The 57,471-nt window shown below is 72.5% G+C and carries 48 protein-coding genes, 1 pseudogene and 1 riboswitch (2 of these 50 only partly in view); of the genes and pseudogenes, 31 read left to right on the forward strand and 18 right to left on the reverse strand.

The features are described from left to right. From OO60_RS31740 to OO60_RS31780, 10 genes and pseudogenes are all read left to right on the forward strand, one after another. On the forward strand, positions 1-1,108 hold the 3' end of the coding sequence (locus OO60_RS31740) for a CHAT domain-containing protein (RefSeq protein ID WP_033262709.1). The gene continues 2,141 nt to the left of window position 1, outside the view; 1,108 of the gene's 3,249 nt are visible here — the last part of the coding sequence; its start codon lies off the left edge, out of view; it ends in the stop codon at positions 1,106-1,108. 336 nt (positions 1,109-1,444) lie between these two features. Then, positions 1,445-3,928: pseudogene (locus OO60_RS31745) on the forward strand (cation-translocating P-type ATPase); the annotation flags it as partial. Positions 3,929-4,063: 135 nt separating this feature from the next. Beyond that, positions 4,064-4,945 (forward strand): universal stress protein, encoded by an 882-nt coding sequence (locus tag OO60_RS48465; protein ID WP_063749434.1) that lies wholly within the window; start codon positions 4,064-4,066, stop codon positions 4,943-4,945. A 13-nt stretch (positions 4,946-4,958) separates the two neighbouring features. After that, positions 4,959-5,582, forward strand: coding sequence for a CBS domain-containing protein (locus OO60_RS31750; RefSeq protein ID WP_033262710.1), 624 nt, complete (start codon positions 4,959-4,961; stop codon positions 5,580-5,582). Between the two features lie 165 nt (positions 5,583-5,747). Continuing rightward, positions 5,748-6,524, forward strand: coding sequence for a universal stress protein (locus OO60_RS31755; RefSeq protein ID WP_003061222.1), 777 nt, complete (start codon positions 5,748-5,750; stop codon positions 6,522-6,524). Between the two features lie 22 nt (positions 6,525-6,546). Beyond that, positions 6,547-7,128, forward strand: a complete 582-nt coding sequence (locus OO60_RS31760; protein ID WP_003061225.1) for a CBS domain-containing protein — start codon at positions 6,547-6,549, stop codon at positions 7,126-7,128. A gap of 50 nt (positions 7,129-7,178) precedes the next feature. Beyond that, complete coding sequence (locus OO60_RS31765) at positions 7,179-8,084, forward strand: universal stress protein (RefSeq protein WP_003061228.1); 906 nt, start codon at positions 7,179-7,181, stop codon at positions 8,082-8,084. Between the two features lie 163 nt (positions 8,085-8,247). After that, a complete protein-coding gene (locus OO60_RS31770) occupies positions 8,248-8,856 on the forward strand; it encodes a CBS domain-containing protein (RefSeq protein ID WP_003061231.1) in 609 nt (202 codons plus the stop codon). Then, positions 8,853-9,746, forward strand: a complete 894-nt coding sequence (locus tag OO60_RS31775) for a universal stress protein (RefSeq protein ID WP_003061234.1) — start codon at positions 8,853-8,855, stop codon at positions 9,744-9,746. The genes OO60_RS31770 and OO60_RS31775 overlap by 4 nt, the downstream gene beginning before the upstream one ends. Continuing rightward, entirely contained in the window at positions 9,743-12,088 is a 2,346-nt protein-coding gene (locus tag OO60_RS31780) for a phosphoketolase family protein (protein ID WP_003061237.1), read from the forward strand. Before OO60_RS31775 ends, OO60_RS31780 begins: the two co-directional genes overlap by 4 nt. Before the next feature lie 46 nt (positions 12,089-12,134). Here the strand turns inward: OO60_RS31780 and OO60_RS45115 are convergent, their stop codons facing one another. The 4 genes from OO60_RS45115 to OO60_RS31800 form a co-directional block, all read right to left on the reverse strand. Further along, positions 12,135-12,842 (reverse strand): F0F1 ATP synthase subunit B family protein, encoded by a 708-nt coding sequence (locus OO60_RS45115; RefSeq protein ID WP_051767822.1) that lies wholly within the window; start codon positions 12,840-12,842, stop codon positions 12,135-12,137. An 80-nt stretch (positions 12,843-12,922) separates the two neighbouring features. Next, on the reverse strand, positions 12,923-16,249 hold the full coding sequence (gene cydD, locus OO60_RS31790; RefSeq protein ID WP_033262711.1) for a thiol reductant ABC exporter subunit CydD: 3,327 nt from the start codon (positions 16,247-16,249) through the stop codon (positions 12,923-12,925). Next, a complete protein-coding gene (gene cydB, locus OO60_RS31795) occupies positions 16,246-17,265 on the reverse strand; it encodes a cytochrome d ubiquinol oxidase subunit II (RefSeq protein ID WP_003056313.1) in 1,020 nt (339 codons plus the stop codon). The genes cydD and cydB overlap by 4 nt, the downstream gene beginning before the upstream one ends. A 16-nt stretch (positions 17,266-17,281) precedes the next feature. Then, entirely contained in the window at positions 17,282-18,676 is a 1,395-nt protein-coding gene (locus OO60_RS31800; protein ID WP_003056310.1) for a cytochrome ubiquinol oxidase subunit I, read from the reverse strand. Positions 18,677-18,839: 163 nt separating this feature from the next. On the opposite strand from OO60_RS31800, the gene OO60_RS31805 reads away from it, so the two are divergent. Continuing rightward, positions 18,840-19,478 (forward strand): response regulator, encoded by a 639-nt coding sequence (locus OO60_RS31805; RefSeq protein WP_003056306.1) that lies wholly within the window; start codon positions 18,840-18,842, stop codon positions 19,476-19,478. Positions 19,479-19,498: 20 nt separating this feature from the next. On the opposite strand, the gene OO60_RS31810 is transcribed toward OO60_RS31805, so the two are convergent. Beyond that, positions 19,499-20,488: an Acg family FMN-binding oxidoreductase gene (locus tag OO60_RS31810; protein WP_003056302.1), complete on the reverse strand. Its 990-nt coding sequence runs from the start codon at positions 20,486-20,488 to the stop codon at positions 19,499-19,501. 147 nt (positions 20,489-20,635) lie between these two features. On the opposite strand from OO60_RS31810, the gene OO60_RS31815 reads away from it, so the two are divergent. The 4 genes from OO60_RS31815 (at position 20,636) to OO60_RS31830 (ending at position 27,012) form a co-directional block, all read left to right on the forward strand. Continuing rightward, entirely contained in the window at positions 20,636-22,330 is a 1,695-nt protein-coding gene (locus OO60_RS31815) for a sensor histidine kinase (protein WP_051767823.1), read from the forward strand. Between the two features lie 200 nt (positions 22,331-22,530). Then, positions 22,531-23,607, forward strand: a complete 1,077-nt coding sequence (locus OO60_RS31820) for an acetate/propionate family kinase (RefSeq protein ID WP_003056300.1) — start codon at positions 22,531-22,533, stop codon at positions 23,605-23,607. Positions 23,608-23,716: 109 nt separating this feature from the next. Beyond that, a complete protein-coding gene (locus OO60_RS31825; protein WP_003056297.1) occupies positions 23,717-24,421 on the forward strand; it encodes a hypothetical protein in 705 nt (234 codons plus the stop codon). After that, on the forward strand, positions 24,418-27,012 hold the full coding sequence (locus OO60_RS31830) for a cation-translocating P-type ATPase (RefSeq protein ID WP_003056294.1): 2,595 nt from the start codon (positions 24,418-24,420) through the stop codon (positions 27,010-27,012). Before OO60_RS31825 ends, OO60_RS31830 begins: the two co-directional genes overlap by 4 nt. A 57-nt stretch (positions 27,013-27,069) precedes the next feature. Here the strand turns inward: OO60_RS31830 and OO60_RS31835 are convergent, their stop codons facing one another. Continuing rightward, positions 27,070-27,519, reverse strand: coding sequence for a universal stress protein (locus OO60_RS31835; protein WP_003056291.1), 450 nt, complete (start codon positions 27,517-27,519; stop codon positions 27,070-27,072). A gap of 169 nt (positions 27,520-27,688) precedes the next feature. Here OO60_RS31835 and OO60_RS31840 point away from each other — a divergent pair, with 169 nt between their 5' ends. The 4 genes from OO60_RS31840 (at position 27,689) to OO60_RS31850 (ending at position 30,645) form a co-directional block, all read left to right on the forward strand. Beyond that, a complete protein-coding gene (locus OO60_RS31840) occupies positions 27,689-28,657 on the forward strand; it encodes an Acg family FMN-binding oxidoreductase (protein ID WP_003056288.1) in 969 nt (322 codons plus the stop codon). Continuing rightward, on the forward strand, positions 28,654-28,785 hold the full coding sequence (locus tag OO60_RS48255) for a hypothetical protein (protein WP_003056287.1): 132 nt from the start codon (positions 28,654-28,656) through the stop codon (positions 28,783-28,785). The genes OO60_RS31840 and OO60_RS48255 overlap by 4 nt, the downstream gene beginning before the upstream one ends. A 216-nt stretch (positions 28,786-29,001) precedes the next feature. After that, positions 29,002-29,976, forward strand: coding sequence for an Acg family FMN-binding oxidoreductase (locus OO60_RS31845; RefSeq protein WP_033262713.1), 975 nt, complete (start codon positions 29,002-29,004; stop codon positions 29,974-29,976). Between the two features lie 162 nt (positions 29,977-30,138). Next, positions 30,139-30,645: a universal stress protein gene (locus tag OO60_RS31850; RefSeq protein ID WP_003056281.1), complete on the forward strand. Its 507-nt coding sequence runs from the start codon at positions 30,139-30,141 to the stop codon at positions 30,643-30,645. Here the strand turns inward: OO60_RS31850 and OO60_RS48470 are convergent. The 3 genes from OO60_RS48470 to OO60_RS31860 form a co-directional block, all read right to left on the reverse strand. Beyond that, positions 30,624-30,788, reverse strand: coding sequence for a hypothetical protein (locus tag OO60_RS48470; RefSeq protein WP_003056278.1), 165 nt, complete (start codon positions 30,786-30,788; stop codon positions 30,624-30,626). The genes OO60_RS31850 and OO60_RS48470 overlap by 22 nt on opposite strands. A 60-nt stretch (positions 30,789-30,848) precedes the next feature. Further along, positions 30,849-31,439: a DoxX family membrane protein gene (locus tag OO60_RS31855; RefSeq protein ID WP_003056275.1), complete on the reverse strand. Its 591-nt coding sequence runs from the start codon at positions 31,437-31,439 to the stop codon at positions 30,849-30,851. A 109-nt stretch (positions 31,440-31,548) separates the two neighbouring features. Beyond that, positions 31,549-32,547, reverse strand: a complete 999-nt coding sequence (locus OO60_RS31860) for an Acg family FMN-binding oxidoreductase (RefSeq protein WP_033262738.1) — start codon at positions 32,545-32,547, stop codon at positions 31,549-31,551. Between the two features lie 229 nt (positions 32,548-32,776). On the opposite strand from OO60_RS31860, the gene OO60_RS31865 reads away from it, so the two are divergent. Genes OO60_RS31865 through OO60_RS31880 form a run of 4 tightly spaced genes read left to right on the forward strand, consistent with a single transcriptional unit; the run spans position 32,777 to position 35,270 of the window. Next, positions 32,777-33,223: a DUF6292 family protein gene (locus OO60_RS31865; RefSeq protein ID WP_003056268.1), complete on the forward strand. Its 447-nt coding sequence runs from the start codon at positions 32,777-32,779 to the stop codon at positions 33,221-33,223. A 4-nt stretch (positions 33,224-33,227) separates the two neighbouring features. Beyond that, a complete protein-coding gene (locus OO60_RS31870) occupies positions 33,228-34,229 on the forward strand; it encodes an Acg family FMN-binding oxidoreductase (RefSeq protein ID WP_033262714.1) in 1,002 nt (333 codons plus the stop codon). A 19-nt stretch (positions 34,230-34,248) separates the two neighbouring features. After that, complete coding sequence (gene cmtR, locus OO60_RS31875) at positions 34,249-34,593, forward strand: Cd(II)/Pb(II)-sensing metalloregulatory transcriptional regulator CmtR (protein WP_004559210.1); 345 nt, start codon at positions 34,249-34,251, stop codon at positions 34,591-34,593. Next, on the forward strand, positions 34,590-35,270 hold the full coding sequence (locus tag OO60_RS31880; protein ID WP_004559209.1) for a cation efflux transmembrane domain-containing protein: 681 nt from the start codon (positions 34,590-34,592) through the stop codon (positions 35,268-35,270). Before cmtR ends, OO60_RS31880 begins: the two co-directional genes overlap by 4 nt. A gap of 63 nt (positions 35,271-35,333) precedes the next feature. On the opposite strand, the gene OO60_RS31885 is transcribed toward OO60_RS31880, so the two are convergent. Further along, a complete protein-coding gene (locus OO60_RS31885; protein ID WP_033262715.1) occupies positions 35,334-36,767 on the reverse strand; it encodes a sialidase family protein in 1,434 nt (477 codons plus the stop codon). A gap of 322 nt (positions 36,768-37,089) precedes the next feature. On the opposite strand from OO60_RS31885, the gene OO60_RS45120 reads away from it, so the two are divergent. Further along, positions 37,090-38,175: a pentapeptide repeat-containing protein gene (locus tag OO60_RS45120; protein ID WP_155849015.1), complete on the forward strand. Its 1,086-nt coding sequence runs from the start codon at positions 37,090-37,092 to the stop codon at positions 38,173-38,175. An 18-nt stretch (positions 38,176-38,193) separates the two neighbouring features. Here OO60_RS45120 and OO60_RS31895 read toward each other — a convergent pair whose 3' ends face one another. The 3 genes from OO60_RS31895 to OO60_RS31905 are packed head-to-tail and all read right to left on the reverse strand — an operon-like array spanning position 38,194 to position 40,421. Further along, positions 38,194-38,895 (reverse strand): hypothetical protein, encoded by a 702-nt coding sequence (locus tag OO60_RS31895; RefSeq protein WP_004559206.1) that lies wholly within the window; start codon positions 38,893-38,895, stop codon positions 38,194-38,196. Continuing rightward, on the reverse strand, positions 38,892-39,188 hold the full coding sequence (locus OO60_RS31900; protein WP_004559205.1) for a PadR family transcriptional regulator: 297 nt from the start codon (positions 39,186-39,188) through the stop codon (positions 38,892-38,894). Before OO60_RS31900 ends, OO60_RS31895 begins: the two co-directional genes overlap by 4 nt. A gap of 57 nt (positions 39,189-39,245) precedes the next feature. After that, a complete protein-coding gene (locus tag OO60_RS31905) occupies positions 39,246-40,421 on the reverse strand; it encodes an alpha/beta hydrolase (protein ID WP_240490841.1) in 1,176 nt (391 codons plus the stop codon). A gap of 171 nt (positions 40,422-40,592) precedes the next feature. On the opposite strand from OO60_RS31905, the gene OO60_RS31910 reads away from it, so the two are divergent. Further along, positions 40,593-42,215: an alkaline phosphatase family protein gene (locus tag OO60_RS31910; RefSeq protein ID WP_033262716.1), complete on the forward strand. Its 1,623-nt coding sequence runs from the start codon at positions 40,593-40,595 to the stop codon at positions 42,213-42,215. Positions 42,216-42,221: 6 nt separating this feature from the next. Here the strand turns inward: OO60_RS31910 and OO60_RS31915 are convergent, their stop codons facing one another. The 3 genes from OO60_RS31915 to OO60_RS31925 are packed head-to-tail and all read right to left on the reverse strand — an operon-like array spanning position 42,222 to position 44,429. Beyond that, positions 42,222-43,136 carry a M56 family metallopeptidase gene (locus tag OO60_RS31915; RefSeq protein ID WP_004559202.1) on the reverse strand — a complete coding sequence of 305 codons (915 nt, stop codon included), beginning with the start codon at positions 43,134-43,136 and terminating at the stop codon, positions 42,222-42,224. Next, positions 43,133-43,498: a BlaI/MecI/CopY family transcriptional regulator gene (locus tag OO60_RS31920; protein ID WP_004559201.1), complete on the reverse strand. Its 366-nt coding sequence runs from the start codon at positions 43,496-43,498 to the stop codon at positions 43,133-43,135. Before OO60_RS31920 ends, OO60_RS31915 begins: the two co-directional genes overlap by 4 nt. A 25-nt stretch (positions 43,499-43,523) precedes the next feature. Beyond that, positions 43,524-44,429, reverse strand: a complete 906-nt coding sequence (locus OO60_RS31925; RefSeq protein WP_004559200.1) for an undecaprenyl-diphosphate phosphatase — start codon at positions 44,427-44,429, stop codon at positions 43,524-43,526. A 152-nt stretch (positions 44,430-44,581) separates the two neighbouring features. On the opposite strand from OO60_RS31925, the gene OO60_RS31930 reads away from it, so the two are divergent. From OO60_RS31930 to OO60_RS31950, 5 genes are all read left to right on the forward strand, one after another. Further along, on the forward strand, positions 44,582-45,016 hold the full coding sequence (locus tag OO60_RS31930) for a DUF1707 SHOCT-like domain-containing protein (RefSeq protein ID WP_004559199.1): 435 nt from the start codon (positions 44,582-44,584) through the stop codon (positions 45,014-45,016). 39 nt (positions 45,017-45,055) lie between these two features. Continuing rightward, a riboswitch (cobalamin riboswitch) is annotated at positions 45,056-45,291 on the forward strand. Positions 45,292-45,405: 114 nt separating this feature from the next. Next, on the forward strand, positions 45,406-47,721 hold the full coding sequence (metE, locus tag OO60_RS31935; protein WP_004559198.1) for a 5-methyltetrahydropteroyltriglutamate--homocysteine S-methyltransferase: 2,316 nt from the start codon (positions 45,406-45,408) through the stop codon (positions 47,719-47,721). Positions 47,722-48,003: 282 nt separating this feature from the next. Then, entirely contained in the window at positions 48,004-50,811 is a 2,808-nt protein-coding gene (locus OO60_RS31940; RefSeq protein WP_033262717.1) for an ATP-binding protein, read from the forward strand. 220 nt (positions 50,812-51,031) lie between these two features. Next, on the forward strand, positions 51,032-52,825 hold the full coding sequence (locus tag OO60_RS31945) for a M4 family metallopeptidase (protein ID WP_244885610.1): 1,794 nt from the start codon (positions 51,032-51,034) through the stop codon (positions 52,823-52,825). 291 nt (positions 52,826-53,116) lie between these two features. Further along, positions 53,117-54,169 (forward strand): S1 family peptidase, encoded by a 1,053-nt coding sequence (locus tag OO60_RS31950; protein ID WP_003070424.1) that lies wholly within the window; start codon positions 53,117-53,119, stop codon positions 54,167-54,169. Between the two features lie 70 nt (positions 54,170-54,239). Here the strand turns inward: OO60_RS31950 and OO60_RS48475 are convergent, their stop codons facing one another. Then, on the reverse strand, positions 54,240-55,601 hold the full coding sequence (locus OO60_RS48475) for a beta-1,3-glucanase family protein (RefSeq protein WP_033262719.1): 1,362 nt from the start codon (positions 55,599-55,601) through the stop codon (positions 54,240-54,242). Between the two features lie 310 nt (positions 55,602-55,911). Between OO60_RS48475 and OO60_RS31960 the strand changes: the two genes are divergently transcribed. After that, entirely contained in the window at positions 55,912-56,961 is a 1,050-nt protein-coding gene (locus OO60_RS31960; RefSeq protein WP_051767824.1) for an FUSC family protein, read from the forward strand. A 10-nt stretch (positions 56,962-56,971) separates the two neighbouring features. Here OO60_RS31960 and OO60_RS31965 read toward each other — a convergent pair whose 3' ends face one another. Next, positions 56,972-57,471: the 3' portion of a family 1 encapsulin nanocompartment shell protein gene (locus OO60_RS31965; RefSeq protein ID WP_033262720.1), read on the reverse strand. It continues 319 nt past the right edge of the window; only the last 500 of its 819 coding nucleotides appear in the window; its start codon lies beyond the right edge, outside the window; the stop codon is at positions 56,972-56,974.

A 57,471-nucleotide genomic window follows, 5' to 3' on the forward strand; every position in this document is an offset into this window, starting at 1 on the left:
CCCGGCCGGCGAGCGGAAGCGGTGGTGGTCGGACTACGACGCTCTCCTCGTCGAAATCCGCGCCCTGCCGGGCTTCGAGGAGTTCCTCACCGCACCGCGGGAGCCCGGCCTGCGGCCGGAGGTGGGCACGGCGGTGCTCGTCAACGCGGGCCGAAAGGGCGGCCACGCGGTCCTCGTCCGCGCCGACGCCGCCCCCAGCACGGTCGCGCTGCCCGGCCTGCGCGACGTGGACGCCCGGGTGGCGGCGCTGCTGGACGCGGTCGCGGACGAGTCACTGACCGGCCGGCTGCGCCGCCGCCGCGTCGTGCCGGAGACGCTGACGTGGTTGTGGGACGCGGTCGTCGAACCCGTGGTGCAGGCGTTGCCCCCGTCCGGCGCACCCCATCGGGTGTGGTGGGTGCCGACCGGCGCACTCGGCTTGCTGCCGCTGCACGCGGCGGGCCACCCGGGGGAGCCGGGCGCCCTCGACGCACTGGTGTCGTCGTTCGTCCCGTCGTTGCGCGGATTGCGCGACGCCCGCAGGAGGCCACCGGCCCAGGGCCGCCGCGGCCTCGTCGTGGCAATGCGGCACACACCGGGCCACCCGGACCTCCCCGGCGCGGCAGCCGAAGCGGAGTCCCTGCCCGGATTTCCTTTGCGCGACAACGACGCGGTCACCGGTGAGGTGCTCACGGCCTTGACGAAGTCGACGTGGGCCCATTTCGCGTGCCACGCGATCACGGACCCGCTTTCCCCGGCCGAAGGCGGCCTGCTCCTCCACGACCGCATCCTGAGGTTGCCGGAGATCGGCGCCCTGCGCCTGGAGGAGGCCGAACTGGCCTACCTGTCGGCGTGCGCGACGGCCAACCACGGCGTCCGCCACGCCGATGAGGTGCTGCACCTGGCATCGGCGTTCCAGCTGGCGGGGTTCCGGCACGTGGTGGCCACCTTGTGGCCGCTGGGGGACGAGATCGCCACGGCGGCGGCCCAGTCGTTCTACGACGGATTGCCGACTACGCCGGTCGCCGACAACGCGGCGACAGTCTTGCACCGGGTGACCCGTGAGTTGCGGGCGGAGCACCCGGACCGGCCGGACCTCTGGGCCGCCCTTGTGCACAGTGGCCCCTGAGTGGTCCGGGGATCAGGCCCGCCGCAGGGCCGATGGTCCCTCACCGCGGTGACCGACGGCCCCGGCGCCGGTGGCGTTCGACGGCGGTGGCGGCTACCCCGTCCGCGCTTTGCTGGGCACACCACGAACCGGCACCCCGGCTGTCGGCTCGTGGTGCCGGCGGAGAGCTCCTTCGTGGGCACGGGACCGAACGACGCCGGCCTGAAGCCCGGTGAACCGGAGCGTGCCGAAGCGTGGGGTGCGGCGCTGATCCGCGCCGGTTCCTGACGAACGCCTGGAGGCAGCGCGGTGAATCCCCCAGCACTGACCGGTACGGCGGAGTGTCACGCGCTGCCGGTGTCCGCCGTCGCAGCGCGGCTCGGGGTCGACCCCGAGCGGGGGTTGAGCACTGAAGAGGCCGAGGCGAGGTTGGCGCGCTTCGGCGACAACGTCGTGCGCGTGCCCGCCGGGCCGGGACCGGTCCGGCGGTTCCTGGCGCAGTTCCACAACCCGCTCATCTACGTCCTGCTGCTGGCGGGCGTGGTGACCTGGGTGTTCGGCGGGCACGTCGACGCCGGCGTGATCGCCGGGGTCGTCCTGCTCGACGCCGTCGTCGGGTTCGTGCAGGAGTCCCGCGCCCAGCGAGCGCTGGACGCACTGTCCAAAATGGTCCCGGTGATGGCGACGGTCGTCCGGGACGGGGTCGCGCACCGCGTCCCCGCGGCGCGGCTGGTGCCGGGCGACGTCGTGGAGCTCGCCGCGGGCGACCGCGTGCCCGCCGAGGTCCGGCTGGCCGAAGCGCACCAGGCCGAGGTCGACGAGTCCGCACTGACCGGCGAGTCCGTGCCGGTGGTCAAGGGCACCGGCGTGGTGCCGCCGTCGGCTCCGGTCGCCGACCGCAGCGGCTCGGCGTACTCGGGAACGCTGGTGACGAGGGGGCAGGCCCGCGGGCTGGTCACCGCGACCGGCGGCGCCACGCAGCTGGGCGGCATCCAGCACCTCGTAGCCACCGCCGAGGTCGTCGAGACGCCGCTCACCCGCAAGCTCGCGCGGTTTTCGCGCCAGCTGAGCGTGGGGATCGTCGCGGTCTCGGCCGCGGCCTTCGTGCTCGGCGTCCTGCGGGGCACGCCGGTGCCGGAGATGTTCACCGCGGTGGTCGCCCTCGCCGTCGGCGCCATTCCCGAGGGGCTGCCGGCCGCCGTCGCGATCGTGCTGGCCATCGGCGTCGTCCGGATGTCGCGGCGCGGCGCGGTCGTGCGGCACCTGCCCGCGGTCGAGACGCTCGGCGGCACGACGGTGATCTGCACGGACAAGACCGGCACCCTGACCCGCAACCGGATGACGGTGACGACCCTGGCGGCGGCCGGCGAACCGGTTCCGGTGGCCGAGGCGGGGGAAACGCTGCGCGAGTGCCTGGTCGCCGGCGTCCTGTGCAACGACGCGGAGCTCGGCGAAGGTGATCCCACCGAAATCGCATTGCTCGGTTCGGCGATCGCGGCGGGGCTGGACCCGGACGCGATCCGGGCGGCCGCGCCGCGCACGGACACCGTGTCGTTCGAGTCCGAAACCCGGACGATGACGACGGTCCACAGTGGAGTCACCTACCGCAAGGGCGCGGTCGAAGAGGTCGCGAGCCGCTGCGAGGACGAAATGGTGCCCGGCGGTGATGTGCGTCCGCTCGACCGGGACGCGCTGGACCGGGTGCACGGATCGCTGACCGCGCAGGGCCTGCGTGTGCTGGCGTTCGCCCGGATCACCCCGGGGACCACGCCGGTCCTGCTGGGCCTGCAGGCCATGCACGACCCGCCGCGGCCGGAGGCGATCACCGCGGTCGCGGCCTGCCGGAGCGCGGGCATCGACGTCAAAATGATCACCGGTGACCACGCCGGAACGGCCCGCGCAGTCGCCGGCGCCGTGGGACTTGCTTCCGGCCGGGTCCGCACCGGCGCCGAGCTGACCGCGTTGCCGGAAGCGGAGTTCGACGAGACGGTGGCGGATACACAGGTGTTCGCGCGGGTGTCGCCGGGGCAGAAGCTCGACCTGGTCCGGGCGTTGCAGCGGCGCGGGCACGTGGTCGCCATGACCGGCGACGGGGTGAACGACGCGCCGGCGCTGCGCCGCGCGGACATCGGCGTCGCGATGGGCAAGGGCGGCACCGACGCGGCCCGCCAAGCCGCGGACATGGTGCTGACCGGCGACGACTTCGCCTCGATCGAGGCGGCCGTGCGGGTGGGCCGCGGCGTGTTCGACAACCTGCGCAAGTTCATCGCCTGGACGCTGCCGGCCAACATCGGCGAGGGCATGGTGGTGCTGGTGGCGATCCTGCTCGGCACGACACTGCCGATCGTGCCGGTGCAGATCCTGTGGATCAACATGACGACGGCGGTGTTCCTGGGCCTGACGATGGCGTTCGAGCCGGCCGAGCACGGCGTGATGCGGCGCCCACCGCGCCCGCCCGAACGCCCGCTGTTCACCGGCGCCCTCCTGCGGCGGATCGTGCTCGTGTCGCTGCTGCTGGTCGTGGCGGCCTTCGGCGCGTATCGCCTGTACCTCGGTTCGGGGGCTTCGGTGGCGGAGGCCCGGACGACCGCGATCAACGTGTTCGTCGGCGTCCAGGCGGCTTACCTGCTCAGCTGCCGCTCGCTCGACCGCCCGGTGCTGCGGGCGTGGCCGGGGCACAGCCGGATGCTGGTTCTGGGCCTGGGCTCGACGGCCGGGCTGCAGCTGCTGCTGACGTACGTGCCGGCGATGAACACGTGGTTCCACACCGCGCCGGTGGGGGTGTCGTCCTGGCTGGGCGTGCTCGGTGCCGCCGTGGTGGCGTTCGCGGTGGTGGAGGCGGACAAGCTGCTGTGGCGCCGGTACGCGGCGCGAGCGGCCGAAGGTCACCGGACGCGGGGACGAACGACCGCAGCGGTCGCGTCCTCGCGAGCCCTACCTTCGGGTTCACGAACTGGCCCTTCGGGAGGGAACGTCATGAGCGCAACCGGAAACGCGCCGATCGTGGTGGCCGTGGACGGCTCGGAATCGGCCGCCGCGGCGGCGCTGTGGGCGGCGGGGGAAGCGGCCCGGCGGCACGCTTCGCTGCTCGTCTTCACCGCTTACGGCTACGAAGACACCTCGTTCGGCGGGAAGGTCTACCCGCCGTCGGACTGGCTGGCGGTCAAGGAGGCCGAAGCCGACGAGGTGCTGCGCCACACGCGGGCGACCCTCGAAGCGGCCGTCCCGGGGCTGGCGGTCGACATCGAGGCCAGTGCCCGCGGGCCGGTCCCGGCGCTGCTCGCGATGTCCGCCCGGGCCCGGCTGCTGGTCACCGGCGCGCCCGTCGGCCCGATCGCCGGGCTGTTCAGCGGGTCTCCCGACGTCGACCTCGCCGCCAAGGCCCACTGCCCTGTGGTCGTGGTGCGCGGCAGGGAGAGCGTCGACGGCCCGGTGGTCGTGGGTGTCGACGGCAGCCCGCTGAGCGAAGCGGCGATCGCCTGGGCGTTCGAGGAGGCAACGCTGCGCAATGCACCGCTCGTGGCCCTCCACATATGGCACGACGGCGACGGCGCCGGGCTGTTCAGCGACGGCAATGTCGCGTTCCAGGGCGAGTCCCTGGAGGACTCCGGCCGGCGGCTGCTCGCCCAGCGGCTGGCCGGGTGGCAGGAGAAGTACCCGGACGTGGCGGTGGAACGCCGCGTCGAGCACGACAAGCCGCGCCACCGCCTGCTGTCCGCGAGCCGCGACGCGCAGCTGGTCGTCGTCGGCAGCCGCGGCCGCGGTGGCTTCACCGGGCTGGTCCTCGGCTCGACGAGCCAGGCCCTGCTGCACCACGCGGGCTGTCCCGTGCTGGTCGTCCGCACCGAGAACGCCTGAAGGAGTGCCTGCCATGACCACGGTTTCCGCGGTGATGACCGCCGACCCGATCACCGTCTCCCCGCAGACGCCGTTCAAGGACATCGCCGGGCTGCTGACCGGCAACGGGATCAGCGCGGTCGGGGTGATCGACCGGACGGGCACGCTGGTCGGCGTCGTCTCGGAAGCGGACCTGCTGCCGCACCTGTGGGACGACCCGAAACCCCGCCGCCGCGCCCGCAGGCTGGCGCGCAAGGCGACGGCGTGCACGGCGAAGGACCTGATGACCAGCCCGGTCGTCACGATCGACGCGGATGATTCGCTGGCCGTCGCGGCGGCAAAATTCGCGCGCACCGGTGTCCGCCGGTTGTTCGTGCTGCGCAACGGAAAGCCGGCGGGCGTGGTGTCCCGCCGTGATCTGGTCCGTGTCTTCACGCGCGGCGACGCGGACCTCGAACGCGAGGTGTGCGCCCGGATCCGGCAGCTGGGCTGGGGACCCGACCGGGTCGGGGTGGAGGTGCGCGCCGGAGTGGTGACGGTGGTGGGCCGCGTGGAGCGGCGCAGCGACATCGACCCGGTGACGCGGTCGATCGGCGACCTGCCGGGAGTGGTGGAGATCCGCAACCGCCTCGACTACGTCTGGAACGACGTGGCTTGAGCGGTGCGAGGAAAGGCCGTCCCGCTGCGCGCGTTCTTGAACCGGTTCGTGCCCGCGATGCCACGCGGACAGGCGGATTTGGTCCCCGGTGAAAGGGACTTCGGGCCCTGACCGGCGAGTACCCGCCCCACCCATGCTGAACCTCCCGGACAGCAGGAGGAACTCATGACCGCAAACCGGCCGGTGCTCGCCGGGGTGGATGCCTCGGCACCGTCGTTGGCCGCCGTCCGCTGGGCGGCGCGGGAAGCGGGGCGGCGCGATACCATCCTGCGCCTGCTGCACGCCTGCGTCTTCGAGGAGACCCACGACCACGACGAACTCCTGCTGGAGCACGTCGACCGCCGGCTGCGCCGCGCGGCCGGGATCGCCCGCGACCAGGCGCCCGGCGTGCGGGTCGAGACGGCGGTGCGGCTCGGGCTCGCCGCCGACCTGCTGCTCGAAGAGGCGGTGGACGCGGCACTCGTCGTCCTCGGTTCGCACGGCCTCGGTGGCTGGCGCGGCGCGCTGATCGGTTCGGTCGCGCTGCGCGTGGCTGCCGAAGCGCCGTGCCCTGTCGTCGTGGTGCCCGGGCACCAGCCGACGCGGACGGGACCGGTCGTCGCCGGGATCGACCGGTCCGAGTCGAGCGAGCACGCCCTGCGGTTCGCCTTCGAAGAGGCGGCCGCGACGCGGGCGCCCGTGCTGGTCGTGCACGCCGGGGACGACGACGCCGGCCTGGTGGCCCGGGTCGCCGCCTGGCGCCGCGAGTACCCGGACCTCGAGGTCCGCACCGAAGTGGTGCCGGAGCGGGTCCCGGCCCGCGCGCTGGAACACGCCGCCCCGGACGCCCGGCTGATCGTCGTCGGCACGCGGGGGCGCGGCCCGGTCGCCGGCGGAATCCTCGGCTCGACCGGCAACGCCCTGCTCTCGCGGGCGGTCTGCCCGGTCGCGGTCGTGCACTGAACGCCTGAGGAGAGGAGCCGTCGTGAAAGCACGCGACATCATGACGAGGCCGGTGGTCCGGGTCCGGCCCGCGACGCCGGTCCGCGAAGCCATCGTGCTGCTCACCGAGCACTGCGTCGCGGCGCTGCCGGTGGTGGACGAGGACGACGCGGTGCTCGGCGTGTTCACCGAAGCCGACGCGCTCCGCAGCGGCCTCACCGGTGGGGCGCCCGACGTGCTGGTGGCCACGATGATGACCGCGCCGGCGGAGACGGTGCGGCTGGACACGGACATCAGCGAGATCGCCCGGCGCATGCTGGGCGACCGGCGCCGCAGCATTCCGGTCGTCGACGACGAGGGCGTCCTCGCCGGCATCGTCAGCCGCCGCGACATGCTCAGCCCTCTGGTGCGCCAGGACGACTCGATCGCTTCGCACCTCAACGCCTTGCTCACGGACTACAGCGGGAACCGCGACCGCTGGGCGGTCTCGGTCACCGGCGGGATGGTGACCATTCGCGGCGCCTTCGCCGACGAGGCCGAGCGCCGGGTCGTGGCGGCGCTGGCGAAGACGGTCTGCGGCGTCGTCGGCGTGGAGCTGGGGGAAGAAGCGTCGGTGCGGACGTGAAGATCCCCGAACGGGGCGAGTCCGGCGGTACATCCACGAGGAGGCTGGCCATGTCCGGGTTCGTTGACGGCGCTGTCGTCGCCGGGATCGACGGCTCCGCGTCCGCGGTGCAGGCCGCGGTGTGGGCAGGCGGGGAAGCCGTCCGCCGCGGGCGTCCGCTCCGGCTGGTTCAGGTCTACGCGCTGCCGCAGGTGAAGGCACCCGTCGCGTTCGGTACCCATGAGCAGGTGCGAGCCGGGTTGGCCGAGCGGGCCGAGGGCTGGCTGGCCGATGCGAAGGCCGCCGTGCTCGCCGGGCACCCCGGTCTGGAGTTGGTCACCGCGGCCCGCGAATGGAGCCCGGTCACGGCGCTGGTTCAGGAGTCGCAGCACGCCGAGCTGGTCGTGCTCGGCTCGCGGGGGCTGGGCGGGTTCACCGGCGTGCTCGTGGGCTCGACCGCCGTCGCGGTGGCCGCGCACGCGCACTGCCCGATCGTCGTCGTCCGCGGCCGGAACCCGCACGAGCTGCCGCCGCGCACCGGGCCGGTGGTCGTCGGCTCCGACGGTTCCCCGGACAGCGAGGCCGCGATCGCGTTCGCCTGCGAGGAGGCGCGGCTGCGGGACACGGCGCTGGTCGCGGTGCACGCCTGGAGCGACGTCCTCGCCGACGGCATGCTGCGCCCGCACCCGCTGCAGGAGAACGCGGCCGAGATCGAGGCCGCCGAGCGCGGCAAGATGGCCGAGCAGCTCGCCGGCTGGCAGCGCAAGTACCCGGGGCTGGCGATCGAGCTGGAGGTCGTCCGCGGCCGCCCGGTGCGCACGCTGCTGGAACGCGGCGAGGCCGCGCAGCTGATCGTGGTCGGTTGCCGCGGCCGCGGCGGGTTCACCGGCATGCTGCTCGGCTCGACGAGCCAGGCGCTGATCGCGCATTCGCCGTGCCCGGTGGCGGTCGTGCGGCCGGGCGGGAGCACGAAATGAACTCCGCTCGGAGCGCTGCGGGCCGTTGAGCGCCAGTTCGGGACTTCGTCCACTGTGGACTGGATCTGGCGAAGGGACGTAAGTCCTCGCGACCGGTGACCGATGACGGCGGTGGCCGGGGACCGGTCTTCCTAGATTGGTGGCGACCGGAAAGGAATTCCCGATGCGAGCACGCGACCTGATGACCACGCCGGTGATCACCGTGCACCCGTGGACGTCCGCCAAGGAGGCGGCCGAGCTGCTGTCCGCGCACGGCTTCACCGCACTGCCGGTGGTGGACGACGACGACCGGCTGGTCGGCATCGTCACCGAGGCCGACCTGATCCGCGGCCGCATCCCGGCCGACCCCCGCTACGTCCGCGAACCCGTCGAAGCCACCGCCGGCAAGACCGTCGGTGACCTGATGACCACCCCCGTCACCGCGATGAGCACCGGCACCGACGTCGCCGACCTGTGCCAGGCTCTGGTGGACGCCCGGATCCGGGCGATGCCGATCGTCGACGGCTCGGCCGTCGTCGGCATCGTCACCCGCGGCGACGTCGTGCGGGTGCTCGCCCGGGACGACGTCGAGATCGCCAGGGACGTCCAGCACCGCCTGGAGGTCTACGGCGGCAGCGGCCGCTGGCACGTCGACGTCCACGACGGGTTCGTGCACATCACCGACCAGTTCGACGACGACTCCGACCGGCACGTCGCCCAGGTGCTGGCGCTCGCCGTGCCCGGGGTCGTCGCCGCGGAAACCGCCTACGCGGGTGAGGAGCAGAAACGATGACCGCCACCGATCCGAGGATCACCGTGGGCGTCGACGGCTCGGCCGGGTCGGCGGCCGCCGTCACGTGGGCGGCGGCGCTTGCCTCCCGGCGCCACCTCCAGCTGAAGATCGTGCACGGCCTGCAGGTCGCCGGTCTTTACTACGGCGGCGGGATGACCGGCATCGGCGCGGCGACGCTGTTCGAGGCGGTTCAAGCGGACGGTGAACGAGCCGTCGCCGAGGCCCGTGCTCTGGCCGCGGTGGTCGACAAGGACCTGGCCATCGTCACGGAGCTGCCCAACGATCCGCCGGTGCCGATGCTGATCGAGGAGTCGCGACACGCCCGGATGCTCGTTGTCGGCCGGACGGGGACCGGCGGGTTCGCGGACATGCTGCTCGGGGGCACGGCGGCTTCGGTCGTCAGCCACGCCCACTGCCCGGTGGCGGTCATCCGCGGCCACCACGACGCGGCGGCCGGTCCGGTCGCGGTCGGCATCGACGGCAGCCCCACCAGCGAGCAGGCCATCGCCGTCGCGTTCGAGGAAGCGTCGCTGCGGGGCGTTCCGCTGGTCGCGGTGCACGCCTGGAACGACGTCACCTACGAGGACACCCGCGGCACCGCCCGCATCCTCACTCAGCCGGAAACCCTCGAAGAAGGGGAGAACCGGCTGCTGACCGAGCGGCTTGCGGGCTGGCAGGAGAAGTACCCCGACGTGGAGATCCGCCGGCAGCTGGTCCGGGACCGGCCGCGGCACGTGCTGCTCGAGGCGAGCGAAACCGCGCAGCTGGTGGTCGTGGGCTGCCGCGGACACGGTGGTTTCACCGGGATGCTGCTGGGTTCGACCAGCCAGGCGCTGGTCCAGCACGCCCAGTGCCCGGTGCTCGTGGTCCGCCCGGAGCCGGCGAAGTGACCGCGCTCGACGCCCGGCCCGCGGTGCTCGGCAGACCCGAGCTGGCCCAGGTGGATGCGCTCTGGCGGGCGGCGAACTACCTGTCGGCCGGCCAGATCTACCTGATGGCGAACCCGCTGCTGCGCGAGCAGCTGCGGCCGGAGCACGTCAAGCCCCGGCTGCTCGGGCATTGGGGGACTTCACCGGGCCTGAACTTCGTCTACGCGCACCTGAACCGGGCGATCCTTGCTCACGACCTGAACGCCATGCTGGTCACCGGCCCGGGCCACGGTGGCCCGGCGCTGCTGGCCAACACCTGGCTCGAAGGCAGCTACACCGAGGCGTGGCCCGAGGTGACGCGGGACGCCGCCGGGATGGCCGAGCTGTTCCGGCAGTTCTCCTTCCCCGGCGGTGTGCCGAGCCACGTGGCCCCGCAGGTGCCCGGGTCGATCCACGAAGGCGGCGAGCTCGGTTACTCGCTCGCGCACGCTTTCGGGGCCGCGTTCGACAACCCCGGCCTGCTCGTCGCCTGCGTGGTGGGAGACGGCGAAGCCGAGACCGGGCCGCTGGCGACGTCGTGGCACGCCAACAAGTTCCTTGACCCGGCCCGTGACGGCGCGGTGCTGCCGATCCTGCACCTCAACGGCTACAAGATCGCCAACCCGACCGTGCTCTCGCGGATCCCGCCGGCCGAGCTGGACGCCTTGCTGCGCGGCTACGGGTACTCGCCGATCTACGTCGAAGGTTCCGATCCGCAGTCGATGCACCAGGCGATGGCCGCGGCGCTCGATTCGGCGATCGCGACCCTGGCCGAGCGGCGCGGGGTGTGGCCGATGATCGTGCTGCGCAGCCCCAAGGGCTGGACCGGACCGTCCGTTGTGGACGGCAAGCCGGTGGAAGGGACCTGGCGTGCCCACCAGGTGCCGCTGGCCGAGGTCCGGACGAACCCGGACCACTTGAAGCAGCTGGAGGACTGGCTGCGGTCGTACCGCCCGGCCGAGCTGTTCGACGAGTCCGGCCGCCCGGTCGCCGACGTCACGGCGATGATCCCGGCGGGGGACCGCCGGATGGGCGCGAACCCGCACGCCAATGGCGGCATCCTCCTGCGTCCGCTCACCCTGCCGGACACTTCGGCCCATGCGGTCGCGGTTTCGGCCCCGGGAGTGACGGTGGCCGAGCCCACCCGGGTGCTGGGCCGGTTCCTGCGGGACGTCTTCGCGCTCAACGCCGACCGGGCGAACTTCCGCCTGTTCGGCCCGGACGAGACGGCGTCCAACCGGCTCGACGCGGTCTACGACGTGACGGCCAAGGAATGGCAGGCGGCGATCGAGCCGGTCGACGAGCACCTGGCGCGCGACGGCCGCGTGCTCGAAGTGCTGTCGGAGCACCTGTGCCAAGGCTGGCTGGAGGGGTACCTGCTGTCGGGCCGGCACGGGCTGTTCTCGTGCTACGAGGCATTCGTGCACATCGTCGACTCGATGGTCAACCAGCACATCAAGTGGCTGCGGGTGCACCGGCAGATCCCGTGGCGGCGGCCGGTGGCGTCGCTGAACTACCTGCTCACCTCGCACGTGTGGCGGCAGGACCACAACGGGTTCTCCCACCAGGACCCGGGGTTCGTCGACCACGTGGCGAACAAGAGCGCCGAGGTGGTGCGGGTGTACTTCCCGCCGGACACGAACACGCTGCTGGAGGTTGCGGCGCACTGCCTGCGTTCCCGTGACTACGTCAACGTGGTGGTGGCGGGGAAGAACGACACGCCGAACTGGCTCGACGCCGAGCAGGCCGCATTGCACTGCGCGCGGGGGGTGAGCATCTGGGAGTGGGCGAGCACGCACACCGACCGCGAGCCCGACGTCGTCCTCGCGTGCGCGGGCGACGCTCCCACCCTGGAAGTCATGGCCGCGGCGAAGATCCTCCGGCAGGAGCTGCCGTCGCTGGCCGTGCGGGTGGTGAACGTCGTGGACCTGATGCGCCTGCAGCCCGAGTCCGAGCACCCGCACGGCCTTTCGGACCGGGGGTACGACGCGCTGTTCACCCCGGACCGCCCGGTGATCTTCGCCTACCACGGCTACCCGTGGCTGATCCACCGCCTGGCCTACCGCCGCACCGGCCACCACGAACTCCACGTCCGCGGGTACACCGAGCACGGGACGACGACCACGCCGTTCGACATGCTGGTGCTCAACCACCTGGACCGCTTCCAGCTGGTGATCGACGTGCTCGACCGGATCCCCGGCCTGGCGGCGACCGCCGGCGTCCTGCGGCAGCGGATGACGGAGGCACAGGGCAGGCACCGCCGTTACATCCGCACCCACGGTGAGGATTTGCCGGAGGTGCGCAACTGGACCTGGGAGGGCTGAGCGCTGACCGCCGCGGCCGTCCTGGCCGCGGCGGTCAGTCAGGGGATTACCGGTAGTCCCCCATGCTTTGCACTGCGCGCCGGATGTCTTCGGCAGCATTCCTCAACATGTGCGCACTGTCCTCAAGGCCAACGAGCTTACCTGCGGCGTTGTTCAGGACCTCCGCGTTGTCACCGAGGTGGGAAAGGTTCGTCGCTGCGTGGTAGAGCAGCTCGGCGGCGTCGAGGTTGACCGGAGAGCTCGCGGTCCGAGCTGCGTTCAGCTCGGCGCGCAGTTCTTTGAGAAGAGCGGCCGCCTCGACGTCACTCTGCTCCAATCTGGCCAGAGTGCGCTTGATGTCGTCCTCGCGGGCTTCGATCGCCAGATTGATGATTTCGGCCAGGCGGTCTTCGGTGAGGTACCGGAGGCCGCGCAGCTGCTGGATGCCGTCGCGTTCACGACCTGTCTTCCACTGCCGCAGCAGGTCTACGGGCCACTTCTTCGCGGCACCTTTTTCGTCGATCACCTGGTGGTGCGGGTGACACAGGAAGATCAAGTTCTCGAAGGCGTTGCGCTCGTCATCGGTCATCCTCGGGTCGTAACGCTCGCCGGCGGCTATCAACGCGCAGATGTGCGCGATCTCCAGTGCGATCTTGTAGGTGCCTTCGACCTCACGGACAATCGGTTCAGGGCATCCTGGCCAGTAGCACGTGCCGGCGCTCAGAGAGATCAAGGCTGCTCGGTCGCCCCGGGTGTAGTCGCGGTTCCCGCTCAAGGCATCTCCTATGACAGACGAAGTCTCCTCACGCTAGCCATTGAAGGCCGGAAAGTACCTGACAAATTCAGGACGGATCGCTAAGGCACGCTTACAGACCTGCCGGCAGAGACGCTCACGGCCGGGAGCTCGGCGAATTCCGCCGGTCGATGGGTCACCACCAGCGCCGAGCGGCCTGCGGTCGCCTTCAGGATGTCGGCCGCCAGAGCCGAGGCCGTCGGGGCGTCCAGGTGGGCCGTCGGTTCGTCCAGCAGCAGGATCGGCCGCTCCGACGCCAACGCCCGAGCCACCCCGAGGCGCTGACGCTCGCCGCCGGAGACCGGGGTGCCGTGCGCTCCCAACGCCGTGTCGAAACCCTCCGGCAGCCGCGAGAACCACGATGACAGCTGCGCCCGGCCCAGCGCGGCCCGCAGCTCCGCGTCGGTGGCCGAAGGGCGGGCCAAGCGGAGGTTCTCGCGCAGCGTGCTGTCGAACAGGTGCGTCTCCGGGCCGCACCAGGCGATGCGTGCCCGGACCGAGTCGCCGTCGCAGGTCAGGGTGTTCGTGCCGGCCAGCAGGACCCGGCCCGCCGAGGGGTCCAGGTAGCGCATCAGGGCCGCGAGCACCGTGCTCTTGCCCGCGCCCGAGCGGCCCGTCAACGCCACCCGGTGGCCGATGTGCAGGTTGACGTCCTGGACCGCGTCCGCCGGGGCACCCGGCCAGCGGACCGACAGGTGCTCGGCCGCCAGGGTCGAGGCCACCGGCGCCGGAGCGGCGGCAGGCGAAGGCGCCGGGAGCGTGTCCAGTTCCGCCAGCCGGCGTGCCGAACCGGCCGCGCCGAGCAGCCGCTGGGCCGCCTCCGGCAGGCCGGCCACCAGCTCCGCCGTCGCCAGCGGGGTCAGCGCCAGCACCGCCAGTGCCGGGCCCGGGACCGCCGCCAGGATGCCCAGCACCAGGCACGTCACCGACGTCAGCCCGACGCCCAGCGTCGCGATCCCGCCGCCCAGGCCGCGCCACACCGCCGACCGGCGCTGCAGAGCCGTCAAGACGCCGTCGAGCTCGCGCAGCCGCGCGTGCCGCCGGGTCGCCGCGTCGTGGGTGATCAGGTCGGCCGATGCCTGCAGCAGCTCCACCGTCCCGGCCGTCAGGTCCGCTCGCAGACCCGCCGTCGAGCGCAGCGCCCGGCGAGCTGCCAGTGCCGCGACGACCGGCGCCAGCACGCCGGCGATGGCGAAGCCCGCAGCCGCCGGAAGCAGCGCGCCGGGCAGGATGACGCCGAGGGTGACCGCGGTCGCCGACAGCACCAGGAACGTCGACACGCCCGGGACCAGGCCGCGGACCAGGACGTCCTGCTGGCTGTCCACATCGGACACCAGCCGGTGCAGCAGGTCGCCGCGGCGCAGGCGCGCGGTGCCCGCCGGGCCGATCCTGACCAGCTGGGCCCACACCCGCACCCGCAGCTCCGCCAGCGCGCGCAGGGCCACGTCGTGGGAGAGCAGCCGCTCGGTGTAGCGGAAGAGGCCCTTGGCCAGGCCGAACGTCCGCACCGCGACGATCGCCACCAGCAGGCTCAGCACCGGTGGGTGCAGGGCCGCACTCGCGATCAGCCACGACGATGTCGCCGTGAGCGCGACCCCGCAGCCCAGCGCGGCCGTTGCGGCCAGGCAGGCCAGCGCCAGCCGCAGCCGGTGCGGCCGGATCGCCTCGCGCAACGGCCGCCACTTCGGCACGTCGACATGGGATGGCGAGCCGATCGGAGTCGCAGCCGGTCGCGAGATCGGCCGCGTCGGGGCGGTGTCCGGTACAGCGGGAAGGACGACCGGCTCGCCGAGGGAGATCACCCGGTCGCAGCGGGCCAGCACGGCCGGGTGGTGGCTGACGATGACGGCGGTCCGGCCGGCGAGCACCTTCGGCAGCCGCTCGAGGATGGCCGCCTCGGTCTCCGCGTCGACGCCCTCGGTCGGCTCGTCCAGCAGGATGAGCGGCCGGTCCAGGAGCACCGCGCGGGCCAGCGCGACCCGGCGGCGCTGCCCGGTCGACAGCCCGGCACCCAGTTCACCGGCCATTGTGGACAGCGGGACGTCGAGTGCCGCGGTGTCGGCGGCGGCGAGCACGGCGTCGTCGGACGCGTCGGGGGAGCCCAGGCGGATGTTCTCCGCCACCGTCCCGGCGATCAGGTGCGGCTGCTGCGGTACCCACGCCAGGTGCCGGTGCCAGGTGGCCCGCCCGATGTCGGCGAGGTCGGTGTCGCCGACGAGGATCCGGCCGCCGTCGGGCCGTCGCCAGCCCAGGAGCAGATCGAGCAGCGTCGACTTGCCCGCCCCGCTCGGCCCGGTCACCCCGACCACCTCACCGGGCGGCAGGCGCAGGCAGAAGCCGTCGAGGATCGGCCCCGACCGGCCCTCGGCCGTGACGTCTTCGCAGCGCAGCGCAACCCGGGTGAGGTCGGGGACCGTGCGGTTTCCGGCGTCGTCGGACGGCGTGCCGGCGAGCGCGATGATGTCTTCGGCCGCGGCGAGCCCTTCGGCGCTGTCGTGGAACCGGGCGCCGACCGCCCGCAGCGGCAGGTACACCTCCGGGGCGAGGATCAGCACGACGAGCGCCGTCTGCAGGTCGAGTTCGCCGGCCAGCAGCCGGAGCCCGATCGACACGGCGACGACCGCGACCGACAGCGTCGCCAGCAGCTCCAGCGCCAATGCCGACAGGAACGCGACCCGCAGCGTCCGCATGGTGTGCCGGCGGTACTGCCCGGTGATCTCCCGCAGCGACCGGATCTGCGCGCGGGCGCGGCCGAACGCGGTCAGCTCGGCGAGCCCGGCGACCAGGTCGAGGAAGTGGTTGCCCAGCACGGACAGGGTCCGCCACTGGCGCCGGACGTCGCGCTGGGTGTGGAGTCCGATGAGGATCATGAACACCGGGATGAGCGGCACCGTCAGGCCGACGATCACCGCGGCGGCCCAGTCGGCGGCCAGGAGCCGCACTCCGACGACCAGCGGCACGACCGCCGCGATCAGCAGCTGCGGCAGGTAGCGCGCGAAGTAGCCTTCCAGCCGGTCGACGCCGTGCGTCGCCAGGGCGGCGACCTCGGCGGGGGAGCGGCCGGCCCGCCGGGGCCCGATCCGCAGCGCGGCCGCGATCACCGTCTCGCGCAGCTGCGAGAAAGCCCGGGCGGCGGCGCGGTGCGCGGTCGTCTCGGCCACCCACGCGGTTCCGGCCCGGGCCACGACGACCGCGGTCAGCAGCCCGAGCGGCAGCAGCAGGCTCCGGAGCGGGAAGCCGTCGAGGAAGGCCCACGTGATCGTCTTCGCGAGCAGCTCCGCCTGGGCGAGCACCAGCATCGCGGTGAGCACACCCAGCCCGGCGCAGGCGAGGACGAACGGCCGGACCGCGCTCGCGTGGCGGAGCAGCCGCGGGTCGAGGGGCTTCACCGGCGGCCCGCGGGCAGGCCGCCGCCGGCGGGGATCGACGCGCGGCTGATCCGCTTGCGGAACACCCAGTACGTCCAGGCCTGGTAGGCCAGCACGATCGGGGTGAACACGACCGCGACCCAGGTCATGATCCGCAGCGTGTACGGCGTCGAGGACGCGTTCGTCGTGGTCAGGCCGAACGCCGGGTCGCTCGTCGAGGGCAGTACGTCCGGGTACAGCGACCAGAACAGCGTGAAGGTGACCGCGATGATCGCGGCCGCCGTGCTCGCGAAGGCGAACCCGTCCCGCTCGCCGGCGGCGAACAGCACCGCCGCGACGAGCAGCAGCGCGGCCAGCGCCGACGACAGCCAAGCCCAGCCGCCGTGCTCGATCGCGGTGTAGCCGAGGAAGACGCCGCCGAACACGATCGCCGTGCCGCCGAGCGCGCGGCTCAGCGACTGAGCCCGGCCGCGGATCTCACCGGTGGTCTTCAGGGTGAGGAAGACCGCGCCGTGGAAGGAGAACAGGCTGAGCGTCGCCAGCCCGCCGAGCAGCGCGTACGGGTTGAGCAGGGTGAAGAACGTGCCGGTGAAGTGGTGCTGCGCGTCGAGCGGGACGCCGTGGACGATGTTGCCGAAGGCGACACCCCACAGCAGGGAGGGTGCGGCGGAGCCGAAGACGATGATCCAGTCCCAGGTGTTGCGCCAGCGCGGGCTGTCGAGCTTGCCGCGGAACTCGAACGCGACCCCGCGCAGGATCAGCGCCACCAGCACGAGCAGCAGCGCGAGGTAGAAGCCGGAGAACAGGCTCGAGTACCAGAGCGGGAAGGCGGCGAAGGTCGCGCCGCCGGCGACGAGCAGCCAGACCTCGTTGCCGTCCCAGACCGGGCCGATCGTGTTGATCAGCACGCGGCGGTCGGTGTCGTCGCGGCCGAGGACGCGCAGCAGCGTGCCGACGCCGAAGTCGAAGCCTTCGAGGACGAAGTAGCCGGTCCAGAGGACCGCGATGAGCAGGAACCAGATGTCGGTGAGGGCCATGACGGGGTCTCCGGCGCTAGTAGGCGAAGGCCGCGGGCCGCGGCTCGTCGGTTTCGGGTGCGGGCGCCTCCGGCGGTGGGGGACCGGCCTTGGCGTAGCGGACCATCAGGACGCCGTCGACGACCGCGAGCACGCCGTAGAGCACGGTGAACACGATCAGCGAGGTCAGCACGGTCCCGGCGGAGACGGTCGGGGACACCGAGTTCGCGGTCTTGAGCACGCCGAACACCGACCACGGCTGGCGGCCCATTTCGGTGAAGATCCAGCCGACGCTGTTGGCCAGGAAGGGCAGGGCGAGCCCGGCGGTCGCGACGGGGAAGAACCAGCGGGCGCGCGGGGTGCGGCCGCGGCGGAACAGCCAGAGCCCCACCAGCGAGATCAGCAGGCACAGGAAGCCGAAGCCGATCATCAGCCGGAACGTCCAGTAGGCGACCGGGATGTCCGGCCGGTATTCGCCGGGGCCGTACTGCTGCTGTTCGCCCGCCTGGAGGTCGTTGATGCCCTCGACGCGGCCGTCGAAGTGGCCGGTGGCCATGAAGGACAGCACGCCGGGGACGCGGATGCTGAACCGCTCCTGCGAGCCGTCGAGCGAGCCGATGGTGAACAGGGAGAACGACGCGGGCGCGACGGTGTCGTAGAGCGCTTCGGCGGCGGCCATCTTCATCGGCTGCTGCTCGGTCATCAGCCGGGCCTGCAGATCACCGGTGACGATGACGCCCAGACTGGCGACCAGCACGGTGACCAGCGCGAGCTTCATCGACGGGCGGTACACGTCGGCGTTGCGGCCCTTCCGCAGCTGCCAGGCGCTGATCCCGACGACGAACATCCCGGCGGTCAGGAAGCACGCGGTGATGGTGTGGGCGAAGGCGCCGACGGCGGTCGAGTTGGTGAGCACGGCCCCGAAGTCCTTCAGTTCCGCGCGGCCGGTGGCGGGGTTGACCGCGTAGCCGACCGGGTGCTGCATCCAGGAGTTGGCGGCGAGGATGAAGTACGCCGAGAGGACCGTGCCGATCGAGGCGAGCCAGATGGTGGCCAGGTGCAGCTTCTTCGGCAGCTTGTCCCAGCCGAAGATCCACAGGCCGAGGAACGTCGACTCGAGGAAGAACGCGAGCAGGCCCTCGATGGCCAGCGGCGCGCCGAAGACGTCGCCGACGAACGTGCTGTGGTCCGACCAGTTCATCCCGAACTGGAACTCCTGCACGATGCCGGTCGCCACGCCCATGGCGAAGTTGATGAGGAACAGCTTGCCCCAGAACTTCGTCATCCGGCGATAGCGGTCGTTCCCGGTGCGCACCCAGGCGGTCTGCATCCCGGCGACCAGGAAGGACAGCCCGATGGTCAGCGGGACGAAGAGGAAGTGGTAGACGGTGGTGATCCCGAACTGCCATCGGGCGATGTCCAGGGCGCTCATCCGGTATCTCCTGCTCGGTCGCGGGTCACCCGGCGAGCATCCGGTGCCGACGGCGTCCGGCCTTAGGGTCCTTGGTCACTTTCCGGACGGTCCCGGGTCCCTGCCCCCGCGGGTCCGGCGGTCGTACGCTGAGCGTGTCCGACCCGTTCTTGGGAGGTTGTCCATGCTCCGCGTGTTCCTCGTCGACGACCACGAGGTCGTCCGCCGTGGTGTCGCCGACCTGCTGGACGAGGACGAGAACCTCACGGTGGTCGGCCAGGCGGGCAGCGTGTCGCAGGCGCTGGCCCGGATCCCGGCGCTGAACCCGGACGTGGCCGTGCTGGACGTGCGGCTACCGGACGGCAACGGCATCGAGCTGGCCCGCGAGCTGCGGTCCAAGCTGCCCGGGCTGAAGTGCCTGATGCTGACGTCCTACACCGACGAGCAGGCGATGCTCGACGCGGTGCTGGCCGGCGCGAGCGGGTTCGTGATCAAGGACATCAAGGGCATGGACCTGGTCTCGGCGGTCCAGGGCGTCGGCGCGGGCAAGTCCCTGCTCGACGCCCACGCGACGGCGGCGTTGATGGCGAAACTGCGGGACAGCCAGGCGAAGAAGGGCCCGCTGGCCGACCTGTCGGACCAGGAACGGAAGCTGCTGGAGCTGATCGGCGAGGGGCTGACCAACCGGCAGATTTCGGAGCGGATGTTCCTGGCCGAGAAGACGGTCAAGAACTACGTCTCCCGGCTGCTGACCAAGCTCGGCATGGAGCGGCGGACCCAGGCCGCGGTGCTGGCCACCGAGCTGCGCAACCAGAGCGGCTGAGCGCGGCCGCCCCGGTCGCGCTAGGCCCCCAGCGGCGACGGCTCCATCAGGACGTCCGCCAGTGAGCGCCGCGGTGTCCACGGCACCGGCGTGCCGCGGCCGAGGCGCAGCACGATCTGTGGCCACAAACCGCCGCCGAGGAGCCGGCGCAACTCCGCCCGGATCGGCGGGACCTCGACCGGCTGGGAGATGAACGACGCGTCGAGCCCGGCCGCGGTCGCCGTCAGCAGGACCCGCTGCATCGCCTGACCGGCTCTCAGACGGTCGGCCTTCGTGTCGTCGAAGGAGCCGATGACCACGACCAGGGGCTCGGAGTCGTCGGGGCGGCCGCGGTCGCGGGAGCCGAAGTCGCGCAGCACCCAGCCACCGTTGTTCGAGGGCATCGACCCGGCGGCGTTCTCGGGGACCCCGTCGCGGCTGTCCGGGGCGCGCCCGGTCCACTGCTGCCACTCTGCGAGGAACGCCGGGTCCGCGAGCTGGGCGTGGTGGCCTTTGTGGACCAGCTCGCGCAGGCCCTCCAGCTGCTGCCCACTCAGCCGCGGCAGCCACGCCTGCTCGACTTCGGCGGCGTGGCGCAGGCGAGCGACCACGGACGCCGGGATGGCGTCCGCCTCGAACGGCGTCCGGTTCGTGTGCCGCCGGGGGATCGCGTCCGCCAGCTGCACCAGGCGGCCGTCGGGACGGCGGGCCGCGAACGGGCGGACCACGGCCAGCAGCGCCGGGTCGTCGCGCCGGGGGAACAGCGTGGTGGCGGGATGGGCGCCGAGAGCCGCGATGGCCGTGCGCAGGTTGAACAGCGCCGCCCCGCACGAGAGCAGCAGTTCCCGCCGGTCGGCGTCGGCCACGGGCAGCGCGCGGTCCGGATCGGCGTGCAGCTCCAGGCCGGCGTGAGTGCAGCGGAACCGCCAGGGCTGCGTGTTGTGCGTCGACGGCGCCAGCACCGCAGCCCCGATGGCCGACTTCACCTGATCGGGGTCGAGCAAGCCGATCGAGGTGATGGGTAGTGTCATGGTTTCCCCTCGGTGCCGGGGACCGGCACGCTGTCGATCCGGAAGCTTCCGTCGACAGTCTCTCGCCCCGCGGCGCCGCGGAAAGGGGACAAAGTCACCGATGACGCGGAGGACTTGGTGGGTGAAGCCGGGCAGGAGCCACGGCGGATGGCGGGCACGCTGTCCGGCCTGCGGCTGCGCGAACTGCTGCGCGACCTGCAGGACCGGATCGAGCTGCTGATCGGCACCCGGGACAAGATGGACGGCCTGCTCGACGCCGTCCTGGCCGTCGCGTCCGGGCTCGAGCTGGACACGACGCTGACCCGGATCGTGCAGGCGGCGATCGAGCTGGGCGAGGCGAAGTACGGTGCGCTCGGCGTGCTGGCCGGAGACGGCAGCCTGGCCGAGTTCCTCTACATCGGGATCGACGACGAGACGCGCCGGCTGATCGGTGACCTGCCCGAGGGCCACGGCGTGCTGGGCGTGGTCATCGAGGAGGCGAAGCCGCTGCGGCTGGAGGAGATCTCCGCCCATCCGGCCTCCGTCGGCTTCCCCGCCCACCACCCGCCGATGCACTCGTTCCTCGGCGTGCCGGTGCGCGTCCGCGACGAGGTGTTCGGCCGGCTGTACCTGACGGAGAAGAAGAACGGGGAGCCGTTCACCGACGACGACGAGGTCGTGGTGCAGGCGCTGGCCGCGGCGGCCGGGATCGCGATCGAGAACGCCCACCTCTACGAGCAGGCGCGGGTGCGCCAGCAGTGGCTGGCCGCGACCAGCGAGGTGACGACGGAACTGCTCGGCGGCACCGACCCGGCGGAGGCGCTTACCCTGATCGCCAGCCGGGCGCTGGAGCTGACCGGCTCCGACGTCACGATGCTCGCGCTGCCGAACTCCGGGCGCCTCGACGTCGACGAGGACTGGGGTGACGACGTCGACGACCTGACGGTCACCGTGTGCGCGGGAACGCGGGCGGCCGAGCTGTCGGGGACGCGCATCGACGTCGAGGAGAGCGTGCCCGGCTCGGTGTACCGGGACCGGACGCCTCGCAGCGTGCCGGAGCTCGCGCTGCGCGAGCACCGCTTCGGGGCGGCGATGGTGGTGCCGCTGCGAGCGGGCGACCGGACCACCGGCGTGCTCATCGCGGCCCGGGAGGCCGGATCCGCCGGGTTCGAGTCGGCGCAGCTGCCGGTGGTGGCGTCGTTCGCCGACCAGGCGGCGCTGGCCCTGCAGCTGGCGGCGCAGCAGCGGGCGGCGCGGGAGCTGGACGTGCTCGGCGACCGCGACCGGATCGCCCGCGACCTGCACGACCACGTCATCCAGCGGCTGTTCGCGGTGGGCTTGTCGATGCAGAGCACCCAGCGGCGGACGAAGTCCCCGGAGCTGCAGAAGCGGCTGGGCGACAGCATCGAGCAGATGCACGAGATCGTCCAGGAGATCCGCACGGCGATCTTCGACCTCCACGGCGGCGCGGCGGGCGCGACGGGCCTGCGGCTGCGTCATCGCCTGCACGACGCGATCGCCGAGCTGACCGACGACGCCCCGCTGCAGCCGACGGTCAGCATGTCCGGCCCGATCGACACGGTCCCGGCGCAGCTGGCCGAGCAGGTCGAGGCGGTGGTGCGCGAGGCGGTCAGCAACGCGGTCCGGCACGCGGAGGCATCGACGGTGTCGGTGTCGATCGCGGTGAAGGAGGAGACGATCCGCGTGGTCGTGGCCGACGACGGCAAGGGGCTGGCGGAGGGGATTTCGCCGAGCGGGCTCGGGAACCTGCGGGACCGGGCGGAGGCGTCGGGCGGGACGTTCTCGCTGGGCAATGGGCCGGAGGGCGGGGTCAGGATCGAGTGGTCGGCCCCGGTGGCCTGAGCGGTCAGTAGCTCCGCACGCGGCCGGCTTCCAGCAGTTCTTCGGTCAGCTCGGACATCTCCCGGTGCAGCTTCGGTGACGAAAGTCCTCCCGCTTCAGGCAATCCGGCCGCGTCGCCTGGCCACCGGACCGAGGTCTCCTTGCCTTGCGACCCCGAAGACCCTTTCCTGCGCCACTTGCGAGGCTGAAGGAGCGGACCCGTGCGTGTGCTGACGCTGAACCCCGGCTCGTCGAGCATGAAGGTCTCGCTGGTCGACAGCGGCACCGCGGTCGCCGAGGACCTGACCGGCCCGGCCGTCGTGGGCCGCGCGGTCCGCCGGTGGTCCGAGGTGGACGCGGTCGCCGTCCGGTTCGTCCACGGCGGCTCCCAGAAGGCGCCCGCGCGCGTGGACGACACCCTGCTCGCCACCCTCGAACGGCTCACCTCCCTGGCGCCCAACCACCAGCCGCTGTCGCTGGAGGTCACGCGGGAAGTCCGTCGCCTGCTGCCGGACGTCCCGGTGGTGGCCTGCTTCGACACGGCGTTCCACGCGCGGATGCCCGAAGCTTCCGCCCGGTACCCCCTCCCGCGGGCGTGGACGGCGCAGAACCGCTTGCGCCGCTACGGTTTCCACGGTTTGTCGTGTCAGTACGCCCTGCGCCGCACCGGCGAACTGCTGGGCCGGGCACCCGAAGAACTGCAGCTGGTGTGCGCCCACGTCGGCGCCGGGGTGTCGGTGACCGCGATCCGTGACGGCCACGGCGTCGACACGAGCATGGGCTTCACCCCGCTCGAAGGCGCCATGATGGCCACCCGGTCCGGCTCGGTCGACCCGGGCCTGCTGCTGCACGTGCTGCAGACGGCGCCGATGAGCCCGGCCGACATGGCCGACGCGCTGTTCCACCGCTCCGGGCTGGCCGGGATGACCGGCACCGACGGCGACCTGCGGCGCGTGCTGGCCGCGGCCGCCCGCGGCGACCACGACGCTTCGGTGGCCCTGGACGTCTACCGGCACCGGCTGGGCCGCGAGATCGGCGCGGCCGCCACGAGCTTGTCCCGGCTCGACGCGGTCGTGTTCACCGGTGGCGTCGCCGAGCACCAGCCGTCGGTGATCACGTCGGTCGTCGACGGGCTGGCGGTGCTCGGCCTGCGCGCCGGGGACGACCCGCACACCGACGCCGACCGGATCGTGACGGCGGCGGATTCGGCGGTGCCCGCCTTGATCGTGCGGCCCCGGGAAGACCTGGAGCTGGCCCGCGGCGCCGAAGAGGCGCTCGCCCGAGTGTCCGTGAGGTGACTCCCGTGCACGTCCTGCTGACCGAAGCGTCCTTCGGTGCCCCCGGCTGCCTGGTCAGCCGCCTCGACGTCCGGGCCGCAACCAGGCACCTCCCGGTGCGCCCGGGCAGATGACCGCGTTCCGCTGGGACACCTCGTCCCGGGCCGTGCTCGGCGACGCTCTGGTGCGGCTGGGCCCGAACCGGTGCGTCGCCGAGGTGCGACCGGACGAAGTCGTCCTGACCGAGCCGCTCTCCCGGCGCGACCGGGCGGGCACCACCGCCCTGCTCGAATGCGGCGCGGCGCTGTCGACCATCTGGACCGTCGTCCGGGTGCTGGGCCGCGATCCGATCTTCGTGTTCCCGCACGACGCGGACCGGCCGGCTGTCGCGGCCGTCGTGCGGACCGGCGGGCCGCGGCCGCCGTCCAGCGGCGAGTGGGCCCGGTACGTGGCGCTGCGCAAGCTGGGGGAGCCGGAGCTGCGGCCGGTCAGCCTCGCGGTGTTGAGCGCGCTGGCCGACGACGGTTTCTGGCCGGAGACCGAGGTACGCATCGTGCGGCCCGCCTGGGTACCGGCTCTCGAGCAGCTCGGCGCCGACGTCACCGGCCAGTCGGCCCTGCTCGTCACCACCCCGGACGACAGCCGACGGCACCACGTTCTCGCCGGCGCCGCGCTGCACGGCACCCGGCTCGCCGCGGCCGTCCGCGGGTTCTCGTCCCGGACCGTGCGGCTGCCCCACCTGACGGCCCTCGAACGGACCCGGCAGAGCGAAGTCCTGCCCGGCATCCCCCAGGGACTGCTGCTGATCGGCCTCACCAGGAGGAAGGCACGATGACCACGCACCTGAAGCCCGAGCCGGCCGAGGCGCCGCCGATCGACGCCAGCGAGCCGGTCTCCCGGCTGCTGCGTGACCTGCGGACCACGCCGAGCGGCCTGACGGCCCGGGAAGCCGCGCGCCGTCTGCAGGTGAGCGGCCCGAACGCGCTCCCGTCGCACGGCGGCCACCGCTGGCCACTGGCCCTGCTGCGGCAGCTGATCCACCCCCTCGCGCTGCTGCTGTGGGTTGCGGGCGGGCTGGCGTGGGTCGCCGGGACGACGAACCTGGCGATCGCGATCGCCGCCGTCATCCTGCTCAACGGCCTGCTGGCGTTCGTCCAGGAACAGCAGGCGGAGAAGGCGGTCGAGGCGCTGGGCAAGTACCTGCCCGACCGCGCGCCGGTGCTGCGCGACGGCCAGGTCTGGCACGTCCCCGCGACCGAGCTGGTCCCCGGCGACGTCCTGGTCCTGGAGGAGGGCAACCGGATCCCGGCCGACGCCCGGCTGATCGACGGCACGGTGGACGTCGACGCGTCGATGCTGACCGGGGAGTCGGTGCCGGTGACCCGGACGGCCGACGCCCGCGACGACGCCGCACGTCCGCTCGACTCGCCGGTGCTCGTCTTCAGCGGCACGGTCTGCGTCGCGGGGGCGGCGCACGCGGTCGTCCACGCGACCGGCCGGCACACCGAGATCGGCCGGATCGCGTCGCTCTCCTCGCGGGTCGGACGGGAGGAAAGCCCGCTCGAACGCCAGGTGCGGCGGGTGGCGTGGCTGATCGCGCTGGTCGCGGTCGTCGTCGGGGTCGGGTTCCTGCCGCTGGGCTGGCTGGCCGGGCTGTCCTGGCCGGCGGCGTTCGTGTTCGCGATCGGCCTGCTGGTCGCCAACGTTCCGGAGGGCCTGCTGCCGACCATCACCCTGGCCCTGGCCGCGGGGGTCCGGTCGATGGCGAAGGCGGGGGCGCTGGTGAAGCGGCTGTCCGCGGTCGAGACGCTGGGGTCGACGACGGTGATCTGCACCGACAAGACCGGGACGTTGACGCGGAACGAGATGAGCGTCGAGGAGGTGCACTCCTTCGGGGACGCGCTCGTCGAGGCCCTGGTGCGGTGCAGCACCGCGGATGTCACCGGATCGAGCGGTGACCCCACTGAACTGGCGCTGCTGCGGTACGCGGGCTCGACCGGTGCCGACCTGTCCGCGCGCAAGGCGCTGTACCCGTTCGACCCGCGCCTCAAGCGCATGTCCACTGTAGACCTCGTCGGGGATGCCCTGTGGGTTTCGACGAAGGGAGCGCCGGAGCAGGTGCTGCCGCGCTGCACGATGCCGGTCGGAGAGCGGACCCGCCTTCTGGCGCTGGTCGACGAGATGGCGGGCCGCGCCCTGCGAGTGCTGGCGGTGGCCGGCCGCCGGGTGCCCGCGTTGCCGGGCAGTCGCGAAGAGACCGAGACCGACTTGGACCTGCTCGGCCTGGTGGGGTTGGTGGACCCACCGCGACCGGAGGTGGCCGCGGCGGTGGCGGACTGCCATTCGGCGGGCATCCGGGTGCACGTGGTGACCGGCGACAACGGCCGCACGGCGGCGGAGATCGCCCGCCGCGTGGGGATCGGCGCGGACCGCGTGATCAGCGGCGAGGAGCTGGCCGAGCTCCCGGAGCCGGCCCTCGACGAAGCGCTGACCGCCAACGGCGAGATCGTGTTCTCCCGCGCGGCACCGGAGGACAAGCTGCGCATCGCCGACGCGTTGCGCGACTGCGGCGAGGTCGTGGCGATGACCGGGGACGGCGTCAACGACGCCCCGGCGTTGCGCCGTGCGGACATCGGCGTGGCGATGGGCATCGGCGGTACGGACGTGGCCAAGGAAGCGGCGACGGTGGTGCTGACCGACGACAACTTCGCGACGATCGTGGCCGGCGTCCGGGAAGGGCGGCGGGTGTTCGACAACGTCCGGAAGTTCGTCCTGTACATCTTCGCGCACGCGGTGCCGGAGGTGCTGCCGTTCCTGCTGTTCGCGGTGTCGGGCGGGATGATCCCGTTGCCGTTGACGGTGTTGCAGATCCTGGCGATCGACCTGGGCACGGAGACGCTGCCCGCGTTGGCGCTGGGCCGCGAACCCGCGGAGCCGGGCTTGATGTCCCGCCGCCCGCGCCGCCGTTCCGAAGGCGTGGTCACCGGCCGGATGCTGCTGCGGGCCTGGGGGATCATGGGCCTGGTGTCGGGGGTCCTGGTGCTGGGAGCGTTTTTCGCGGTGCTGTACGCGGCGGGCTGGCACCCGGGCGCCGACGTCACCTCGGGGGCGTTGCACGCTGCATACCTGCAGGCCACGACGGCGAGCTTCGCGGCGATCGTGTTCTGCCAGGTGGGCACGGCGTTCGCGGCGCGGACCGAGCGCGTGTCGCTGCGTTCGGCGGGCTTGACGACGAACCGCCTGCTGCTGGGCGGAATCGCGTTCGAGCTGGTCTTCGCGGCGGCGTTGATCTACCTGCCGCCCCTGCAGGCGCTGTTCGGGACCGCGGCGCTGCCGGGTTGGGTGGTGGCGATGCTGCTCCCGATGCCGGTGATCGTGTGGGGGTTGGACGAAGTGTTCCGCTGGGCCACTCGCCACTCGGCCTGAGCAGGACCTGATCGGCAAGGCAGTCACCTTCGAGTGTGCGGCCGCGGCTCGAGGCGCTCAGACCGACGTGAGGCGATTCGCTGCCTCCGGGGTGATGACCACGACCGGGCACCGCGAGTACCGCACGCACTCGCGGCCCACGCTGCCCAGCACCAGGTCCGCCACAGCCCCGCCCCGATGAGCGCCGAGCACCAGCAGGTCCGCGTCCGCCGACGCCGTCACCAGCTCCGTCGCCGGGTCGCCGTGGACCGTCCGGGTCTCCACCGCGGCCGTCGGCTCGACCCCCAGGTCGCGCACGTGTTCGTCGAGCGAGTAGCCCGCCTCCGGTACCCGGCCGTGCGGCTGGATGGCGAACGACGTGCCGGGCAGCAGTGCGTCTCGCGGCCGGACGAGGATCGCGCGGACCGTGTCACCCGCGTGGGCGCCGATCTCGAGGGCCCACCGCAGCGCCGCGTCGCCGCGGGGTGAGGCGTCCATGCCGACGATGATGACGCGACCAGTGCTCATGACTTCCCTCTTTCCTCCGTGACTGCGCCATCGTGCGTCCGGCGGACCACGCCTCGGTAGGGGACGAATTCCGCCGGGGGCGAGGACTTTGTGCTCCGGTGCCGGTCCCGCCGGCCCCGCGACCATGACTCCGGCGGAGCACCCGGCTCCGCGCCGAGGAGTGACCGCGATGACCGTCCTGACCACGGAGCAGCTCGGCGTGCTCGCGCGCGCCGTCAGCCGGGCGCCTTCGGTGCACAACAGCCAGCCGTGGCAGCTGCTCGTCCGCGGATCCGAGGTCGACCTGCTCGAACGCCGGGAAGTCGAGCTGCGCCGGCACGACCCGTCCGGCCGGGACCGGGTGCTCTCCTGCGGGGCTGCCCTGACCAACCTCGAACTGGCTGTTCGCGCACTCGGCCGGGACTGCCACGTCGGCCTGCGGGACGACGGCGACGTCGTGGCCACGGTGACGATCGGCCGCCCGCGCGCGACCTCCGCCCGCGCCTACCTGCTGTACCAGGCGATCGGGCGCCGCCGCAGCCACCGGCACCGGTTCTTCCACAGCCGGGTGCCGGCGACCGTGCAGCACGCGCTGGTCGTCGCCGGGGAAACCACCGGCGTGCACGTCGTCCGGCCCGCGCGGCTGGACAAGCTGGCCGAGCTCCTCGGCTTCGCCACGCGGGTCCTTCGTGACGACCGCGGCTACCAGCGTGAGCTCGCGGTGTGGACCGCACACACCCGCGGCTGGGACGCGCACGGTGACGGCATCGCCGAGGGCGCGCTCGGTTCCGAAGCCTTTCCGGCCGCGGGTCTCGTCCGCACCACCACGCCGGTTCCGGACGACGCCGTGCTCGCCGATCGGCTCGCCGCGGAAAACCTGCTGATCTTCTGCACGGACGGTGACAGCCGCCCGGACCGATTGGCCGCCGGCATGGCGCTGCAGCGCGTCTGGCTCACCGCGGCGTCGAAGGCACTGGTCGGGTCGGTGCTCACCCAGCCTCTGCACCTGACCGGCTTCCGCGCGCGGCTGGTGTCCGAACTGGCCCTGCCCGGTGTTCCGCAGGCGATCTTCCGCTTCGGCTACCCGGCCGTCCCGGCCGCTCCCTCACCCCGGCTCCCGCTCGGCGAGCTGTTCCGGCCTCCAGGAGGACCGCGATGACGTACGCACGCGACCTGGCCGAGATCCGGCTCGCCGACGACGAGACCGTCGGGGGCGAGGGTGCCAACCTCGGCGAGCTGATCTCCGCCGGGTTCCCTCGTGCCGGGTGGCTTCGTCATCTCCCGTGACGGTTGTCGGGCCGCGCTGGAGAAGGCCGACGGGCTCTCATCGTCGGAGCCGGGCAAGTTTTCCCGGAGGGTACGGGTCCGGTCGAGCATCCCGCCAACCGGCCGAAACCCGGAAGGTCTTTGGTCCTCCCCGGTCGTGACGCGCGGCCGTCGCGGCGCCCGGCGGGTGCCGGTGATGCTGTAAGCAGCTGTTTTCCCAGACACCGGAGCCCGACGATGAGCCGACCACTGCCCAGCGTGTTCGACCAGGCCCTCGCCTCGGCCGTGCGCGCGCCGTCGCCGCACAACACCCAGCCATGGCGGTTCGTCGTCGAGCACGAGGTCGTCGAAGTGTGGCTGGACCGGGAGCGCGTCCTCGGGGTCGCCGATCCGCACGGGCGCGAGGCGCGGCTCGCCTGCGGTGCGGCCGCCCTCAACCTGCAGATCAGCCTGCGGGCCAACGGGCTCGCCGCGGTCGTGCGGCTGCTGCCCGATCCGGCCGAGCCGGACCTCGTCGCGGTGATCCGGCTGGACGGCAACGAGAAGGCGACAGCGGTCGAACGCCGGCTCGCCGAGGCCGTGTTCCGCCGGCACACGAACCGGCGGCCGTTGCTCGATAAGGCGGTGCCGCCGGTGGTGCGGGCCGCGCTGAAGTCGGCGGCGCTGCAGGAGGGCGGCCAGATCGAGTACCTCGACGCCTCCGGCCGGTACACCCCGGTCGCCTCCTTGGTGCGGCAGGCCGAAGCGCTGCAGGCGGACGACGACGAGTTCCGCGCCGAAGCCGCGTTCTGGACCCACCGGGAGCCCGAGAGTCCCGACGGCGTGCCGAAGGTCGCCTCCGGCCCGCCGCCGCACGGACCCGGGGTCGTGTCGCTGCGCGCGTCGCACGAAAACCAGGATCTGCCGGCGCGCGAGTACGAACAGGAACCGCTGCTCGGCGCGGTGCTGACCCGCGACCGGGGCCCGCACGCGGAAGTGCGGGCCGGGATGGCGATGCAGCGGGTCCTGCTCACCGCGACCGCCGAAGGACTGGCCACTTCGTTCCTGTCGCAGCCGTTCGAAACCCCGCGCACCCGGGAGGCGCTCGACCGCCTCTTCTCCGGCGCCGGGCAACCACACACGCTGCTGCGCATCGGCTACGGCTACCCGACGCGGCTGACCGGGCGCCGTCCGGTGCACGAGGTGCTGACCCACCGGACCACGGCCGGGTGATCATCCCGACGACGTGCCCGCCGGCCTGCAAGCGGGGGAGCGCACCCCGGTGACCGCGACCCTGCTCGCCGACGGTCCCGAACCGACGGTGAGCCCGCGCTCCGGCATCGCCGACCACGACCGCAAGACCCGTTCTTGAGACGAGGAGCAGGTGAAACCCACATGACCACGGCAAATCAGGGCGACATCGTCGTCGGCGTGGACCACTCGGCGATCAGCGCGGCCGCACTGCGCTGGGCGGTGTCCGAAGCGGCGGTGAGCGGCCGGCAGGTCGTCGCGCTGCGTGCGTGGACGTTCGAGCCGGTCTACGACCTCGGCGCGGCGGTCGCCGGGACACCGCAGGCCGTCGCCGACCGCGAACGGCACCAGCTCGACGAGGTCGTCGGCGAGGTGCGCGCCGAGCACCCGGGCGTCGCCATCCGGGCCGAGCTGGTCGAACACTCGCCGGCGGTGGCACTGGAGGAGGCGTCGAAGACCGCGTCGATGCTCGTGCTCGGCAGCCACGGCCACAGCCGGCTGCTGAAACTGCTCGTCGGCTCGGTCGCCGAGCACTGCCTGCACGAAGCGGGCTGCCCCGTCGTGGTGATCCCGGCGCGGACGGTCCCGGAGAAGGACGCGACGCCGGAGCCGGAGTCCGCAGTCGGGTACTACCCCGGGCCGTTGCTGTGACCCACGAAGAAGCGGTCACCGTCCAAACCGGACGGTGACCGCTCTTCGTCGCCGGGCTTGACCCCGGCGACGGCGGATCCGCCTTCGGTGATCGTGCCGACCGCTTCGTGGCTCAAGATCCGGCCGCGCTCGACCTCGGGCACGTCGCCTTTCGGGCAGGGGAAAGGGCGCCCGCCCGCCGGCGGGCGCCCTGGGCCGAGTGTTCAGCGCAGCCACGTGCGGTCGCCGACGAGGCCGGCCCACCGGCGGCCGAGTCCCCAGGTGTCGCCGGCCGCCGCGGCGGCCAGCGCGATCAGGACGAGCGCGTAGATGACGTGGTAGTCGACGATCGGGTTGGTGGAGTGCGTGGCCTCGCCGGTGCTCGTGGTCCGGGCGAGGGGCCACTCCGCGGCCCACATCATGAGCATCATCAGCGCACCGGCGGCGGCGCTGAGCCGCAATCCGATACCGGCCATGACGGCGAGGCCGATGCCGGCCAGGCCGAGCATGAACAGCCAGTCGGCCCACCACGTGCCGGCCCAGGAGTGGAACATCGACTCGAACGGTCCGGCGTGGACCCCGCTCAGGAAGCCCTTGGTCGGCGAGCCGCCGTTGATCCACGCGCCCTTCGCCGGGGTGGCGTAACCCCAGCCGAACAGCTTGTCGAGGAACGCCCACAGGAAGACGAACCCGGTGGCGACGCGCAGAACCGCCAGGGACTTCCCGGCGGCGGCCGGCCCGGCGACGAAATCGGTAGCCGGTGCCGGTTCGGTGACCCGGTGAGCCGTCTTCTTTTCGTCCGGCTGGATGGACATGGCAAACCTCCGCTCTTTCGTTGCTGGGCCCAGTTTCTTCGGGTTCCCCCGCGGTTTCCGGGGCCGAAGGTCCCCGGCTGGGAGGTCCTTGGGTGCCGGCTGCCGGGGCTCAGGTCGCCCGGAAGTGTTCGAGCGGCTGCAGCACGTCATCGAGGGCGCGTCGCGGCGTTGCCGGCAGCGGCTCGGCGTTGGCGGGGGCCCAGCCGGTCCGCAGCACCATCTGGGGGAACGACCCGCCGGTGACGCGCTCGGTCACGGTGTCGCGGACGTCCGGCAGTTCCAGCGGCTCGGTCAGCGGGCACGACGACAGGCCGAACGCGTTCGCCGTCAGCAGCACCGCACTCGTCGCCTCGCCCGCCCGCAGCCGCGACATCCGGTCGTCGGAGGCGGTGCTCAGCACGAGCAGGACCGTCTCGCCGTCCTCGGCCGTGGCGCCGGCCGGCTGGGCCAGGAGCGGGTCGGCGAAGGGGCGGGTCCGGAGCGCGCCCGGGGTGTCGTCCGGTGCCGGGGTGTTGCGGGCCGGGACGCCGTCGGGTGAGAAGTGGCGGCCGCTCCAGGCCGCCAGTTCGGTGCGGTACGCCGGGTCGCCGGCGTGCCGGTCCGCGGCCTCCTCGATCGCCGTCGCCAGGTAGTAGCGCGCGGAGTTCTCGGCGGCCCGCAGTACGGTGCCTTCCGCCGCGGCCGCCCGGGACATCGCTTCGACGTGGCCGCGCGGGACGGCCCAGGAGCTGTGCCGGCGCCGGTCGGTCCGCCGCCGGGGGATGGCGGCGGCCATCGCGATCTCGTCCTGGGACGGGTCGTGCGGGTGCAGCGTGACAGCCGCCAGGTGGTCGGGTTCGCCGGGGTTGGGCAGCCGGTGCACCTCCGCGGCCCAGCCGAGCGCGGCGAAGCCGACCCGGGCGTGGTGCAGCGCGGCGCCGCAGCTGAGGATCAGGTCGCGGCCGTCCGGGTCGGTCTCGGGCAACCGCCGGCCCGGGTCGGCGTAGAGGTGCAGCGAGCTGTCGCCGAGCCGCCAGGACCACGGCTGGGAGTTGTGCACCGAGGGCGCGCGGACCGCCATGGCAACCGCGGTCTTGACGGTGAAGTCGTCCGGGAATGCTCGGTCCATCATCGGCTTTCCTCGTTGTCAGGGATGGCTTCCGGCTCGACCTTCGCACCGCGGCGCCCGCCGCCGGGAGGGCCGGAGTGCCTTCGCCCCGGGGACTTTCGGTGCAAGTGACGAAAGGCCCTGCCGAGGGGGCCCAACGACGCCATCCGCCGGCGCCCGCACGAACGTACCGTCGTGCTCCGGACAGACCGGTCCGATGTGGCCGGTGCACGACCCCCGGCGTTGGAGAGTGATTTCCCTGCTCACCGGAATCGACCGTGACCACGGCCTGCGCAGCGGCCTGACCGGCTACCTGGCCGCGGTGAGCGCCGCGGTCGGCGTGGGGGAGGAGTCCTGCACGCTGGACCTCGACGCCCCCACCTCGGCGTACATCGCCCTCGACGAGCGGCTGTCCCGCCACCCCGGCCGGGACATGGCCCTGCTGTGGGACGAACGGCACGGCTGGGCGTTCGCCATGGAAACCCATTCCGGCGAGGACCTGCTGGTGCTGGCCTACCTCGGCGGCGAGCTCGTGCCCAGCCCGGCCCGGGTCCGCGGCTTCGTCACGGCGATCCGATCCGCCGGGGGCGCGTCCGCTCTGCCCGTGCCGCCGGATCTGCGCGGCGACCGCGGCGACCTGCTGGGCCGCCTGCGCCGGCACCGGCGGCTTTCCCCCTACCTGTGCGGAATCGGGTGATCGTATGTCCACTGTGGATGCGCAAGGTTGGACGCCCGCCGAGACCGAAGTGCTGGTCCGGTCGATGATGCGGGCGCCGTCGGTGCACAACACGCAGCCTTGGCTGCTGGAGGTGGCTGCGGGGGAGCTGTCGGTGCGCGAACGCGCCGAACCGGCACTCCCGCACCACGATCCGCAGGGGCGGGACCGCGCCGCGTCCTGCGGCGCCGCCGTGGCCAACCTCGAGCTGGCGGTCCGCACACTCGGCCGGTCGTGCGTGGTGGCGTTCCTGCCGGAGGACGAGCAGCCGGACCTCCTCGCCCGGATCGCCGTCGGCGAACCCGCCGCACCGGCGGCCGAGGAGCTCCGCCGTTACGGGGCGATCGCCCGCCGGGCCAGCCACCGCGCACCGTTCGAAGGCGTGGCCGTGCCGCCGGCCGTGGTGCGGCGGCTCGTCGCGGCCGGCGGGGCGCACGGGGTGGAAGCCCGGCCTGTCCACGAGATCGCCGTCGTTGCCCGGTTGCTCCACTTCGCCGCGGAAACCTTCCGGGAAGACGGCGCCTACCAGCGCGAACTGTCGTTGTGGACGATCCGGGACGAGCCGGCCCACCGGCACGGCGTCGGAATCCCCATGAGCCGGATTCCGGCGGGTTCGGTGCCCTGGGCGGGCCTGGTCCGCCGCGCGACCGAAATCCCGGAACCACCCGAACTCGAGCGCCGCCTGGCCGGCGAGACGCTCCTGCTCTTCGTGACCGTGGACGATTCGCGGTTCGACCACGTCCGGGCCGGCTACGCGATGGAACACGCCTGGCTCGCGGCCGTCGACCTCGGCCTGGCCGCCGCGGTCCTGACGCAGCCGCTGCACCTGGCGCAGGTGCGCTCGGCGCTGTGCGAAGACCTCGGGCTCACCGGCTTCCCCCAAGCCCTCCTGCGCATCGGCTACGCCGCGGAAGCGGATCCGCCCAGCCCGCGCCGAGCGGTCGACGAGGTGCTGCAGCGCGGCCCGCGTCCTGCTTCACTTCAGTGAGGGCTGTACTGTTCCACGCATGCTGACCTGTGAGACCCGGGAATCGGCCCTGGCCCGGCTGGGGCGCGCGCTGGCGGATCCGACGCGGTGCCGGATCCTGGTGGCGCTGCTGGACGGCGTCCGGTACCCCGGCAAGCTCGCCGAGAAGCTCGGCCTGACCCGCTCCAACGTGTCCAACCACCTCTCCTGCCTGCGAGGCTGCGGCCTGGTGGTCGCGACCTACGAAGGCCGCCAGGTGCGGTACGCGCTGGCCGACGAGCACCTCGCCCGCGCGCTCGGCGAGCTATTGCAGGTCGTCCTCGCGGTCGAGCCCCGCGAAGAATGCCTCGACGAGCCCGCGGCGGCGAAGGCGGCGGCGCGATGAGCCAGTCGCCGGAACTGCGCGGGGAGAACCTCCTCGGCGACACCTGCTCGGACGGCTGCTGCGCGTCACCCGACGAGGTCGAGCCCGAACGGCGGCAGGTTCTGACGCGCCGGGTGCGGTGGCTGGTCGCTGCCACCATCACCTACAACGTCATCGAAGCGATCGTCGCCATCTCCGCGGGCACCATCGCAGACTCCATGGCGCTGATCGGTTTCGGGCTCGACTCGGTGATCGAGGTCGCGTCCGCGGCCGCCGTCGCGTGGCAGTTCTCCGGGAAAGACCCCGAAGCGAGGGAGCGAACTGCGCTCAAGGTCATCGCGGTGTCGTTCTTCGCCCTGGCGGCCTATGTGACGGTCGAGTCGGTCCGCACGCTGTTCGGTGGCGCGTCGGCCGAAGAATCCAGGGTCGGCATCGTGCTGGCCGCGGTGTCCCTGCTGGTGATGCCGCTGCTGTCCTACGTTCAGCGGCGCGCCGGCCGCGAACTCGGCTCGGCCAGCGCGGTCGCCGATTCGAAGCAGACCTTGCTGTGCACCTACCTGTCCGGTGTGCTCCTGGTCGGGTTGCTGCTCAACGCCTGGTTCGGCTGGTCGTGGGCCGACCCGCTGGTCGCGCTGGTCATCGCGGCGGTGGCGGCCAAGGAGGGCCGCGAAGCCTGGCGCGGCGAGCACTGCTGCTGAGGGTGCCGCGAAGGCCTGCGCCCACGTCGCAGACTACGTGGGCGCAGGCTCACGGCGCTGTGATCAGAAGGCAGTCAATGCGGACTGCGAGTGAGCCGCCTGCGATGCCGGGGTGTCGGTCGCGCGGCGGGCGCCGCCGGTGAGGGGCAGGCCGCCGGTGGGGGCGAACATGCCCATGGTGAAGGTCGAGCCGCTGGGTGCCGTGGCGATCGGGACGATCGGGAAGGCGTTGCCGCCGGCTCGGACGGAGGTGGAGATGTAGTCGCCGAACATGCGGCCCTGGGAGGTGTTCGGGATCCAGGACAGGTTCATCGGCCCGGCGACCTGGGTGGCGGTGCTCCAGCTGGTGCCGCCGTTGGTGGAGGAGATGAAGCCGGCGTCGAGCTGGCAGGTGGCGGCGGTGCAGTTGGCGGTGGGGTAGAAGTAGTAGGTCAGGCCGATCCGGGCGCTGGCGCCCGACGTCGAGGCGTCGACGCCGATGCCGGGGACGAAGTGGTCGACGGTGCTGGTGGTGGCGTCGATCGGCACCCGCGTCGGGGCGCCCCAGGTGGTTTCGCTGGTGGACTTGCTGAGCACGATGTCGTTGCTGGCGCAGCCGGAGCGGAACCGGCAGTCCGACCAGGTGACGTAGGCGGTGCCGGCGCTGTCGATTTCGGCGCTGGGCAAGGCTTCCTCGCGCAGGCCGCCGGCGGCGTCGTGGTGGCTGACGCTCGAGACGAGGACGGTGGAGCGCCAGCTGGCGCCGCCGTCGATGGAGCGGAAGCTGCGTATCTGGTCGTTGAGCGAGAGGTAGGGCACGAGGACGGTGCCGTTGGGCCGGACGACGGGCTGGCCGCCGAGGCCGGTGGCGCTGTCGCCGGTGGCGCGGGCCGGGCCCCAGGTGAGGCCGCCGTCGCTGGAGGTCTTCATCCGCAGCGCGTCGCCGGAGCTGGTGATGTCGTATTCGGTGTAGCAGTTGCCGAAGAACGGGCTGCTCGCGGTGTTGTCGCAGACGATCCAGTTCTTGTCCAGCGAACCCGTTGCGGTCGTGACGGGGTTGCCGAAGGTTTTGCCGCCGTCGGTCGAGCGGCTGGTGAACACCGGGTCGCCGGGGCAGTTGACGCCGAGGGAGGAGATCAGCCAGACGTTGTGCTTGGCGTCGAAGGCGACGGCGGCGTCGCTGATCTGGCCGCAGGCGCCGCCGGTGTTGGCGGTGGTGCCGGGCAGGAAGCCGGAGGTCCAGGTGGCGCCGCCGTCGGTGGAGGTGGCGAACCCGATGTCGGAGGAGCCGCCGCCGGAGACGCGGCCGACCTGGAAGGCGGAGACGATGGTGGTGCCGAACGCGAAGGTGTCGGGTTCGACCTCGGTTCTGTGCTGGGCTTGGGCGTCGGTGAACGGATCGGAGCTGACCTGGGTGACGGCGACGTTCGCGGACGCGGACGTCGCGGACACCAGCAGCCCGCCGACCACGACGGCCGGTAACAGAGTGGCGGTGATGAGTTTTCGGGATAGCGGCATGACGCGTTCACCTTCTGACGTCGAGGTGAGGCGGGCAGCGGGGTCGCCGCTGCGGGCCATGACGGTTGTCGATCCAGCCACTCGAATGCGCCGCGGTAAAGGCTCTCGACCGATCCAGACCCGTTCGGGTGCGGCTGAACGGCGGACGAATTGGCCATGCGTTTACCTGATGCGGAAATGACCGCCGGAATGCCGGTGACGATCTGTACTCCCGCTTTTGACCGGTATTTCCGGTTGTGGCCGGCCACGCGACTTGGCCGTCGCGGCGGGTTACCCGCCGAGCCCCAGTAGCGGCGCGTCGCCCCAACGCGACTGTCCCGGAGTGAAGCCGAAAACGCGGCGGGTGGCCGTGATCGTGTTGTACTCGGGTGCCGGGGTTCTCCTGCTGGATGTCGTGCTGACCCGGTTGCCGAACCAGCGCTGGTGGCCAGGCTGGGCGGTGGTCGGCGGCTGGCTGGGCCGGTGGTGGCCCCTGCTCGTCGCGATCGTGCTGGCTGCCACCGCCGGCGCCTTCCTCAGGCTCGGCGCCCGACGGCCCACCGCGACCACATCCACCTCGATCCGCTGGGAGTCGGAACCAGGCCGGCCAGGTCTGCTGCCGCGCACCACGGTGACACCGGGTCCTCCGCCGGTGCGGCGGTGGAACTGGACCGCGGTCACCTCGATCGTGACGGCAGCCACCGCCCTGGCCGCTCTGGTGTTCACCGCGCAGTCGCTGTCTGCGACCCGCGAGCAGATCACCCTGTCCGAACAAGGCCAGATCACCGATCGCTACACCAAAGCCATCGACCAACTGGGAACTCAGGGGCCTGATCACCTGCAAACCCGCCTCGGCGGTATCTACGCCCTGGAACGCCTGGCCGGCGACTCACCGCGCGACCAGCCCACCATTGTCGAAATCCTCAGCGCCTTCCTCCGCAGCACGCTGCCCACCGCTGCCGATCACCTCAACGGGGCCACCAATTGCCCGGCTACGACAATTCTGCAGGTTGACATGAGGGCCGCGTTGTCGGTGCTCGGCCGGCGCAACCACGCCTACGACAAACGAACGACCACCGACCTGCACGATGTCTGCCTCGTCGGCGCGGACCTCAGCGGGACGCAGCTGGAGGGTGCGAATCTCGACGGCGCGGACCTCACCCACGCCAACCTCTTCGCCGCTCAGCTCACCGGCGCGAACCTCTACGGCGCGGACCTCACCGGCGCCGACCTCAAAGTCACGTTCCTCGACGACGCGGTACTGATCGCCGCCAACCTCACTCGCGCACGGCTTGAAGGCGCGTTCCTCGCCGAGGCAAACCTCACCGACGCGAACTTCGACGGCGCGAACCTCACCGACGCTGTGTACGACAACAACACCATCACGCGAGGTGCCACAAAGAACGACGCCTCAGGAGCCTGGTGGTGAACCAAGGAATGACACCCTTCAGATCGCCCGTTCCGGAGGACGGAGGAAGAAGGGCGCGGCGAGCAAGAGCAGCCCGAAACAAGCTGTCACGGGTGCCGCCCCGGTCGCCGCCGCCACCAGTTGGGTTGCGCCGATTGCGGCGGCGGACGTCGCGAGCAGCCGGATGCCGAGGCGGAACGCGCGCGGGTGGGGTGTTACGGCCAGCTCGGCCACGGTCCGGCCCACCTGGATCACCGCCAGCGCCCACGTCCCCCACCACGTCAGGAGCAGAAGGAGGCGGATCGGCGCGGGGAAGGGGCCTCCCACCTCGTGGACAACGGCGACCACGGTGCTGCCCAGCGCAGCCGGCGCCGTGAGCCGGAGCATCAGGCGTCGCCCCGCGGAGGGCGCCGGTCGGGGACCGATGAACAGCAAACCGGCGACCACCGTGAACGCGCAGCTGTTGAGTACCCCGGAAAGGGTGCGGGTGTCCTCGATGGCCAAGTTCGTCACGAACCAGCCGATCCCGGTCACCATGACGGCCATCGCGGCGATCCGGGCTTGGCGCTGAGCCGGGGAGGTTGCGGGCCACGCGGCCGGGTGCAGCCACATGCCCACCGCGCTCATCAGCACGTTCGGCCAACGTCGCGGGTTTGCCCGGAGCTCCGCCGCGAGGTCGGCGCCCCAGCGCTCCCGGAAGGCGCGGGGGTACAGGCGGACCGGCCAGGGCTCGGCGGTCATGCGGGCCGGACGCCGAGGCGGCGCAGGCCCGCGTCCGCCACCCGGGCCATCGCGCGGAGTTCGCGTTCCAGGACGGCTCGGCCCTGGTCGGTGATCCGCACCGGACGCTGCCTGCCCTCGCCGTCGAGGGCCTCGATCAGTCCTTTCGCCTCCAGCCGGGCGAGTGCGCCGTAGAGGCTGCCCGGGCCGAGCCGTTTGCCGGTGAGCTCGTCGATGGCGGTGTTGATGGCGTAGCCGTGCCGCGGTCCGTCGGTCAGCGCATACAGCACCAGGATCTGGGCGTCGTTCGGCATGCCTGCTCCTCCGAGGTAGTACGTTCAGCGTACTACGTGCGACGTACCATCGAGGGCTCAGTGAGCCGGAGGCTGGACCTCCACCTCGGGGTAGGGCGACGGGCCCGTGAGCACTGGTGCGGGCCGGCCGCGGGTCACGTGGTCGGCGAACGCGCCGAGGTAGGCGTCGACGAGGGCTTCGGAGCCGGCGATGTCGCCGAGCGCGAGTGCCGACCGGATCGGTGCGGCGAGGTAGTAGGCGTTGTAGTCGCTGAAATCGAAGTGCTCGGCACCGCGGATCCGGTAGCGCCAGACCGGGCCGGTGCTCGCGGCCAGCATGGTCCGAGCGGTCCTCAGGTCCGCTTGGTCGGCGGGCGCCGACGGAACGCACATTCCGGTGATGCAGGAGTTTTCGCTGCCGATGAGCAACGCCGGTTTGGTGAGTCCGGTGTGGACGACCGTGCCGTACTGGGTGCCGTCGAGATCGGCGGCTCCGGCGCAGTGCGGATCGGACCGGCACGCCTCCAGTGCGGCGGCCCCGCCGAAGGAGTGACCGATGTAGACGGTCACGGCCGGGTCGGCGAGCGGCTTCGCTTGTGCTGCGGCGAAGCGGGCGTCCGCGGCCCAGAAGTCGACCAGCCGGTCGCCCGCGGCCTGGGCCGCACCCTGGTGCAGGTCCGCAGCCTCGAACGCCGGCGGGTTGCCCGCTTCGCTCGCCGTCACCGTAGTCCCGTCGAGCACGCTGAGGTTGGCGCTGTAGGTGGGCGTAACACCCAGGACGAGATACCCGCGCGACGCCAGGGATTCCGCGAACGCGGTGTACTGCGGCGCCGAGAAGCCGAGGCCGGGTTCCAGGACGATCACGGGGAACCGGCCCGCGGCCGCCGGTGCGTCGGCGGTCGAATGGGTGCGGACTTCGTCGAAGCTCGTTTCACCCCAGCCCATCGGAGCGTCCAGGTGCAGCCCTGCCCACAGGCCGGGGGTGTACGGGGCGGGATTCGAGCCCGCGGAGACCGTCGCGGGGTACCACATCCACACGGACAGGCGGCGCGGCGTGCCGGGGTGCGGAGCCAGGGGATCGGCGCGGGTGTGATCGGTCCACTCGGCGATCGTGCGGCCGACCGGATACGGCCCGGCCGGAGCGGGCAGCGTGACCGGCCGGGCCGCGCGGACGGCGGCATACCCGACGTAACAGCCACCCGCCAAGACCACGGCGACGACCAGCATGAGAAGAACCCGGAGTGCACGAGTCACGCCGCGATAGTACACGGCGCGTAGTACGTGACACGTAGTACGGGGGCAACCTTCGAAAAATCCACTGTGGATGGACAACGTTCGCTTGTTCACCTGCTGTTCGTGCTGTGCTCCTCCGGTGGCCGGATCGGGGGCGTGGGATGCCGGGGACGCCCGCACGAGGAGGAACCCTTGACCCGGAAAAGAATTCGCGCCGCCGCCGTGCTCACCGCGCTGGCGCTGCTCCCCATCACGGCGCCCGCCGCCTCGGCCGCCGGCGCACGCCACGTGCTGCTGATCTCCGTCGACGGCATGCACCAGGCCGACCTCGTCGCCTACGCGGCCGGGCACCCGAACTCGGCGATGGCCGGTCTGCTGGCGCGCGGGACGGCTTATCGCAGTGCGAGCACGCCGGTTCCGTCCGATTCGTTCCCCGGTCTCATCGGCCAGCTGACCGGCGGTGATCCCGCGGCCACCGGAATCTACTACGACGCCACGTACAACCACCGCCTGCTGCCGGCCGGGACCACCGACTGCAGCGGCGCGCGACCCGGTGCGACGGTGAACCTCACCGAGGACCTCGACCGCGACCAGAGCAGGCTCGACGCCGGCCAAGGCCTGACCGGCCTGCCGGACTCCGTGCTGTCGATGACCGGCACCCCGCAGACCCTGCTGAACCCGGCCGGTCTCCCGGTCGACCCGCGCACCTGCCGTCCGGTGCTGCCGCACGAATACCTCAAGGTCGACACCGTCTTCGAAGTCGCCCGCCGCGCGGGGCTGCGGACCGCGTGGTCGGACAAGCACCCGGCCTACGAAATCCTCAACGGACCCTCGGGCGGCGGGATCCAGGACCTCTTCACCCCGGAAATCAACAGTACGGCCCCGGCGGACACCGGCGACTGGACCTCCGACAACGCCGCCACGCAGCAGTACGACGCCTACAAGGCGCAGGCCGTGCTGAACGAAATCGACGGCTTCGACCACTCCGGCACCCACCGTGTCGGCACTCCGGCGATCTTCGGGCTCAACTTCCAATCCGTGTCCACGGCCCAGAAACTGCCCCTGTCGGGCGGCCGGCCCGGCGGGTACCTGCCCGGCGGCACGGCGCCCGGACCGGTCCTGACCTCGGCACTGGACTTCGTCGACACGCGGATCGGCGCGTTCGTGACCGAACTGCGCCGCCGGCACCTCGACCGCACGACGGCGATCATCCTGTCGGCGAAGCACGGGCAGTCGCCGACCGACCCGGGCGCACTGACCCGCGTCGACGACGGCAAGCTGCTCGACGGCCTGAACGCCGCTTGGAAAGCCGCCCACCCCGGCGCCGGTGACCTCGTCGTCCAGGCGACCGACGACGACGCGATGCTGCTCTGGCTCGCCGATCGCTCGCCGGCCGCGACGGACTTCGCGAAGCGCTACCTGTTGGCGCAGAACGGCACCGGAACGGACCGCGACGGCGCGCCCAAGGCGTTCACCGATTCAGGTCTCCGGCAGGTGTACGCGGGTGCGGACGCCGCGCGCTACTTCGGGGTCCGCCCGGGAGATGACCGGGTTCCCGATCTGTTCGGTGTCGTGCAGTACGGCGTCGTCTACACCGGCGGGAAGAAGAAGATCGCCGAGCACGGCGGGGTCGCCCCGGACGACCGGGCGGTGCCGCTCGTGGTGAGCGGTCCCGGCATCGGACGGCGGACGATCTCCGCCCCGGTGGCGACCACGCAGATCGCGCCCACGATCCTCCGGCAGCTCGGCTTGGAGCCTCGCTCGTTGCAGGCCGTCCGCATCGAAGGCACGCAGGTGCTGCCGGGCCTGGGCTGATCGCGGTCAGCGGCCGATCTGCGCGATCTCGATTCCGTCGTGCAGGTCGGCCGCGCTGTCGAGGGCGGTCTCGGCGGACAGGCCCGCGAGCCCGACGACCAAGGCGCTCAGCAGCACCACCGGGACCCGGCCGCGAACCCGCGGTTGGGGCGTCAGCAGCGCCGAAACCCGGCGGGGGACCGGGCCACCGGTCGCGGCGAGCGCGAACCCGTGGTGCGGCCGGCCGGCGAGGGCGGCTTTGGCCACCGCGTGCGCGACCACCGTGCGGTCGCCGATCCGCTGGGCCGCGGCTTCGTCGGCCCAGCGCTCGAGGGCGAACCTGGCCGGCGCGCTCAGCGGCCGCAACAGCGGGTTGAGGGTCACCGACAGCGTCAGGGCGATCAGGAACAAGTGGTGCCGGAACGCGAGATGAGCCTGTTCGTGGGCCAGCAGCGCGGACCGTTCCTGCGGGTCGAGCGCGTCGAGCATGCCGGTGGAGACCGCGACGCGCCCGCCTCGTCCCGGCACGGCGAAGGCCACGGCATCGGCGCCGGGCAGCAGCACGATTTCGCCGCCGCCGTGCCGGTCCAGCTCACGCGAGAGGCGCCGCGCCCACCGCACGTACCGGATCACGGCCCGCGTCAGCAGGACCACGAGCACGCCGAGGACCGCGCCCGCGGCGATCGAGGTGGGGACGTTCACCCCGTTCTCGGCCTTCAGGGCCTGGGGCGACCAGTGGCCGAGGCCGGCGACCGCGGGCAGCAGGGACAGTCCGGACAGCGCGAGCAGCGCCAGCACCGCGGTGCTGCCCGCCGCCAGGACCAGGCAGGCGCCGGTGAGCAGCCAGCTCGCCGTCCGCGGCGGCAGGTGCGGTCCGGCCAGCCGGGCCGCCGGCCACGCCAGGAGCGGCAGCAGCAGCGGGATCAGCAGGTCGGCCGTCATTTCTTGCCGCGCAGCAGGCTTCGCAGCAGGGCCTCGTCCGAGTCCGACAGCTGGGTGACGAACCGGGCGAGGACGCTGTCGCGGTCGGGCTCGCCGTCGAGGACCTTGGCCATCTTCCGGGCCGCCAAGCCGGCTTCGTCGTCGACGGCGTGGTAGCGGTACGAGCGTCCGTGCTTCTCCCGGGTCGCGGCGCCCTTGTCGTGCAGCCGGGTGAGGATCGTCACGACCGTCGTGTACGCGAGGTCGTCCGCCAGCTTGGCCTGGACCTCGGCGGGTGTGAGGGGCTCGGCCGCGTTCCCCAGCACGCCCAGCACCTCGGCCTCGAGCGTTCCGGGTGCGCGGCGCGCCGGTTCCTTCCGCATCCCTCGAATCTACCCTGCGGCCGGATCAGCGGAGGGTGAGCACGGCCAGGGCGCCGGCGCCCGCCAGCACGCAGTACAGCGCGAACCGGCTCAGCGTCCGGGTGTGGAAATAGCGGGTGAGAAACCGGACCGCGAGGTACGCGCTGGCGAACGACGCGACGCTCCCGGCGAGCACCTGGCCGTGGATGCCGGTGCCCAGCGGCCCGAACAGGTCGGGGATCTTGAGCACGCCGGCGGCCAGGATCACCGGTGTCGCCAGCAGGAACGAGAACCGGGCGGCGTCCTCGTGCGACAGCCCGCGCAGCAGCCCGGCTGCCATCGTGACCCCGGAGCGGCTGATCCCGGGCAGCAGGGCCAGCACTTGCGCCGTGCCGATGAGGGTGCCGCGGCCGAAGGACATCCGGGACAGCCGTTCGTCGGCCTGGACGTCCGCCTCCGCGGCGGCGCCGGGCGCGTCGGCGGCGGGTTCGGCCGCGGCCGCCCGCCGGCGCAGAAGTTCGGCCAGGTACAGCAGAACGCCGTTGACGATCAGGAACACCGCGGCCGGTACCGGTTTGCCGAGCGTCGTGCGGAACAAGTGCTCCAGCAGCAGGCCGCTGACGCCGACCGGGATGGTCGCGAGGATGATCAGCCAGGCGAGCCGCTCCGCGGAGGTCTGCACCCGGCGGTGCCGGATCGAGCTGACGAACCCGCCGACGATCCGCACCCAGTCCCGCCAGAAGAACAGCAGCAGGGCGGCCGCGGTCGCGACGTGCAGGCCGACGATGAACGCCAGGTACGGCGACTCGGGCGCGGACACGTCGAGGTCCCGCGCCCACTGGCCGCCCACCACGGCGGGGATCAGCACGGAGTGGCCGAGGCTGGAGACCGGGAACAGCTCGGTGACGCCTTGGAAGGCGCCGACGACGATCGCTTCGAAGTAGTCCAGCACGATGCCTTCCCGGGTGAGCGTGACGACCTGTCCCTCGGGATACTACACGCAAGTAGAAGTTGATCTGCTCGGCGGGCGCTCGGCTCTCACCGAACGTTAACGATCGAGAGTTAGCCTCGGCGAAGCGATTTCACCGACGGGAAAGAAGAATCATGACCGAAAACGTGACTGCCGAGGCGATCCGGTGTTCGGACGCGGAACGTGAGCAGGTCCGGCGGGCCCTCTACGCGGCAGCGGGCGAAGGCCGCCTGACGATGGACGAGGTCGAAGAACGCCTGGGACAGCTCGAGACCGCCCGCTTCCGGCACGAACTCTCGGCCATGACGACGGATTTGCCGTCGGTTCAGGAGCAGAGTCCCTTGGCGGGCTGGCGGGCGATTCTGGCTGCGGCCGGACGCGCGTTCGCGGCCGACATCGCGGTGCTGCGCGGACGTGCTCCCGAGCCGTCACCCGGCCGGCGCCGGTTGCTGATCATCGTGGCGGCGCTGCTCGGCCTGCTGATCGCCGCCGCCCTGGTGATCGGCGTGGTGCACGGCTTCGCAGACGGCTCCGAACCGCACGGCGCCCACGGTTTCGACCACGACTGAGGAGGGACCCGGCACTGGGAAGATCCGAGCGGGGCTCGCTATGGTGGCGGGGCAGCTGGTTCGGTCTCCGCGAGCACGTGGCGGTGACCGAGGCAAGAGGGAACCCGGTGGGAATCCGGGACTGCCCCGCAGCGGTGAGCAGGAACGACCGCCGTCAGTCCCGTCGAGGGACGAGCACTGAGCCACCCGGCTTGGGAAGCGACGGCCAGTAGGAACCCGGCGTACGCGCCGGAACGCCCGCGAGTCCGAAGACCTGCCGGCTGCGCACCCCACGACCGTGGGGTGCTGGCTGCGACCTCGCGGGCAGGTCACGCCGGATCACGACCGTTCCGGTCGCGGTTTGCCGTGCGCTCCCGCAGGTCCACGCGGACTCGCGAAGGAGAGCCCCCGTGACCAGTACCACCCCGACCAGCCGCGCCACCGTGCACGGCTACCCGCGCCAAGGCGCCGACCGGGAGCTCAAGAAGGCCGTCGAGGCCTACTGGAAGGGCCGCATCGACGCCGACGCCCTGCTCGCCACCGCCCGCGAGCTGCGGCTGCGGAACCTGGCCGAACTGCGCGACGCCGGTATCGACGAGATCCCGAGCAACCACTTCTCGTGCTACGACCACGTGCTGGACACGTCCGTGCTGCTCGGCGCGGTGCCCGAGCGCCACGTCACCGCCGTCCCGGACGCCTCGACCCCGGCCGGCGAGCTGGACCGCTACTTCGCCATGGCCCGCGGCACCGCCGACGCGCCGCCGCTGGAGATGACGAAGTGGTTCGACACCAACTACCACTACCTCGTGCCCGAACTCGGGCCGGACACGGCGTTCACCCTGAACGCGGCCAAGCCATTGGCCGAGTTCGCCGAGGCCCGCGAGCAGGGCGTGACGACCCGTCCGGTGCTCGTCGGCCCGGTGACCTTCCTGTTGCTGGCCAAGGACCCGACCGGCACCGACGGCTTCCGGCCGCTCGACCTGCTCGACCAGGTCGTCCCGCTCTACGCCGACCTGCTGCGGCAGCTGCGCGAGGCCGGCGCCGAGTGGGTCCAGCTCGACGAGCCCGCGCTCGTGACCGACCAGCCGGCCGACGTGCTGGCGAAGGTCGCCGAGACCTACGCCACCCTGGCCGCCGAGCCGAAGCGGCCGAAGATCCTGCTCGCGTCCTACTTCGACCGGCTCGGCGACGCCCTGCCGGTACTCGCGTCCTCGCCCGTCGAGGGCCTGGCGCTGGACTTCACGAACAACGCCGCGGCCAACCTCGACGCGTTGGCCGCGGCCGGCGGGATCCTGGACAAGCGGCTGGTCGCGGGAGTCGTCAACGGCCGCAATATCTGGGCCGCGGACCTCACCGCGGCGCTGTCCACGCTGGGTACGCTGCTCGGGCTGGCCGGCTCGGTCGACGTCGCGGCGTCGTGCTCGCTGCTGCACGTGCCCTACGACGTCACCCTGGAAACCGATCTGGACCCCGAGATCGCGGGCTGGCTGTCGTTCGCGCGGCAGAAGCTCGCCGAGATCGTCACGCTGCGCCGTGGCCTGACCGAGGACCGCTCGGCGATCGAGGACGTCCTGCGGGCCAACGCCGACCGGCTGGCCTCCCGGGCGGCGTCGCCGATCGTGCGGGTCCCGGCTGTGCGGGAGCGGGTCGCCGCGGTCACCGAGGCCGATCTGCATCGGGCGAGCCCGTACGGCAAGCGCCGCTTGGCCCAGCAGGACCGGCTGCACCTGCCCGAACTGCCAACCACGACGATCGGCTCGTTCCCGCAGACCGCTGAGCTGCGCAAGGCCCGGGCAGCACTGCGGGCGGGGAACCTCGACCAGGACGCCTACCGCGAGGCGATGCGCGCCGAGGTCCGCGCGGTGATCGCCGAGCAGGAGGAACTCGGGCTGGACGTGCTGGTGCACGGCGAGCCGGAGCGCAACGACATGGTCCAGTACTTCGGCGAGCAGCTGACCGGGTTCCTGGCCACGCAGCACGGCTGGGTCCAGTCCTACGGCACCCGCTACGTCCGGCCGCCGCTGATCGTCGGCGACGTCGCCCGTCCCGAGCCGATGACCGTCGAGTGGGCCACCTATGCCCAGAGCCTGACCGAGAAGCCGGTCAAGGGCATGCTGACCGGCCCGGTCACCATGCTCGCCTGGTCGTTCGTCCGTGACGACCAGCCGGAAGGCGACACGGCTCGGCAGGTCGCGCTCGCGTTGCGCGACGAGGTCGTCGATCTGGAGGCGGCGGGGATTTCGGTGATCCAGGTCGACGAGCCTGCGCTGCGCGAAACGCTGCCGCTGCGCACCGCCGACCGGGCGGCGTACTTGGACTGGGCTGTCGCGTCGTTCCGGCTCTCGACGGCCGGGGTGCGCGACGACACGCAGATCCACACGCACATGTGCTACGCCGAGTTCGGGGACGTCTTGCAGGCGATCATCGACATGGACGCCGACGTGACCAGCCTGGAAGCGGCCCGCTCGAACATGGCGATCGTCGCCGACCTCGCGCGCGCCGGCTACCCGAACGAGGCCGGGCCGGGGGTCTGGGACATCCACTCGCCGCGGGTGCCGTCGGTCGAGGAGATCGCCGGCCATCTGCGTGCCGCGGTCGAGGCGTTCCCGGTCGAGCGGTTGTGGGTCAACCCCGACTGCGGCCTGAAGACCCGCGGATACCCCGAAGTGCGGGCCACGCTGGCGAATCTGGTCGAGGCGACCGGGCAGCTGAGGGCGCGGGCGTGACGAGCGTTTCCCCGCGGCGGGCGGTCATTCCGCCCGCCGCGGTCCCGGCGCCGCGCACCAGCCTCTCGACCTGACCGGGGAGCGGCGCACTCACTTCTTCGATTTCCGGCAATACGGTCACACCGCGCGCATCGGGGAGAATTCGGCAGCCATTCACGGCCGCGGTGTGAACGCGGTATCGGGTGCCGGATCGACGAAAGTCCGTTCCGCATCGTTGGTTCAGACCAATACGCTGAATTTTGCCGCCGGTCACGGGAATCGCCGGAAACGCAAAGGGACGCCATGGATGCCTACCTCTCGCCGCGAACGTCTTCGCCCGTTCTGGTCGGACGGCAAGCGGAGCTGGATCGGATCGTCGCCGCCGTCCTCGACCCGCCCGCCGTGGTCCTGGTCGAAGGGGAAGCGGGTATCGGGAAGAGCAGGCTCCTGCGCGAACTGGCGGCCGAACTCGGGGGCCGGCCGGTGCTCACCGGGCACTGCCGGGGGCGGGAGCAATTCCCCTACGGTCCCGTGCTCGAAGCACTCGCCGCCCTGGGACCGCTGCTCCCCGCGCCGGCGGCGTTGAACCCGGTGACCGGTGCGCTCCGGCCGCTCGTGCCCGAGCTCGACTCGTTCCTGCCGCCGGCCCCCGGCGCGCCGGCCGAGGCCGGGGTGCGGCGGCACCAGACGTTCCGGGCCGTGCGCGGGCTGCTGGACGCGGCCGGGAAGGTCGTGCTGCTGATCGAAGACCTGCACCACGCCGACGAGCGCTCGCGCGAACTGCTGGGCTTCCTCGCCGAAGACCCGCCGCCGCGGCTGTCGCTGGTGGGCACCTACCGCAGGCACGACTGCCCGCTGGGCCTGCCCCTCGGCGTCGCCGTGCGCCCCGTGGCCGGCGTCGCCGTGACCCGGGTGGCGCTGCGGCCGCTGACCCCTGCGCAGACCCGCGTCCTGGCCTCGACGTACCTGGGCGGCGAGCCGGTCGATCTCGACTTCGCGGCCCGGTTGCACGAGCGGACGGCCGGAATCCCGCTGCTGGTCGTGGAAACCGTGCGCGCCATGGGCACCGGATCGGCCCGGCCGGACGGCCTGGCCGTGCCCGACGTGGTCCGCGAGGCGGTCGCGGAACGCCTGGCGGGACTGCCGCACGCGGCGGTCGCCCTCGTGCGGGCCGCGGCCGTCGCCGGCGTGTCGGTGCCCGAAGCCGGTCTCGCCGAGATCGCCGGTCTGGAACTCGCCGACGCGGGCCCGGCTCTGGTGGCCGCCTTGGCCGCCGGGGCCGTGGTGGAGACCACGGCGGGCCGGTACGGCTTCCGGCACGCGCTGGACCGGCAGGCGGTCTACGCCGGCGTCGCCGGCCCGGACCGCACCCGCCTGCACCGGCGGGCCATGGCCGTGCTGGCGAAGTGGTGCCCGGCGCCCCTGGCGGAGCTGGCGGCCCACGCCCGCCACGCGGGCGAACACGCCGAATGGGTGCGCTACGGCGAAGCGGCGGCCGAACACGCGCTGGCGGCCAACGACGTGCCGAGCGCGGTGGCGGTGCTGCGCGACCTGGTCGCCGATCCCGCCCTGGCGGCCGCCGACCTCGCCCGGCTGGCCCGCCGGCTCGGCCAGGTGGCCGCCCACGGCGTGGACCACGCCGCGCTCGTGAGCGTCCTGCGCGCCCTGCTCGACGACCGGCGCGTCCCCTCGGACGTGCGGGGTGAGCTGCGGCTGGCGCTCGGCCTGCTGCTCTTCCGCCAACCGGCGCTGGACGACGGCCGGGCCCAGGTGGCGGCGGCGATCGGCGAGGTCACGGCCGGCTCGCCGGTGGCCTGCCGGGCCGCGGCGGTGCTGGCGAACCCGGTGCTCGGTGCCGCCCCGCTGGCCCACCACCGGCGGTGGGCGGCCGTGGTGCGCCGGCCGGCCGACCCCGCTCTGCGGTTCGCCGTGCTCGCCGACGACGTCGCCCTCGACCTGATGACCGGGGTGCCGGGAGCCGGGGACCGCGCCGAGCGGCTGAGCACGGCCGGCGACCGTCCCGAGGAACGGCGGGAGCTGGCCCGCATGCACGCGAACCTGGCCTACGCCGGCCTGCTGACCGGGCACTACCGGCGGGCCCACCGGTGGCTCGACGCGGCCGAGCGGCTCGTCGCCGGGGTCAAGCTGCCGTTCACCGCCGCCGCGCTGCGCGGAACCGGGTTGTGCTTGGCCTGGCGCACGGGCGCCTGGGCCGGGCTCGCCGAAGCGGCGACCGGACTCCAGGCGAGCTATCCGGCCTTCTGGCCCGTGGTCAGCGAAATGTCGTACCTGCTGGGGGTGCTCGACGCGGCCGGCGGAGACTGGGTCTCCGCCGCCGACGGCCTCGACCGGCCGGACCTCACCGATCCCCACCGGACCCTCATCCCCGTCGTCCTGGCGGTCCACGCGGCGAAGGTGTGGATGCTGCTTCGCCGCCGTCGGGTCGAAGCCGCTATCGCCGAGGGGGACCGCGGCCTGGCCGTGCTGCGCGGCAAGCAGGCGTGGGCCTGGGCGGGGGACCTGCTGCCCGCGGTGGTCGCGGCCCGGACCGCACACGGCGACGACGTGACCGGGCTGGTGGCCGAACTGGACACCGGACTGTCCGGAGTGGACGCGCCGCTGGCCGCCTCGGCTTCGGTGTTCTGCCACGGGTTCCGGCTCGCCGCCGCCGGAGACCCCGCCGCGGTCACGACGTTCGAAGCGGCCGCGGACCGCTACGCCTCGCTCCCCGCGCCGTATCCCGCGGCCCGCGCGTTCGAGGAAGCGGCGCGGCTGCGACTCGCCGCCGGCGCCGGCGCACTCACCGAGGCCGCCGCGCGCTACGAACGGCTCGGGGCCACCGCCGATGCCGCGCGGTGCCACCAGACGCTGCGGTCGTCCGGCGTCGTCAACCCCTCCCGCCGCGGCCGCAGCGGCTACGGCGGTGACCTTTCGCCGCGCGAACAGCAGGTGCTCGGCCTGCTCCACCAGGGGCGCACGAACCGTGACATCGCCGAGGCGCTCTCGATTTCCACCCGGACCGCGGAGTTCCACGTGGCGCGCACCCTGCGCAAGGTCGGGGCCCGGTCGCGGCAGGACGTCGTCCGGCCGCGGGCGACAGCGCCGGAATAAGACCACGGCGTCCGGGAAAAGTACCCGGATCAGGTAGCGGTACGAGCTGTTCCCGCAGTTGTTTCCGGGACGGTGCTCATCGACAGTGAGTTCATCTTCTCCGGCTGTCACTCACACGACTGATTCGTCCCCGAATCGTGTGCCGCGACCGTGAGCGAGAGATGTCCGCATTTTCACATTTCCGGCCGGTGCGATCCACCGCCCGGGATAGGAGCACGTCGTGAAACCACCCAGCCGTCTCCTCACCGTGGGAGGCTCCCTGTCGGCGGCCCTGGTCGTCGCCGGGGTCGTCGTCGCGTCACCCGGCGCCGCCGAACCCGGCGCCGCCCCCTCGGCCGCCGACGCCGTCGCCAACGCCACCTCCGCCGCCGACGCGCTCGTGGCCGCGCACCCGGCCGCGCTGCACGCCGGGCCGCAGGACGCGTTCGTCCGGCGCGGCGTGAGCTCCTCGAACGGGAACCAGTACGTCAGCTACGACCGCACGTACGCCGGTCTGCCGGTGGTCGGCGGCGACTTCGTCGTGGCCACCGACGCCCGCGGCGCCGTCCAGTACCTGTCCGTGGCCCAGGACCGGACGCTCGGCGCCGTGCCGACGACGGCCACGGTCACCCAGGCACAGGCCGAATCGGCCGCCCGCGGCCGGCTCGCCTCCGTCACGAAGGCCGAACCGTCCCGGCTGGTGATCGACCTGCTCGGCGGGAAGGACGGGCGCGCGGCCTGGGAGTCGACCGTCGACGGCACGGACCGGGCCGGGGGACCGAGCCGGCTCACCGTCTACGTCGACGCGCTGACCGGCGCCGTCCTCGACACCCGCGAGCACGTCGCGCACGGCGACGGCAACTCCGCCTACAACGGCCCGAACCCGGTGCACATCGACACCAGCCGGGGCGGCAGCGGCTACGTCATGCAGGATCCGCAGATCTCGAACCTCAGCTGCGCGGACTACAACACCGGCCAGGTGTTCACGAAGGGCTCGGACAGCTGGGGCAACGGCAACGCGGCCGACAAGGAAACCGGCTGCGTGGACGCGTTGTTCGCCACGCAGACGGAAAACCGGATGCTGGCCCAGTGGCTGGGCCGCAGCGGCCCCGACGGCAACGGCGGCGCGTGGCCGATCCGGATGGGGCTCAACGACGTCAACGCCTACTACGACGGCACGTCCGTGCAGATCGGGCACAACCAGGCCGGCCAGTGGATCCCGTCGATCGACGTCGTCGCCCACGAGATGGGGCACGGCATCGACGACCACACGCCGGGCAGCATGTCCCAGGGCGGGACGCAGGAGTTCGTCGCCGACACCTTCGGCGCCTCGACCGAATGGTTCGCCAACGAGCCCAGTCCGTACGACACCCCGGACTTCACCGTCGGCGAGGAGGTCGACCTCGTCGGCAACGGGCCGATCCGCAACATGGCCGACCCGTCCCGGGTCAACAACGACCCCGACTGCTACAGCTCCTCGGTGCCCGGCGGCGAGGTGCACGCGGCCGCCGGTCCCGGCAACCACTGGTTCTACCTGGTGGCCGAGGGCAGCAATCCGGCCAACGGGCAGCCGCAGAGTCCCACCTGCAACGGTTCTTCGGTGACCGGCGTCGGCGTCCAGAAGGCCATCACGGTCATGTACAACGCGATGCAGATGAAGACCTCGGCCAGCTCGTACCCGGCCTACCGCAAGTGGACGCTGCAGGCGGCGAAGACCCTCGACCCCAGCTGCGCGGTGTTCACCACGGTGAAGAACGCGTGGAACGCGGTGAGCGTGCCGGCGCAGTCGGGTGAGGCGACGTGCAGCGGCGGTCCGACCACCACCCCGCCGACGACGACGGGCGGCACGACCCCGCCGACCACGCCGCCCGCCGGCTGCGGCGGCGTCGCGGCCTGGAGCGCCACCAAGGCCTACGTGCCGAACGACGTCGTCTCCTACAGCGGTCACAAGTGGACGTCCAAGTGGTACTCCACGGGCGCGGAGCCGGGAGCCCCTGGCTCCTGGGCGGTCTGGGGTGACGACGGTCCCTGCTGACCGGCTGTCCGGTGGTGCCGCGGCCGGGGACCCCGCGGCACCACCATCCTCAGCGTCCTCACAGAGGAGAAGGCGGATAATCCCGCATCGGCCGGTTCGCCGCGAACCGGCCATTTGCCGATGCGGAAAATCGGCGATTTCTTTTCCGGAACGGAGTCCGGCGAGTTTCGGCTCGGCCGGGGAAAACGACTTTCGTGGGTGGAAAGAAAATGTCGCACCGTCTTACGCTGTCGAGGCGCGCTTCCCGCACCGGTGTGTCATCGCCCCATCCCACGAGCATGGAGATGACTCATGTCCACTGCACATCCGGCTTCCCCGGTCCGGCGTGGCGGCACGATCTGCGCCGCCGCGTTGCTCGCCGCCGGGACCGCCCTCCTGCCGCCCTCCGCGGCGTTCGCCGCCCAGCCCATGAACGTCCGGGCCGCGACCGCGCTCGGCGGACAGCTCACGAACCGCCTCGGCGACCGCACCGTGGGCGCCTACTACGACCACGGCCACCTGGTCGTCACGGTCACCGACGCGGCGGCGGCCGCCGATGTCCGCACCGCCGGCGCCGAGCCGCGCCCGGTGCCCTTCCGCCGGTCCGAACTGGCCGCCGTGACCGGCCGGCTGAACCGGTCCGACCGCGTTCCCGGCACGGCGTGGCGGATCGACCCCCGCACCGGCCAGGTGCGCGTGACCGCCGACCCCACCGTCGCCGGCGCCGCGCTCGCGAAGCTGACCGCGGAGGTGCGCGGCTTCGGCGCCAAGGCCCGCTTCGAGCGGACCGCACGGCTGCGTCCGCTGCTCACCGGCGGAGACGCGATCTGGGGTCAGGGCCTGCGCTGCTCCCTCGGCTTCAACGTGCACGACTCGAGCGGCAACCCCGGCTTCATCACCGCCGGGCACTGCGGGGTCGCGACGAACGACTGGTGGGCCGACTCCGGGAACTACGAGCACATCGCGAGCACCCAGCGCGCCGACTTCCCGGGCACGGACTACTCGTACGCCGCCTACGACCCGGGTGCCGACGGCCCCAGCGCGGTCAACACCGGCCAGGAGATCACCGGCGCGGGTGACGCCTCGGTCGGCGAGCCGGTGACGCGCAGCGGCTCCACCAGCGGCGTCTACTCCGGCACGGTCACCGGCCTCGACGCGACGGTGAACTACGAGGAAGGCTCCGTCTACGGCCTGATCGACACCGACGTGTGCGCCGAGCCGGGCGACAGCGGCGGCGCCCTGTTCGACGGCGCCACGGCGATCGGCCTGACCTCCGGGGGCAGCGGCGACTGCACGTCCGGTGGCGAGACGTTCTTCCAGCCGGTCCCGGCCGTGCTGCAGGCGTACGGGCTCAGCCTTCCGTGACCGACCGGGCTTTCCGCCGTCCGTCCGGCGGAAAGCCCGGCTCGCCCGGCTGTTCAGGTGGTCGTGCCGGTCACCAGCCGACGGCCACCAGCAGCCACTGCGGGTCTCCGTGCGAGACGAACGAAGACTGCGAAGCCACGTCGTCGTACGGGAAACCGTACGCGAGGCCGTTGATGGCGTGGTCGTGCCAGAACTTCGCGTAGTAGTTCGCCGGGGCCGCCTGGTAGTAGCGGGCCGGGTCCTGCCACTGGGACTGCGGCAGGTGGGCCGTGTGCCGGTTCAGGGCCGCGCACAGGTCGGGGTTGCCGGCCAGCGACCCGGCGCAGCCGGTGATGTTCGACGTCGGCTCGTTGACCCCTGCCGACTGGGCGTACGCGGTGAAGTAGTTCGCGTACCTGCCGCCGGTGCGGAAGTCCGGTGCGCTGCCGGGGGCCGGGATCCGGTAGGGCGCGTTCACCGTGGCCAGGCCCTGGAACTCGGCCGGCACCCCGGCCTGGAACTTGGCGAACGTGGCCGAGCGGTCCTCCTGGAACGTCGGGTAGTCGTCGCCGACCTGCACGTCGTAGCCGTCGTGGGCGTGCAGCCGCATGGCGAGCTTGAGTGCGAAGGCGTCCACCCGGGTGGTGTTGCCGTTGAACACGTCCGCGCCGACGGTGAACTCGATGAAGTCGGCGTACTGGCCGTTCGGCGTACCGAGGTAGAAGTACATCCGCCCGGCCGAGTTGGCCGGCATGTCGATGTAGGGCTGCTCGGCGATCGAATGGGTCTGGCCGCCGAAGTTCCAGTACACCTGGCTGTCGGGGTACTTGCCGTTGGTCCGGTTGAGCACCTTGACCGTGAGCACGTTCCGCGCGGCCGGGATGCCGGCGGTGTCACCCCAGAACGAGTCCGGCGGCGTGCCGGTGCCGGGTGGCGTCGTTCCGCCGCCGGTGCCGAAGACCTGGAACTCCCACAGCGACACGCCGTACGGGGTGGCCCGGGCGGTCGTGGACAACCGCACGTACCGGCCGGAGCCGGTCACGTTCAGCGTCTGCGTGCCGCCGGTGCCCGAGGTGGTCTGGTACACCGTCGACCAGCTGGAAGCGTTGTCGGACACCTGGATCTGGTAGGCGGTGGCGTAGGCGGCTTCCCAGCGCAGCACCACCTGGCTGACGGTGGCCGCGCCGCCGAGGTCGACCCGGAGCCACTGCGGATCGCTGAACTGCGACGACCACCGGGTGGCGGTGTTGCCGTCCACCGCGGCGGACGCGGGGGTGCCGGCGTTCTCCACCGACGACGCGGTGACGGCTTTCCCCTGCGAGATGAGCGTGCCGGCGGCGCTCGCCGACGGGACGGCGAGGCCGAGCGCGCCGGCCGCGAGGGCCGCGGCGAGCACCGCCAAGCGGGTGCCGGGTCCGCGGCGACGGCGCCGCGGCGGGGCGTGGGTGACCATGGTTCCTCCTGGCTGGGGAAACGGTCGGACCGGCCGCCGGCGAGGCGACGGCGCGGCCCGGCTCGTCCCGGAACGCCGGGCGGATGCCCAGGAGGGCCGGCGGGAACGATCGGTGAAAAGGTTCATACCAGTCGGCCCGGCTGTCAACCCTCCACCGGATTCACCCTGGTCGCCACCACCTCCGGCCGGTTCGAGCAGGTGCGGTCGCACCCCACCCGAGGTGCCGCACCGCGTGGTGCCACCCGGCCCCCGCGACGCCTCGGTACGTGGAGCCACGGGTCGTCGGCCTCGGCCTGGGTAACCGGCGTCGATGACGACGCGATGGCGGGAACGGCTGCGAGCGACGGGCGCGGCGGCCACCGGGCGGCTCCGGCGGGCCCGGTGGTCTGTCGCGCAGACCGCGGTCGCGGTCGGCGTCTCCTGGTTCATCGCGCACGACCTGCTGGGCCACCCGCAGCCCTTCTTCGCGCCGATCGCCGCAGCCGTCTCGCTGTCGGCCAGCGACATCCTGCGGGGCCAGCGGGCGCTGCAGCTGATGAGCGGGGTGGCGCTGGGCATCGTGCTGGGCTCGGCCGCGGAAGCGCTGGCCGGCACGAGCGCCCCGGCGTTCGCGCTGGCCGCGCTCCTGGCGATGTACAGCGCCTTGGCCTTCGGCGGCGGTCCGTTCGGCCAGGGCCTGATGTTCGTCAACCAGGCCGCGGCGTCGGCGATCCTGATCCTCGCGCTGCACCGGCCGGGATCCGGGACCGAACGGCTGGTGGACGCGCTGATCGGCGGCGGCGTCGTGGTGGTGATCGCGGTCCTGCTGGTGCCCGCCGACCCGCACCGGCTGCTCGGCGAAGCCACCGAAGACCTGTTCGCCGAGCTGCGCGACGCGCTGTGCGGCCTCCGGCTCGGCGGCCCGCCCTCGGCCGGCGACGACGTCGACCGGGAACTGGCGGCCGGCCAGCGGATCCACGCGCGGCTGGCCGCACTCGACCAGGCCCGGGGAACCGCCCGGCAGGCGGTGCTCGTCGCGCCGCGCCGCTGGAAGGCGCGCGCGAGCGTGCACCGCGCCATCGCCCGCAGCCGGCACTTGACCTTGCAGGCCAACGCGGTGCTCACCCTGGTCCGCGTCACCCGGGCCGCCGTCGACGCGGGAGAGGATCTGCCGCGGCCACTGGGCGAGGCGATCGCCGAACTCGCGCACGCCTGCGACGTCCTGGCGACCGGCGGCAGCCGGGATCGAGCGGTCGCGGCCGCCACGCGAGCCCGGGACCTCCTCGACCCGGCGCGGCACGCCGGCCCCGGCTACCGCGGCACCGCGGTGTACGCGGTCCGAGCCTGCGCGCGCGACCTGGTGGCCGCAGTCGGAACGTGACGGGGGCCGGTCAGGAGGCGAGCGTGACGGCGGCGTCGGGTTCGACGACCCGGAAGCTGAAGCTCTCCTCCAGGTAGAGCGTCACGGTCTCGGCGTCGTGGTGGCTGTAGCCGACCGCCAGGTCCTGGCCGAGCTCGAGGGAGAAGCCGCCGCTGCCGAGGCTGACGAGCAGGGCCCCGTCCAGGCCGGGCGCGCGGACCACTTTGCCGCCGCCGAGGACGCGGCGGAGGTGGTCGAACAGCAGGTGGCCGCCGTGCTCGGTGCTTTCCACGATGCGGGTGTAGCCGCCGGGGGCGATGGCGAGCCCGTAGGGTCCCTTGATCCCGGCCTGGCGCAGGGTGTCGACCGCGCGGGCCACGACACCGGGGTAGGCGTCGGGGTCGTCGCCGAGCGACGCGGTGTCGTACGGCGAGGCCTCGGTGATGCCGGTGATGCCGACCGCGGCCCAGCCGTGGAAGACGGCCCGGTTCTCGATCATCGCGATCTGCTTGGCCGCGCGGTCGAGGTCGT

Source organism: Amycolatopsis vancoresmycina, assembly GCF_000716785.1.
GTDB classification, from domain to species: Bacteria; Actinomycetota; Actinomycetes; order Mycobacteriales; family Pseudonocardiaceae; genus Amycolatopsis; species Amycolatopsis vancoresmycina.

Bases quoted from the DNA above. Each gene is read 5' to 3' on its own strand.
- OO60_RS48465 (WP_063749434.1), top strand. From the start codon at position 4,064: ATGAGCGCAACCGGAAACGCGCCGATCGTGGTGGCCGTGGACGGCTCG.
- OO60_RS31750 (WP_033262710.1), top strand. From the start codon at position 4,959: ATGACCACGGTTTCCGCGGTGATGACCGCCGACCCGATCACCGTCTCC.
- OO60_RS31755 (WP_003061222.1), top strand. From the start codon at position 5,748: ATGACCGCAAACCGGCCGGTGCTCGCCGGGGTGGATGCCTCGGCACCG.
- OO60_RS31765 (WP_003061228.1), top strand. From the start codon at position 7,179: ATGTCCGGGTTCGTTGACGGCGCTGTCGTCGCCGGGATCGACGGCTCC.
- OO60_RS31770 (WP_003061231.1), top strand. From the start codon at position 8,248: ATGCGAGCACGCGACCTGATGACCACGCCGGTGATCACCGTGCACCCG.
- OO60_RS31775 (WP_003061234.1), top strand. From the start codon at position 8,853: ATGACCGCCACCGATCCGAGGATCACCGTGGGCGTCGACGGCTCGGCC.
- cydB (WP_003056313.1), bottom strand. From the start codon at position 17,265: ATGGCCCTCACCGACATCTGGTTCCTGCTCATCGCGGTCCTCTGGACC.
- OO60_RS31800 (WP_003056310.1), bottom strand. From the start codon at position 18,676: ATGAGCGCCCTGGACATCGCCCGATGGCAGTTCGGGATCACCACCGTC.
- OO60_RS31805 (WP_003056306.1), top strand. From the start codon at position 18,840: ATGCTCCGCGTGTTCCTCGTCGACGACCACGAGGTCGTCCGCCGTGGT.
- OO60_RS31810 (WP_003056302.1), bottom strand. From the start codon at position 20,488: ATGACACTACCCATCACCTCGATCGGCTTGCTCGACCCCGATCAGGTG.
- OO60_RS31815 (WP_051767823.1), top strand. From the start codon at position 20,636: ATGGCGGGCACGCTGTCCGGCCTGCGGCTGCGCGAACTGCTGCGCGAC.
- OO60_RS31825 (WP_003056297.1), top strand. From the start codon at position 23,717: ATGACCGCGTTCCGCTGGGACACCTCGTCCCGGGCCGTGCTCGGCGAC.
- OO60_RS31830 (WP_003056294.1), top strand. From the start codon at position 24,418: ATGACCACGCACCTGAAGCCCGAGCCGGCCGAGGCGCCGCCGATCGAC.
- OO60_RS31835 (WP_003056291.1), bottom strand. From the start codon at position 27,519: ATGAGCACTGGTCGCGTCATCATCGTCGGCATGGACGCCTCACCCCGC.
- OO60_RS31840 (WP_003056288.1), top strand. From the start codon at position 27,689: ATGACCGTCCTGACCACGGAGCAGCTCGGCGTGCTCGCGCGCGCCGTC.
- OO60_RS48255 (WP_003056287.1), top strand. From the start codon at position 28,654: ATGACGTACGCACGCGACCTGGCCGAGATCCGGCTCGCCGACGACGAG.
- OO60_RS31845 (WP_033262713.1), top strand. From the start codon at position 29,002: ATGAGCCGACCACTGCCCAGCGTGTTCGACCAGGCCCTCGCCTCGGCC.
- OO60_RS31850 (WP_003056281.1), top strand. From the start codon at position 30,139: ATGACCACGGCAAATCAGGGCGACATCGTCGTCGGCGTGGACCACTCG.
- OO60_RS31855 (WP_003056275.1), bottom strand. From the start codon at position 31,439: ATGTCCATCCAGCCGGACGAAAAGAAGACGGCTCACCGGGTCACCGAA.
- OO60_RS31860 (WP_033262738.1), bottom strand. From the start codon at position 32,547: ATGGACCGAGCATTCCCGGACGACTTCACCGTCAAGACCGCGGTTGCC.
- OO60_RS31870 (WP_033262714.1), top strand. From the start codon at position 33,228: ATGTCCACTGTGGATGCGCAAGGTTGGACGCCCGCCGAGACCGAAGTG.
- cmtR (WP_004559210.1), top strand. From the start codon at position 34,249: ATGCTGACCTGTGAGACCCGGGAATCGGCCCTGGCCCGGCTGGGGCGC.
- OO60_RS31880 (WP_004559209.1), top strand. From the start codon at position 34,590: ATGAGCCAGTCGCCGGAACTGCGCGGGGAGAACCTCCTCGGCGACACC.
- OO60_RS31885 (WP_033262715.1), bottom strand. From the start codon at position 36,767: ATGCCGCTATCCCGAAAACTCATCACCGCCACTCTGTTACCGGCCGTC.
- OO60_RS31895 (WP_004559206.1), bottom strand. From the start codon at position 38,895: ATGACCGCCGAGCCCTGGCCGGTCCGCCTGTACCCCCGCGCCTTCCGG.
- OO60_RS31900 (WP_004559205.1), bottom strand. From the start codon at position 39,188: ATGCCGAACGACGCCCAGATCCTGGTGCTGTATGCGCTGACCGACGGA.
- OO60_RS31915 (WP_004559202.1), bottom strand. From the start codon at position 43,136: ATGACGGCCGACCTGCTGATCCCGCTGCTGCTGCCGCTCCTGGCGTGG.
- OO60_RS31920 (WP_004559201.1), bottom strand. From the start codon at position 43,498: ATGCGGAAGGAACCGGCGCGCCGCGCACCCGGAACGCTCGAGGCCGAG.
- OO60_RS31930 (WP_004559199.1), top strand. From the start codon at position 44,582: ATGACCGAAAACGTGACTGCCGAGGCGATCCGGTGTTCGGACGCGGAA.
- OO60_RS31940 (WP_033262717.1), top strand. From the start codon at position 48,004: ATGGATGCCTACCTCTCGCCGCGAACGTCTTCGCCCGTTCTGGTCGGA.
- OO60_RS31950 (WP_003070424.1), top strand. From the start codon at position 53,117: ATGTCCACTGCACATCCGGCTTCCCCGGTCCGGCGTGGCGGCACGATC.
- OO60_RS48475 (WP_033262719.1), bottom strand. From the start codon at position 55,601: ATGGTCACCCACGCCCCGCCGCGGCGCCGTCGCCGCGGACCCGGCACC.
- OO60_RS31960 (WP_051767824.1), top strand. From the start codon at position 55,912: ATGACGACGCGATGGCGGGAACGGCTGCGAGCGACGGGCGCGGCGGCC.